The organism is Myxococcus sp. AB025B (assembly GCF_006518215.1).
Taxonomy (GTDB): Bacteria; Myxococcota; Myxococcia; order Myxococcales; family Myxococcaceae; genus Myxococcus; species Myxococcus fulvus.
The window spans coordinates 1-57380 of record NZ_SRLW01000016.1 but is presented as its reverse complement, the minus strand read 5'-3'; the positions used below and the strand labels follow the sequence as shown (position 1 = coordinate 57380).

The 57380-nt window shown below is 69.9% G+C and carries 47 protein-coding genes and 1 pseudogene; 21 read left to right on the top strand and 27 right to left on the bottom strand.

What is annotated here, in order from left to right:
- Positions 1–55: 55 nt before the first annotated feature.
- From FL311_RS04580 to FL311_RS04565, 4 genes are all read right to left on the bottom strand, one after another.
- A complete protein-coding gene (locus FL311_RS04580) occupies positions 56–763 on the bottom strand; it encodes a response regulator transcription factor (protein WP_141323723.1) in 708 nt (235 codons plus the stop codon).
- 8 nt (positions 764–771) lie between these two features.
- Positions 772–2022, bottom strand: a complete 1251-nt coding sequence (locus FL311_RS04575; protein ID WP_141323722.1) for a VWA domain-containing protein — start codon at positions 2020–2022, stop codon at positions 772–774.
- Between the two features lie 100 nt (positions 2023–2122).
- Positions 2123–2680: a Uma2 family endonuclease gene (locus FL311_RS04570; protein ID WP_223784006.1), complete on the bottom strand. Its 558-nt coding sequence runs from the start codon at positions 2678–2680 to the stop codon at positions 2123–2125.
- Positions 2681–2879: 199 nt separating this feature from the next.
- Entirely contained in the window at positions 2880–3317 is a 438-nt protein-coding gene (locus FL311_RS04565) for an arginine repressor (RefSeq protein ID WP_082165339.1), read from the bottom strand.
- A gap of 169 nt (positions 3318–3486) precedes the next feature.
- Between FL311_RS04565 and FL311_RS04560 the strand changes: the two genes are divergently transcribed.
- The 7 genes from FL311_RS04560 to argC are packed head-to-tail and all read left to right on the top strand — an operon-like array spanning position 3487 to position 11229.
- Positions 3487–4497: an N-acetylornithine carbamoyltransferase gene (locus tag FL311_RS04560; protein ID WP_141323720.1), complete on the top strand. Its 1011-nt coding sequence runs from the start codon at positions 3487–3489 to the stop codon at positions 4495–4497.
- A gap of 54 nt (positions 4498–4551) precedes the next feature.
- The gene (argB, locus tag FL311_RS04555; protein WP_141323719.1) at positions 4552–5481 is read left to right on the top strand and encodes an acetylglutamate kinase; all 930 of its coding nucleotides are present in this window, start codon (positions 4552–4554) and stop codon (positions 5479–5481) included.
- Positions 5478–6539, top strand: a complete 1062-nt coding sequence (locus tag FL311_RS04550) for a M20/M25/M40 family metallo-hydrolase (protein WP_141323718.1) — start codon at positions 5478–5480, stop codon at positions 6537–6539. Before argB ends, FL311_RS04550 begins: the two co-directional genes overlap by 4 nt.
- On the top strand, positions 6532–7881 hold the full coding sequence (argH, locus tag FL311_RS04545; RefSeq protein ID WP_141323717.1) for an argininosuccinate lyase: 1350 nt from the start codon (positions 6532–6534) through the stop codon (positions 7879–7881). The genes FL311_RS04550 and argH overlap by 8 nt, the downstream gene beginning before the upstream one ends.
- A gap of 27 nt (positions 7882–7908) precedes the next feature.
- Positions 7909–9102 carry an argininosuccinate synthase gene (gene argG / locus FL311_RS04540; RefSeq protein ID WP_141323716.1) on the top strand — a complete coding sequence of 398 codons (1194 nt, stop codon included), beginning with the start codon at positions 7909–7911 and terminating at the stop codon, positions 9100–9102.
- A gap of 1 nt (position 9103) precedes the next feature.
- Complete coding sequence (locus tag FL311_RS04535) at positions 9104–10165, top strand: DUF1611 domain-containing protein (protein ID WP_141323715.1); 1062 nt, start codon at positions 9104–9106, stop codon at positions 10163–10165.
- Entirely contained in the window at positions 10162–11229 is a 1068-nt protein-coding gene (gene argC, locus FL311_RS04530) for an N-acetyl-gamma-glutamyl-phosphate reductase (protein ID WP_046715162.1), read from the top strand. Before FL311_RS04535 ends, argC begins: the two co-directional genes overlap by 4 nt.
- Before the next feature lie 55 nt (positions 11230–11284).
- On the opposite strand, the gene FL311_RS04525 is transcribed toward argC, so the two are convergent.
- Positions 11285–11842 carry a hypothetical protein gene (locus tag FL311_RS04525; protein WP_141323714.1) on the bottom strand — a complete coding sequence of 186 codons (558 nt, stop codon included), beginning with the start codon at positions 11840–11842 and terminating at the stop codon, positions 11285–11287.
- Between the two features lie 313 nt (positions 11843–12155).
- Here FL311_RS04525 and FL311_RS04520 point away from each other — a divergent pair, with 313 nt between their 5' ends.
- The 3 genes from FL311_RS04520 (at position 12156) to FL311_RS04510 (ending at position 15066) form a co-directional block, all read left to right on the top strand.
- Positions 12156–12473 (top strand): hypothetical protein, encoded by a 318-nt coding sequence (locus tag FL311_RS04520; RefSeq protein WP_141323713.1) that lies wholly within the window; start codon positions 12156–12158, stop codon positions 12471–12473.
- A gap of 2 nt (positions 12474–12475) precedes the next feature.
- A complete protein-coding gene (locus FL311_RS04515; RefSeq protein ID WP_141323712.1) occupies positions 12476–13351 on the top strand; it encodes an ATP-grasp domain-containing protein in 876 nt (291 codons plus the stop codon).
- A gap of 104 nt (positions 13352–13455) precedes the next feature.
- Entirely contained in the window at positions 13456–15066 is a 1611-nt protein-coding gene (locus tag FL311_RS04510; protein ID WP_141323711.1) for a Na+/H+ antiporter, read from the top strand.
- A gap of 6 nt (positions 15067–15072) precedes the next feature.
- Here FL311_RS04510 and FL311_RS04505 read toward each other — a convergent pair whose 3' ends face one another.
- Genes FL311_RS04505 through FL311_RS04485 form a run of 5 tightly spaced genes read right to left on the bottom strand, consistent with a single transcriptional unit; the run spans position 15073 to position 20349 of the window.
- Entirely contained in the window at positions 15073–15900 is an 828-nt protein-coding gene (locus FL311_RS04505) for a hypothetical protein (protein WP_228556671.1), read from the bottom strand.
- Between the two features lie 20 nt (positions 15901–15920).
- Positions 15921–16718, bottom strand: coding sequence for a tRNA pseudouridine(38-40) synthase TruA (gene truA, locus FL311_RS04500; protein ID WP_141323710.1), 798 nt, complete (start codon positions 16716–16718; stop codon positions 15921–15923).
- A gap of 1 nt (position 16719) precedes the next feature.
- Positions 16720–17997: a serine/threonine-protein kinase gene (locus tag FL311_RS04495; RefSeq protein WP_141323709.1), complete on the bottom strand. Its 1278-nt coding sequence runs from the start codon at positions 17995–17997 to the stop codon at positions 16720–16722.
- Positions 17998–18034: 37 nt separating this feature from the next.
- Positions 18035–19009, bottom strand: coding sequence for a class I SAM-dependent rRNA methyltransferase (locus tag FL311_RS04490; RefSeq protein WP_141323708.1), 975 nt, complete (start codon positions 19007–19009; stop codon positions 18035–18037).
- Positions 19010–19023: 14 nt separating this feature from the next.
- Entirely contained in the window at positions 19024–20349 is a 1326-nt protein-coding gene (locus tag FL311_RS04485) for an amidohydrolase family protein (protein ID WP_141323707.1), read from the bottom strand.
- A 1008-nt stretch (positions 20350–21357) separates the two neighbouring features.
- Between FL311_RS04485 and FL311_RS04480 the strand changes: the two genes are divergently transcribed.
- Both FL311_RS04480 and FL311_RS04475 read left to right on the top strand, forming a co-directional pair.
- Positions 21358–22866 carry a hypothetical protein gene (locus FL311_RS04480; protein WP_141323706.1) on the top strand — a complete coding sequence of 503 codons (1509 nt, stop codon included), beginning with the start codon at positions 21358–21360 and terminating at the stop codon, positions 22864–22866.
- A complete protein-coding gene (locus tag FL311_RS04475; protein ID WP_228556670.1) occupies positions 22863–25664 on the top strand; it encodes a YfhO family protein in 2802 nt (933 codons plus the stop codon). The genes FL311_RS04480 and FL311_RS04475 overlap by 4 nt, the downstream gene beginning before the upstream one ends.
- A 6-nt stretch (positions 25665–25670) precedes the next feature.
- On the opposite strand, the gene FL311_RS04470 is transcribed toward FL311_RS04475, so the two are convergent.
- From FL311_RS04470 to FL311_RS04455, 4 genes are all read right to left on the bottom strand, one after another.
- On the bottom strand, positions 25671–26438 hold the full coding sequence (locus FL311_RS04470; protein WP_141323705.1) for a MerR family transcriptional regulator: 768 nt from the start codon (positions 26436–26438) through the stop codon (positions 25671–25673).
- A gap of 536 nt (positions 26439–26974) precedes the next feature.
- The gene (locus FL311_RS04465; protein WP_141323704.1) at positions 26975–27868 is read right to left on the bottom strand and encodes a cupin domain-containing protein; all 894 of its coding nucleotides are present in this window, start codon (positions 27866–27868) and stop codon (positions 26975–26977) included.
- A 151-nt stretch (positions 27869–28019) separates the two neighbouring features.
- A complete protein-coding gene (locus FL311_RS04460; protein ID WP_046715176.1) occupies positions 28020–28277 on the bottom strand; it encodes a hypothetical protein in 258 nt (85 codons plus the stop codon).
- A gap of 162 nt (positions 28278–28439) precedes the next feature.
- Positions 28440–31310, bottom strand: coding sequence for a fused MFS/spermidine synthase (locus FL311_RS04455; RefSeq protein WP_141323703.1), 2871 nt, complete (start codon positions 31308–31310; stop codon positions 28440–28442).
- 45 nt (positions 31311–31355) lie between these two features.
- Between FL311_RS04455 and FL311_RS04450 the strand changes: the two genes are divergently transcribed.
- The 3 genes from FL311_RS04450 (at position 31356) to mrpC (ending at position 34803) form a co-directional block, all read left to right on the top strand.
- Positions 31356–32330 carry a sensor histidine kinase KdpD gene (locus tag FL311_RS04450; RefSeq protein WP_141323702.1) on the top strand — a complete coding sequence of 325 codons (975 nt, stop codon included), beginning with the start codon at positions 31356–31358 and terminating at the stop codon, positions 32328–32330.
- 10 nt (positions 32331–32340) lie between these two features.
- Entirely contained in the window at positions 32341–33792 is a 1452-nt protein-coding gene (locus FL311_RS04445; RefSeq protein WP_141323700.1) for a sigma-54 dependent transcriptional regulator, read from the top strand.
- Between the two features lie 264 nt (positions 33793–34056).
- Entirely contained in the window at positions 34057–34803 is a 747-nt protein-coding gene (gene mrpC, locus FL311_RS04440; protein ID WP_015351149.1) for a Crp/Fnr family transcriptional regulator MrpC, read from the top strand.
- 804 nt (positions 34804–35607) lie between these two features.
- Here the strand turns inward: mrpC and FL311_RS04435 are convergent.
- Entirely contained in the window at positions 35608–37182 is a 1575-nt protein-coding gene (locus FL311_RS04435; RefSeq protein WP_141323698.1) for an aromatic amino acid hydroxylase, read from the bottom strand.
- Positions 37183–37289: 107 nt separating this feature from the next.
- The gene (locus FL311_RS04430) at positions 37290–38198 is read right to left on the bottom strand and encodes a LysR family transcriptional regulator (RefSeq protein WP_194869052.1); all 909 of its coding nucleotides are present in this window, start codon (positions 38196–38198) and stop codon (positions 37290–37292) included.
- A gap of 135 nt (positions 38199–38333) precedes the next feature.
- Between FL311_RS04430 and FL311_RS04425 the strand changes: the two genes are divergently transcribed.
- The gene (locus FL311_RS04425) at positions 38334–40268 is read left to right on the top strand and encodes a sulfatase-like hydrolase/transferase (RefSeq protein ID WP_141323694.1); all 1935 of its coding nucleotides are present in this window, start codon (positions 38334–38336) and stop codon (positions 40266–40268) included.
- 16 nt (positions 40269–40284) lie between these two features.
- Here the strand turns inward: FL311_RS04425 and FL311_RS04420 are convergent, their stop codons facing one another.
- The 3 genes from FL311_RS04420 to FL311_RS04410 all read right to left on the bottom strand — a co-directional run bounded on the left by FL311_RS04420 (position 40285) and on the right by FL311_RS04410 (position 42923).
- Positions 40285–40902, bottom strand: coding sequence for a hypothetical protein (locus tag FL311_RS04420; protein ID WP_141323692.1), 618 nt, complete (start codon positions 40900–40902; stop codon positions 40285–40287).
- A complete protein-coding gene (locus FL311_RS04415; protein WP_141323690.1) occupies positions 40902–41675 on the bottom strand; it encodes a metallophosphoesterase in 774 nt (257 codons plus the stop codon). The genes FL311_RS04420 and FL311_RS04415 overlap by 1 nt, the downstream gene beginning before the upstream one ends.
- Positions 41676–41828: 153 nt before the next feature.
- Complete coding sequence (locus FL311_RS04410; RefSeq protein WP_194869051.1) at positions 41829–42923, bottom strand: vWA domain-containing protein; 1095 nt, start codon at positions 42921–42923, stop codon at positions 41829–41831.
- Positions 42924–43131: 208 nt separating this feature from the next.
- On the opposite strand from FL311_RS04410, the gene dgcN reads away from it, so the two are divergent.
- The 4 genes from dgcN (at position 43132) to FL311_RS04390 (ending at position 47838) form a co-directional block, all read left to right on the top strand.
- Positions 43132–44148 (top strand): N-acetyltransferase DgcN, encoded by a 1017-nt coding sequence (dgcN, locus tag FL311_RS04405; protein ID WP_141323686.1) that lies wholly within the window; start codon positions 43132–43134, stop codon positions 44146–44148.
- A gap of 6 nt (positions 44149–44154) precedes the next feature.
- Positions 44155–45141 (top strand): N-acetyl-D-Glu racemase DgcA, encoded by a 987-nt coding sequence (gene dgcA, locus FL311_RS04400; protein ID WP_141323684.1) that lies wholly within the window; start codon positions 44155–44157, stop codon positions 45139–45141.
- A 91-nt stretch (positions 45142–45232) separates the two neighbouring features.
- Entirely contained in the window at positions 45233–47080 is a 1848-nt protein-coding gene (locus FL311_RS04395) for a DNA mismatch repair protein MutS (protein ID WP_141323682.1), read from the top strand.
- A 221-nt stretch (positions 47081–47301) separates the two neighbouring features.
- Positions 47302–47838 carry a hypothetical protein gene (locus tag FL311_RS04390; RefSeq protein WP_141323680.1) on the top strand — a complete coding sequence of 179 codons (537 nt, stop codon included), beginning with the start codon at positions 47302–47304 and terminating at the stop codon, positions 47836–47838.
- Positions 47839–47909: 71 nt separating this feature from the next.
- Here FL311_RS04390 and FL311_RS04385 read toward each other — a convergent pair whose 3' ends face one another.
- Together FL311_RS04385 and FL311_RS04380 are read right to left on the bottom strand one after the other, a co-directional pair.
- Positions 47910–49082 carry a thiolase family protein gene (locus tag FL311_RS04385; RefSeq protein ID WP_141323678.1) on the bottom strand — a complete coding sequence of 391 codons (1173 nt, stop codon included), beginning with the start codon at positions 49080–49082 and terminating at the stop codon, positions 47910–47912.
- A gap of 77 nt (positions 49083–49159) precedes the next feature.
- Positions 49160–51550 carry a 3-hydroxyacyl-CoA dehydrogenase/enoyl-CoA hydratase family protein gene (locus FL311_RS04380; RefSeq protein WP_141323676.1) on the bottom strand — a complete coding sequence of 797 codons (2391 nt, stop codon included), beginning with the start codon at positions 51548–51550 and terminating at the stop codon, positions 49160–49162.
- Positions 51551–51682: 132 nt separating this feature from the next.
- On the opposite strand from FL311_RS04380, the gene FL311_RS04375 reads away from it, so the two are divergent.
- The gene (locus tag FL311_RS04375; RefSeq protein WP_141323674.1) at positions 51683–53437 is read left to right on the top strand and encodes a M1 family metallopeptidase; all 1755 of its coding nucleotides are present in this window, start codon (positions 51683–51685) and stop codon (positions 53435–53437) included.
- 27 nt (positions 53438–53464) lie between these two features.
- Here FL311_RS04375 and FL311_RS04370 read toward each other — a convergent pair whose 3' ends face one another.
- The 6 genes and pseudogenes from FL311_RS04370 to FL311_RS04350 form a co-directional block, all read right to left on the bottom strand.
- The gene (locus FL311_RS04370; protein ID WP_141323724.1) at positions 53465–54346 is read right to left on the bottom strand and encodes a site-specific DNA-methyltransferase; all 882 of its coding nucleotides are present in this window, start codon (positions 54344–54346) and stop codon (positions 53465–53467) included.
- Between the two features lie 219 nt (positions 54347–54565).
- Positions 54566–54835 carry a 50S ribosomal protein L31 gene (gene rpmE / locus FL311_RS04365; RefSeq protein ID WP_141323673.1) on the bottom strand — a complete coding sequence of 90 codons (270 nt, stop codon included), beginning with the start codon at positions 54833–54835 and terminating at the stop codon, positions 54566–54568.
- Between the two features lie 109 nt (positions 54836–54944).
- A complete protein-coding gene (locus FL311_RS04360) occupies positions 54945–55889 on the bottom strand; it encodes a 5'-nucleotidase (protein ID WP_141323671.1) in 945 nt (314 codons plus the stop codon).
- 66 nt (positions 55890–55955) lie between these two features.
- Positions 55956–56087, bottom strand: coding sequence for a hypothetical protein (locus FL311_RS45890; protein ID WP_255510303.1), 132 nt, complete (start codon positions 56085–56087; stop codon positions 55956–55958).
- Positions 56084–56932, bottom strand: a complete 849-nt coding sequence (locus FL311_RS04355) for a tetratricopeptide repeat protein (RefSeq protein WP_141323669.1) — start codon at positions 56930–56932, stop codon at positions 56084–56086. The genes FL311_RS45890 and FL311_RS04355 overlap by 4 nt, the downstream gene beginning before the upstream one ends.
- A 59-nt stretch (positions 56933–56991) precedes the next feature.
- Positions 56992–57380, bottom strand: a pseudogene (locus FL311_RS04350) (chemotaxis protein CheR); the annotation flags it as partial.

The window sequence follows — 57380 nt, the reverse complement described above, 5'->3', positions numbered from 1 at the left end:
CCCTTGCCGCGCACCGTACAGGCGCTCACCACGCTCCAGACACGCCAGGAGCGAATCATCGGGCGCCGCCCGGCTGAGAGAACATGTACCCCTTGCCGCGCACCGTGAGGATGACGCGGGGCTCAGCGGAGTCATCGCGCAGCTTCTCGCGCAGGCGCGCCATCGTCATGTCCACCGTGCGCGTCTGCAGTCCGCGCGCGGGCAGGTGCCACACGCGCTCGAGCAGTTCCTCGCGGGAGATGGCTCGCCCCGGGTTCTCCCCCAGGTAGCGCAGCGCGTCCGCCTCACGCTCCGACAGGTCCATCCGCGTCCCGTCATCGAAGCTCAGCTCGCGGCGCTCCACCACGAAGTGCCCGCCGGGGAAGTCCACGCGGGAGGCGCCCACGGGACGCTCCGCCGAGCGGCGGAGCACCGCCCCCACCCGGGCCAACAGCTCCCGCACCGAGAAGGGCTTCACCACGTAGTCGTCCGCCCCCAGCTTCAGGCCCTTCACCCGGTCCTCCTCCTGGCCCCGGGCGGTGAGGATGATGACGGGCAGCGTGGGCCGGCTCTTGCGCACGGCCGCCAGCAGGTCCAACCCGTCCCCGTCGGGGAGGACCAGGTCCAGCAGCACCAGGTCCACCGGCGTGCGCTCGGCCACGCGCTGGCCCTCTCCCTTCACGCCCGCCTCGAGGACCTCGTAGCCCTCGAAGCGAAGCGCATCCACGATTCCGCGCCGGATGGCGGGGTCATCCTCGACGACGAGCACTCGGCGCGCGGCCATGACGCATCCTACTCCAGGGTGAAGCTTCGCTTGCTCGCCTCGCGCTGCACCACCTGGCCGATGACGCCGTCCAGCGTGTCATCCCCCTTCGTCGCCTGATTCTTGCGCGCCTCCGCCAGGAACTGCTGGCGCTCCTTGCCGAGTTGCTGGATGCGCTGCTGGAGCGCCTCACGCTCCTTCTCCCGGGCCGCGAGCCACGCCTTGCGCCCCGCCGCGTCCAGGGCGCGCATGGGCTCGGGCAGCTCCTCCGCCGCGACGGAGCCCAGGTCCACCCTGTTCTTCTTCACCGCGTCCACCAGGTCCCAGCTCTCGTTGGAATAGTTCCCGGAGCTCTTCGCCATCGCCCGCGAGGCCATGTTCGACAGCGACACGCCGAGCGAGAGCTTGTCCTGCGTGGCCTGTCGCTGCTGGCTCTCCTTCGCCTCCGCGCCGCCGTACACCACGTAGGTGTTGTTCAGCTCGGCGCCCAATCGGGCAATCTCTTCATCCTGAGGAGCGGCGAGCTCGACGACCCGCTGGTTCTGGTCGATGTTCATGTAGCTGCCGTCGGCGCGCGTGGCCGCGTCCTTCCAGTGGTCCGCGATGCCCTGCTCGTAGTCACCGCAGTGGATGGTGTTCACGGTGATGCCCTTCTTGCGCGCGGCGGCCACGGCCTCTCGGTAGTCGACAGGCCCCTGGATGAAGGTCTCGTTGCCGGCGATGAAGATGAGCCGCATCGAGTCCTCCTTCGGGCTCCACTCCAGTTTCCGGGTGGCCTCCTGGATGACCTCGCCACCGTGCTCCGAGCCGCCGGAGGTGCGCAGGGCGAACAGCCGCTCGGAGAGCGCATCCAGGTCCGAGGTGAACGGCGTCACCTGGCGGATCTCGCTCGAGCTCGCGCCGGGGGTGGTGTCGCCGTACGTGTAGAGGGCCAGCTCCAACCGGGGCGCCACGCCGCCACGCTTCGCCTTGGCGAAGCGATTCACGATGTTCCACAGCTGGGTGCGCGCCTGGTCCAGGAGCCCGTCCATGCTGCCGCTCGTGTCGAGCAGGAGCGCGATCTGGATGACCGGCGCCGCCTTAGAGTCCACGAGCTGGGGCGCGGGAGGCGCCACGGGAGCCGCGGGCACCACCGCGACGGGAGCAGGTGGAGCGACCGGAGGCGTCGCGACAACGGGGGCGGGAGCATTGTCCGTGGACGGCTTGCCCAACAGGAGCGCGGAGACCGCGAGCGCCGCGGCCGAGCCGAGGATGATGGGGAGCTTGAGGGCCGGTTTCATCGTGTGTCCTTTCGTACGGCGGTGCCCTGGTGAGCACGCTTGGGACAGTAACGAGTGAGCCCTGGTGAAAGGTGTAACCGCCCTGTAACCGCGTGCCGCGCTACCCCTCGTCCCAGAGGAAACCCAGCTCCAGTTCGATGGCCTCGAATGGCTCCGCGCGCACCTTGGCCAGCCCCTCATGCTGGGCGACTTTCTGGTACCCCGCGCCCTCCAGTCGCCAGACCTCCAGGGTCCGGACCTTCGGATCGATGAGCCACAGGTGCTTCACGCCTTCACGACCATAGATGGGCTGCTTGGCGAAGCGGTCCAGCCGCGAGGTCGACGGGGAGAGCACCTCGCAGACCCAGTCCGGAACGACGGTGCAGCCGACCCCGCTGGGAATCCCCGGCATCCGCTCGCGCCGCCATCCAGCGAGGTCCGGGACGAGGACGTTTCCGCCGGAGAGATGGAGCTCCGGCTCGAACAAGATGAACCAGCCACCGGGGCCGCCTCTCCCCTTGTCATAGGGACCGCTCAGTTCACCGTTCAGACGCGATGACACCAACGAATGCCGAAGCGCCGGCCTGGGACTGGCATGCAGCACGCCGTCGATGAGCTCCCCGATGACCGTCTCGGGGAGCGCCTCCAGGTCCGCATAGGTGGCCGGTTTCTTCTCCACGGTGCCCTCACTCCGATAAACCCCGACGCCCCACCCCGATTCCATGGTCATGCCCACGAAGTAGCACGGGGGTCTGACGTCCTGGGTTGTCCCTGCCTGAACATCCCTCCAAGGTTGCATCGCCTGGAACGCGAGCGCAAGCCTCGCCCCGGGCCAGCCTCCCGCGCGCACAGCCCTGCATCCAGCGTTCCCTCGAGGCTCAGGCGCTGCGCAGCATCAAGCGCTCCACGACGGAGCGGACCTCACGCAGGCGGGACGGGTCCGTCACCGCGACGAAGATGGTGTCGTCACCGGCCACCGTGCCGGCGAGCCCCGGCACCTCCGGCTCACGGTCCAACGCCAGCGCCAGCACCGGCGCGTAGCCGGGGCTCGTCTTCACCACGAGCAGGTTCGGCGGCGCCTCGACGATGCTCACGCGCGGCCGCTCCGGCGTCGCCACCGGCTCCGTCAGCGACGCGCGCTGATAGCGCCCGCCCACCTTCTGCACGCCCAGCTTCTTGAGCCGCCGCGACAGCGTGGACTGGCTCGGCGCCTGCCCCTCCGCCTCCAGCAGCTCCTGCAAGACGGCCTGATCGCTGATCTCCCGCTCCGAGATGAGCCGAAGGATTTCGTCGTCCAGGTTCATTCCTTCCACCATGCATGCACGTGAATTTCCATGCAAGGAACCCGCATGAAAGATTGCGGGAACAATACTCTTGCGCGCCGCGTCCTTCTGCATAATATCCGCGCCCCATTCGCGGAAATGCACGCATGAAGGTGCATATTCATTCACCTATGCACCGGTCCAGGCCGGGGAGCGCAGGCCCATGAAGCACGTCACCCACATCAAGGATCTCGGCCCCGCGGGTGTGGAGGCCGTCCTCGCACAGGCGGAGGCTTGGAAGAAGAAGGCCCCCGGCGCGCTCTTCCCGGGGAGCATCCTGGGCATGGTGTTCTTCAACCCGTCCCTGCGCACGCGCACCTCGTTCGAGGCGGTGATGCTGCGCGGGGGTGGCAACGCCATCATCCTGGACGTGGGCGCGGGCGTGTGGAAGCTCGAGCACCGCGAGGGCGCGGTGATGAACCTGGACCGCGCCGAGCACCTCAAGGAGGCCGCGCCCGTCCTGTCGCGCTTCGTGGACATGCTGGGCGTGCGCACCTTCTCGCAGGGCGGCGGTGACGAGGAGGACGAGGTCGACCCCATCATCAACGCGTTCCGCAAGTGGGCCACCGTCCCCGTGGTCAGCATGGAGTCCGCGCGCGAGCACCCCTGCCAGGGCCTGGCGGACGTGCTCACCCTGCGCGAGACGTTCGGCTCCACGAAGAAGCTGCCGGTGACGCTGACGTGGGCGCCCCACATCAAGCCCCTGCCCAAGGCGGTGCCCAACTCGTTCCTGCTCAGCGCGGCCGCGGCCGGCTGCGAGGTGCGCGTGGCCCACCCGCCCGGCTTCGAGCTGCACCCGGCCGTGCGCGCGGAGGCGGAGGCGTACGCCAAGGCCACCGGCGGCAGCATCACCTACACCCACGAGCAGGACGAGGCGCTCGCCGGCAGCCGCGCCGTCTACGCCAAGTCCTGGGGTCCGACGGCCGCCGCGGCCTTCTCGCCCAACGACGTCACGGCGCTGCTCGCGTCGTACTCCGGCTGGATGCCCACGCTGCGCACCATGTCGCGCGCCGCCAAGGACGCCGCCTTCCTGCACTGCCTCCCCGTGCGCCGCAACGTGGAGGTCGCCGACGAGGTCCTGGACCACTCCAGCAGCCGCGTGGTGGACGAGGCGGGCAACCGCTTCCACGTCCAGCGCGCCCTCCTGCACTGGATGCGCTCGCAGTCCCTCTGAAAAGCGGCGCCCTTCGAGGCGTGCCCGTCACCCTTCTTCCTTTCGAGGTCTCCCGTGCCCTTGTCGCCCGACCCGTACTCCGCGCTTCGCAACGCCGCGCGCTATGTGCAGCAGTTCCGTCGCAAGACGTTCGTCGTGAAGCTCGGCGGCGCCATGCTGAGCGACCCGCGCCTGCGCCGCTCCGCGTGCGAGCAGATCGCCCTGCTGTGGACCTTCTCCATCCGCCCCGTCGTCGTGCACGGCGGCGGCCCGGAGCTGGACACGCTGTGTGATGCCCTCCACCTGCCGGTGGAGAAGGTGGCGGGCCGCCGCGTCACGTCCGCCCCCGTGCTGGACGCGGCGAAGATGGTGCTCGCCGGCAAGCTGCACACGGACCTGCTCGCGGACCTGCAGGCGGCGGGTGTGCCCGCGGTGGGCCTGAGCGGCGTGGACGCGGGCCTCATCAAGGCGCGCAAGCGTCCTCCCGTCATGGTGACCGAGCCCGGCGCCACCGAGGGCAAGCTCGTGGACTACGGGCTGGTGGGTGACATCGAGGCGGTGGACACGCGCGTCGTCGAGCACCTGCGCTCGGCCGACTACGTGCCCGTCATCGCGCCCCTCTCCGGCGGCGTGGACGGCGCCGTGTACAACACCAACGCGGACACCGTGGCGGCGGCGCTGTCGGTGGCCCTGTCGGCCGAGAAGCTCTTCTTCCTGGTCCAGGTGCCGGGCCTGCTCAAGGACCTGAACGACCCCACGTCGCTGGTGACGCTGGCGAACCTGACGGACCTGGCGACCATGGAGAACACGGGCGCCATCTCCGGCGGCATGCGTCCCAAGGCGCACGCCATCCGCCACGCGCTCGTGGGCGGGGTGGGCAGCGTGCACCTGGTCAGCGGCGTCGCGCCCAACGCGCTGCTCGAGGAGGTCTTCACCAACGAGGGCAGCGGCACCATGGTCGTCCGCGAGAAGGCGCCCAAGACGGCCGCCGGGAACGCGGGATGAAGCCCGCGGAGCTGCTCCAGGCGCTGGTGGCCATCCCCAGCGTGTCGGGTGACGAGCGTCTCATCGCGGACACGGTGTCCGGGTGGGCGGAGGGCTGGGGTGCGCGCGTCCACCGCAAGGGCCACAACGTGTGGTTCTCCGTGGGCAGCGGCCCCCGGCGCCTGCTCGTCAACTCGCACCTGGACACGGTGAAGCCGTGTGCCGGGTGGACGTACGCGCCCCACGCGCCCGAGTGGCGCGAGGACCGCCTGTACGGCCTGGGCAGCAACGACGCCAAGGGCTGCGTGACGGGGATGCTCGTCGCGGCCCGCACCCTGCTCGCCGAGGGCGCGCCCCAGGGCGGCGAGGTCGTCTTCGCGTTCACCGCCGAGGAGGAGACCGGAGGCCAGGGCCTGGGCACGCTGCTGCCGGAGCTGGGACCGCTCGACGCCGCGGTGGTGGGCGAGCCGACGAGCCTGAAGCCCTGCACGGCCCAGCGGGGCATGCTGCTCTTGCGCTGCACCGCGCACGGCAAGAGCGCGCACGTGGCGCACGCGCACAAGGCGCAGGCGGTCAACGCCATCCACATGGCGGCCGGGGACATCTCGAAGCTCGCGGAGCTGCGCTTCCCGTCGCATCCGCTGCTGGGTGAGGCGCGGGCGCAGGTGACGCAGATTTCGGGGGGCCTGGCGCGCAACCAGGTGCCCGACGCATGTGAGTTCTTCGTGGACCTGCGCACCACGCCGAGCATGGACCACGCGCAGGTCGCGAAGGAGCTGGGCGAGGCGCTCCAAAGCGAGGTGAAGGTGCACTCGGCGCGCTACCTGCCGAAGGCGACGGCGGACCATCAGCCCATCGTCCGCGCGGCGATCGCGGCGTCGGGCGAGGCGCCGGTGGGCTCCAGCACCACGTCGGACTGGGCATTTCTGGGCGAGCTGCCCGCGGTGAAGGTGGGTCCGGGCGACACGCTGCGAAGCCACCTGGCGGACGAGTACATCACCCGGGCGGAGCTGGAAGCCGGCGCCGCCTTCTACACGCGCCTTCTGCGCGGCTACTTCGAGGAGGTGGCCCGTGGCTGACACCCTGTGGGGCAAGGGCGCCGCGCTCGACGCGGTCATCCACCGTTTCACCGTGGGCGACGACCCCGTCGTCGACCTGTCGCTCGCGCCGCACGACGCGCTGGGCAGCGCCGCGCACGCGCGCATGCTGGGCAAGGTGGGACTCCTGAAGGCCGAGGAGTCCCGCGTGCTCGTGCGCGCGCTCAAGACGCTGCACGACGAGGCGAGGGCCGGCCAGTTCACCATCCGCCCCGAGCAGGAGGACGGCCACACCGCGCTGGAGGCGGCGCTGGTGGAGCGCGTGGGCGAGCCGGGCAAGCGCATCCACCTGGCGCGCTCGCGCAATGACCAGGTGCTGCTCGCGGTGCGCCTGTTCCTGCGCGAGGAGGTGCTCGCGCTCGGCGCGGGCGCGGTGAAGCTCGCCGAGACGTTCCTCGACTTCGCCCAGGCGAACCAGCACGTGGCCCTGCCGGGCTACACGCACCTGCGCCGCGCCATGCCCTCCACCTTCGGCATGTGGGCCATGGCCTTCGCGGAAGGGCTGCTCGAGGAGCTGGAGGCGCTGCGCGGCGTGTGGGGCCGGCTGGACCGGTGTCCGCTCGGCGCTGCCGCGGGCTTCGGCGTGCCCTTGCCCATCGACCGTGAATACGTCGCGTCGCTGCTCGGTTTCAGTCGCGTGCAGAGAAGTCCCATCGATGCGCAGAACGGCCGCGGTCGCCACGAGACCGCGGTGCTGACATGGGCCTGCAGCGTGGCGGGCACGCTGGAGAAGTGGCTGTGGGACGTGCAGCTCTACAGCACGGACGAGTTCGGCTTCCTGGGGCTCCCGGACGCCTTCACCACCGGCTCGTCCATCATGCCGCAGAAGAAGAACCCGGACGTGGTGGAGCTGGCGCGCGGCCGGTGCCGCGAGCTGCGGGGGCTGTTGCACCAGGTGGAGGCCGTGGCGAGCGGACTGCCGTCCAGCTACCACCGTGACTTCCAGTTGCTCAAGCGCCCCACCCTGGCGGCGCTGTCCTCCAGCCGCTCGCTCCTGGATGTGCTGTCCCGGCTGGTGCCGGTGCTCCAGGTCAAGGCGGACGCGGCGCTGGCCGCCTGTGACGACACGCTCTACGCGGCCCACCATGCGTACACGCTGGTGGCCGGGGGCCAGGCCTTCCGCGACGCGTACCGGCAGGTGGGCCGGGAGCTGGCGGACGGCACGTTCCATCCGGACCGTGAGGCCCTGACGGCCACCCACCTGGGTGGCGCCGGCAACCTGGGACTGGCCCAGGCCCGTGAGGAGCTGGGCGCCCAGCGCGCCTGGCTCGACGACACCCACCGCGCCCTGGCCACGGCGGCCGAGCGCGTCTGGGATGTGTGACGACGATTCCCCGCGAGGAGTGACGACATGAGCAAGAAGAACGTGGTGCTGGCCTTCTCCGGCGGACTCGATACCGCTTTCTGCACGGTGTACCTGCGCGAGCAGGGCTACAACGTCACCACCGTCACGGTGGACACGGGCGGCTTCCCGCCCGAGCAGCTGGCGAACATCGCCGCCCTGTCGGCGAAGCTGGGCGCCGTGGAGCACATCAAGGTCGATGCGCGCGGCACCCTCTTCGAGGGCTACCTGCGCTTCCTCATCGCCGGCAACGTGCTGCGCGGCCAGGTCTACCCCCTGAGCGTCTCCGCCGAGCGCGCCTGCCAGGCCGTGGAGGTGGTGCGCGTGGCGCGCGAGAAGGGCGTGCAGGCGCTCGCGCACGGCAGCACCGGCGCCGGCAACGACCAGGTGCGCTTCGACGTGGCGTTCCGCTCGCTGGCGGGCGACCTGGAGCTGCTCACCCCCATCCGCACGCTGGGCCTGAGCCGTCAGCAGGAGCTGTCGTTCCTGGCCGAGCGCGGCATCCACCTGCCGCCGAAGCTGGGCTCCTACTCGGTCAACGAGGGCATGTGGGGCACGTCCGTGGGCGGCAGCGAGACGCTCAACTCGTGGAGCGCGCTGCCCGAGGCGGCGTTCCCCTCCGGCGAGATTCCCACGGACCGGAAGCCCCGCACGCTGACGGTGGGCTTCGACAAGGGCGTGCCCACGTCGCTGGACGGCAAGGCGCTGAGCCCGGTGGAGCTGGTGGAGGCGCTCAACGTGCTGGGCCGGCAGTACGGCATCGGCCGCGGCGTGCACCTGGGTGACACCATCCTGGGCATCAAGGGCCGCGTGGGCTTCGAGGCGCCCGCGGCGCACCTGCTCATCACCTCGCACCGCGAGCTGGAGAAGCTGGTGCTGTCGGGCAAGCAGCTCTTCTGGAAGGAGACCGTGGGCAACCTGTACGGCTCGCTGCTCCACGAGGGTCACTTCTTCGACCCGCTCGTGAAGGACCTGGAGGCGTTCCTCACGTCCTCGCAGGAGCGGGTGACGGGCGAGGTGCGGCTGGTGCTGCACCCGCGGACGCTGGTGGTGGAGGGCGTGCGCTCGCCGTACTCGCTGATGGACGCGAAGGTGGCGACGTACGGAGAGGCGAACGTGTTGTGGACGGGCTCGGAGGCCGCTGGCTTCGCCAAGCTGTACGGCGTGGCGCAGATGCTCTCGCACAAGGCGAAGGGAGGCTGACATGAAGGTCTTCGTCGACAAGGTCGGTAGCGTCACCCGCAACCTGGGCCTGGGGCGCACGGTGCACCTGGCGCCCGAGGTGAAGGCCGAGGAGGGCGCCGTCGTCGCCGTGCGCATCCACGGCGAGAAGAGCGTCTACAACCAGCTGGAGGACTGCCACGGCCGGCTGGTGACGCTGCACGCGGGCGACATCATGGTGGGCGCCCTGGGGCACCGCAACGCGCTGCACGGCTACGAGGGCGTGGTGCCGGAGTCCGTCACCGTGGGCCAGCGGCTGCACGTGCTGAACATGGGCGGCGTCATCGGCAAGTGCACCTCGCACAACCCCGGCGTGGGCATGCCCTTCGAGGCGGAGGTGCTGGGCCAGGTGCTGGAGTTCCCGGAGCTGTTGTCGCGCAACGGGCAGCCGGCGCACATCTCCTCGGGCGCGCTCAAGGGCACGGGGACGATGGTGAAGTGCCCCGTCGTCTACGTGGTGGGCACGTGCATGAACGCGGGCAAGACGTACGCGGCCAGCGCCATGGTGCGCAAGCTCGCGCAGGCGGGCTACCGCGTGGGCGGCGCGAAGCTCACGGGCGTGTCGCTGATGCGCGACACGCTGAGCATGCAGGACTCCGGCGCGGACGTGGTGATGGACTTCACGGACGCGGGCATCGTGTGCACGGGGCCTCGCACGGCGGCACGGGTGGCGCGGGTGCTGTTCAGCGAGCTGGCGTCGGCGGACGTGGACGTCATCGTCGCGGAGACGGGCGACGGCATCATGGGTGAGTACGGCGTGCAGGCGATTCTCGCGGACCCGGAGCTCAAGGGCCTGGCGGGCGCGTGGGTGATGTGCGCGAACGACCCGGTGGGCGCGGCCGGCGGCGTGCGGCATCTGAAGGAGACGTACGGCATCGAGGTGGACGTGCTGGCGGGGCCGGCGACGGACAACGCGGTGGGCGTGCGCTTCGTGGAGCAGGTCGTCGGGGTTCCGGCGCGCAACGCCCGCGCGGACGCGGCGGCGCTGGGTGGTCTCATCCTGGAGAAGCTCACGCCGAAGCTGGGCGTGGGGAGGAAGTCATGACGCGGGCACATATCTACATCCTGGGCGCCTCCGGCTTCGGCGGCGGCGAGCTCTTGCGGATTCTCTCCGGCCACCCGGCGGTGGCGGGCATCCGCGTGGTGTCCCGGCACCACGCCGGCGAGCCCATCCACAAGGTGCACCCGCACCTGCGCGGACTGGTGGACGCGAAGTTCGAGGCGGAGCCGGACTGGCGCTGGCTGGCCGACTCGCAGCAGCCCGTCGTCTTCAGTGCGCTGGGCCACGGGGAGCTGGCCACCCAGTTCCTCGGCCTGGAGAAGAAGTGGGCCGAGGTCGGCCTCGCCGAGCGCGTGCTGCTGGTGGACCTGTCCTCCGACTTCCGCCTGGACCACCCGGGCCGCTACGCGGGCGCCTACGGCAAGCCGCACCCCGCGCCGGACCTGCTGGGCACCTTCACGTACGGCCTCACCGAGTGGAAGCGCGAGGCGCTCAAGGGCGCCAAGCGCATCGCCAACCCGGGCTGCTTCGCCACCGCGGTGCAGCTGGCCCTGTTGCCCATCGCCTCCACGCCGGGCCTGGGTCTGCTCGCCGTGTCGGGTGTGACGGGCTCGTCCGGCTCCGGCTCGCTGCCGGGCGAGGGCACTCACCACCCCACCCGCGCGCACGACTTCCGCGCGTACAAGCCGCTCGAGCACCAGCACGAGGCGGAGGTGGAGGTCATGCTGGTGGCCCACGGCGCGCAGCGCCACCGGTTGGCCTTCGTGCCGCACTCGGCGCCCATGGTGCGCGGCATCTTCGCCACCGTGCAGTTCGAGTGGCCCGAGCACGGCGGCGCGGTGGTGACGCAGTCGCTGACGGACAAGTTCCGCCGCTATTACGAGGGCTCGAAGTTCGTGCGCATCGTCGAGGGCACCCCGCGCATCGCCGCCGTCACCGGAAGCAACTTCTGCGACATCTCCGTCGCGACGAAGGGCCGCTCGGTCGCCGTCATGGCCGCGCTGGACAACCTGGTGAAGGGCATGGCCGGCCAGGCCGTGCAGAACTTCAACGTGTCCCTGGGCCTGCCCGAGGACACCGGCCTGCGTCAGGCGGCCTGCTACCCGTGACAGTGCCCGCGCCCGCCCCGAGTCCTTCCGGTGGCGGGCGCAGTGGCCTCACGGCTCAGAGTACGCGGGTGATGGTGAGCTGGGCGACGCCGCCCAGCGAGGACACGCCCGCGGGGTTCATGCACGCCAGGTTCAACAGCGCCGTCGTGTAGGCGATGGTCCAGGTCGCGGTGGCGCCGTAGTACTTCCCGTGCAGCACCGTCCCAGCATACGTCACCACCGTCGTCAGGCCCGCGACGCTGACGTCGACGGACGTGTAGTCGAACCGGGAGAACTCCCCGGTGTTCCAGGTGATGGTGGCCTCGCCGGCTCCCGTGGCAAGCGGGTTCGAGCACGTCAGCCCGGTGCGCTCGTAGGGCCCCGTCGTCACGTTGCCATTGAGGACGACCTGTCCCAGCACCGTCAGGCAGTTGCTGAAGGTCGATGACGTCGTCACGTCGATGTCCCGAGGCGTCATCGTCGCCGCGGGGGAGAACGTCCGCGTGGAGGTCCCCAGCTCACAGATGACGCTCACCGGCTCCGCGGCGAGCACCGCGCCCGCGGGCGCCACCAGCGCCGCACAGAACAGACTCTTCGACAGCCAGACACCCAGACGACGCGTCAGCGTGCTCATGCATGCTCCTGGAATGGGGTTTCGGGTGGACCCGAGGCCCGCGGTCGACCCGGTGCCACTGTCACGCCGCACGCGCGCACGGACCATTGAACCTGGGGACACGGCGACATCCACCTCCCGTTGCTGCGGGCGCTGTTGCGGGCCGCTTGTCAGGAGTCACCGTTCCACGCAGTCGCGTACGTGGAAGCCTCCAGCCTTCGTCGAAGGTCGTGCGTGCGCTCGCGCGTGAGAATCTTCCGCCAGCACGTCAGGCACCCCATGTGCCCGCGTCCGGGTTGCGCCCTTGCTCCCTGCTCTCGACGAAAGGCCGCGCATGCCCATCGCTGAATGTGCTGGAGGCTGTCCTCGCGTCATCTCGCTCTCGGTGGCCCCCGCGGGAAATCCCGTGGCCGCGGCCCAGCCGGAGCACTTCGCCACCCACTACCGACACTGCCCCTCCTGCCGGCGCTTCTGGTGCGAGCGCTGCGTCGGTGAGGCCCTCTCTTGCAGCCGCTGCGAGGGTCCGCTCGAGTCCCCCACCCCGCGCCACGCGCTGGACATCCTCTTCGGCGGACGGATTCCCGAAGGGCTGCTGGCCAGCCTCGACCTCGGGGCCGCGGAGGACGACTCGAAGCGACAGGGAGGGAACTAGCCATGGCTCGCACCACACGCGCCCTGCTGTTCGGTCGCAATCCCTCCCAACACGACACCTTCGACGTGGAGGCCGAGGCCGCGGAGGCCCTGGGGTTCGACACGTACCAGGTGGACCTGGCCGCGCTGCTCAACGGCAACGTCGAGCTGGCGCTCGAGGCCGTGCCGCACCAAGGCCCCCTGCGCCTGCTCTACCGGGGCTGGATGCTCACCGAGGAGGAATACACCTCGCTCGACGAGGCCCTCTCCGAGCGCGGCCCCCGGCTCACCACCACACCCACGCAGTACGCCGCCGCGCTGTACCTGCCCCTCTGGTACCCGCGCCTCGCGCGCTACACCGCACGCTCCATCTGGACGGAGGGCACGGAGGCCCGCGAGGCCTGGAGCGAAGCGGTTCGCGTGCTCGGCCCTCCGCCGTGGATCCTCAAGGACCACGTGAAGTCCGCGAAGGAGCGCTGGGAGGATGCCTGCCACGTGCCCGCCGGCGCCACGCTCGAGGACTTCGCGCGCACGTGCGAGCGCCTCGTGGAGGAGCGCGGCGAGCGCTTCGAGCGGGGGCTCGTCGTCCGCAAGTACCTGCCCCTCAAGGTCTACGGCCGCACGCCCACCGGCCCCGCCCACCTGGAGTTCCGCCTCTTCTTCGGCCACGGCCGCCTGCTCGCCGCCGAGCCTCAAAATGAGTTCGACGTCGAGGTCCCCGACTTCTCATCCTTCGAGCCGTTGGGACGCCGCATCGACTCACCCTTCTTCTCCCTCGACGTCGCCATGCTCCAGGACGGCGGCTGGGCCGTCATCGAGGTGAACGACGGCGGCGTCTCCGGCCTGCCTCCGGGGCTGGACCCTCGCGCCCTCTTCGAGCCCTTGCTGGGGACCGGGTAGACAGGCACCCGTCGCGCCATTTGCGCCTGGGTGCCCCGCCTCGCGGGGCATCTGGGTTATGGTCCGTTCCTTTGAGGCTTTGACGTCAAACCAGGCAAGGAACGATGCATTTCGAATTGGCCTTCGTCCTCATCTTCGCAGTCGCGACCGCGGTGGCCATCGCGGCGCGGTATTTCAAGATTCCCTACACGGTGGCCCTGGTGGTGGCGGGGCTGACGCTGGGCGCGGTGCATCTGTTCGAGCCACCGCACCTCACCAAGGAGCTGCTCTTCGCCATCATCCTGCCGGGCCTCTTGTTCGAGGCGGCGTTCCACGTCGAGTTCCGCAAGTTCTGGAAGAACAAGCTGGCCATCCACGCGATGGCGATTCCCGGGGTGGCGGCCTCGGCGGGCCTGACGGCGCTCATCCTCTCCCAGTGGGTGGAGGGGATGAACGTGGTGACGGGCTTCGGGATGATTCCGGCGCTGGTGTTCGCCGCGGTCATCGTCTCGACGGACCCGATCGCGGTGGTGGGCTTGTTCAAGTCACTGGGCGCGCCCAAGCGGCTGCTCATCCTGGTGGAGGGAGAGAGCCTGCTGAACGACGGCACCGCCGTGGTGCTCTTCACCCTGGTGGTGGGCGTGGCGATGGGCGGCCAGTTCACCGTGGGCGGCGCGGTGATGGACTTCATCAAGGTCGCCGGCATGGGCATGGTGGTGGGCAGCGCGGTGGGCTACGTGGCCGCGCGGGTCATCAAGAAGGTGGATGACGCGATGGTGGAGATCACCTGCACCGTCATCGCGGCGTACGGCTCGTTCGTCATCGCGGAGAACTTCCACTACTCGGGCGTCATCGCGACGGTGGTGGCCGGCATGCTGTGCGGCAACTGGGCCACGCACGAGGGCATGAGCCCCACCACGCGCGTCGCGGTGGAGAGCTTCTGGGAGTACTGGTCCTTCGCGCTCAACTCGGTGGTGTTCCTGCTCATCGGCCTGGAGGTGAACCTCACCTCGCTGCTCGCGTCGTGGAAGCCGATTCTCGCGGCCTACTTCGCGGTCATCGCCGGCCGCGCGGTGGTGGTGTACGGCGTGTCCGCGCTGCTCAAGCTCACCTCGGAGCGCATGCCCTGGTCGTGGAGCGCGGTGCTCACCTGGAGCGGGCTGCGCGGCGCCATCTCCATGGTGCTGGTGCTGAGTCTCCCGGCGGACTTCGCGCACCGCGAGCTGCTGGTGAACATGACGTTCGGCGTGGTGGTGCTCTCCATCGTGTTCCAGGGCCTCACCATGGCGCCGCTGCTGCGCAAGCTGCGCATCACGGGCCTGAAGGACGAGTACCAGGAGCAGTACGAGCTGGCGCGCGGTCGACTGGGCGCCATCCACGCCGCGATGGCCGCGCTCGAGGCGATGCGTCGCTCGCGGGAGATTCCTGGCGACGTGGTGAGCCAGCTCGAGAAGGACTACCAGGAGAAGGAGCGCGTGACGGAGACGGAGCTGGCGCAGCTCAAGCAGCAGTCGATGCGCTTCCACGAGGAGGAGCACCAGGAGGCCATCCGCCGCGTGCTCATCGTCGAGAAGGAGTCGCTGCTCAAGGCGTACCAGTCGGCGACCATCGGCAAGGAGGCCTTCGCCAGGCTCACCGCGGAGCTGGACGAGCGCATCGCCCAGGCCGACGCCGCCGAGGCCCACACCTCGTCTCCCGCCGCCCCGTCGACGCCCACGAGCGCCGTCGGGACGTGAAGTACGTCAGGGCACGGGAGGCTTCGGTGACTCCGGAGCCTCCGGTGCCTGGGCGGTCAGGGACTGCTCGGGCAGTCGAATCACCTGCCCGGGGAGCGCCTCACCGAGGGGCCCTGCTGTCGTAGCACTCGTCGTCGAGGCCCCAAGGGTCTCCACCGCGCTCGGGGCTGGCACCACAGCAGCCGCTTCCGAGGTGGAGACAGGCGCCACCGCCGAGGAGACCTCCGCGGCGGGAGTGCCCTCGAGAGAAGGCGTCGCCGTCGCGGTGCCGGAGGCCCCCTGCGCCTCGCGCTGCTCCAGTCGTGCGCCGCCCTGCTCCGCCGCGCGGAGGAACTCGTCGTACTCGGACTTGCGGGCCTCCGACTTCGCCTGCGTCTTCTCCGTCTGCTTCGCCGCCGCGTCCCGGCCGAGCTTCAGCGCACGGGCGCTGAGCACCACGCCGCCCGCGAAGGCGAGGACATTCAGCACCGAGCCCAGACCGCCCAGCCACAGCGCATCCGCGCCGCCCTGCACGAAGCCCAGCGCGAGGACGAAGGTGGCGCCGGACACCGCCGCGCCCGCCGCCGTCTTCCACGGCCGCAGTTCCATCACCCGACCCGCGCCGTAGCAGAGCGCCGGCAGCACCGCGAGCACCCACAGGTTCTCCAGCAGCACCGCGATGAAAATCTTGAGCGGCCCGAAGGACAGCGACTGCACCCGCTGGCTCAGCCGCAGCGTCAGCGACACACTTAGCGTCGAGCCCGCGACCAGCGCGATGAAACCCAGTCCCACGATGAACTGGAAACGGCGGATTCGAACGCGCAACGGCTCGAGGGCACTGGTCTTGGGGCTCACGGCCGGCAGCCTACTCCACTTCAGCCCTCGTCCTCGTCCGCGTCCGCTTCGCCCCCCGCTGAGCGAGGAGGCGGGCCGTCCGCATAGAAGACCTCCTCCAGCACCAACCCCTGGGGCGGCGCCGTGGGCCCGGCCTTCTTCCGGTCCCGAGAGGCCAGCACCTCGGCCACCCACGCCTCGGACCGACGGCCCTTGCCCACCTCCACCAGCGTCCCGACGAGGTTTCGGACCATGTGCTTCAGGAAGGCCGTCCCCTCCACCACGAAGCTGATGGCCCCACCCGGCTCGCCCTCGACGGACAGCCGGCGCACCTCGCGGACCGCGTGTTTGGCCTGGCAGTCCGACGCCCGGAACGCGGAGTAGTCATGCCGGCCCAACAGGTGCGCTGACGCCCTCCGCATCGCCTCCACGTCCAGCGGCGCGAACACCTCCCAGTGCGTCGTGCGCAAGAGCGGCGAGCGCGTGCGGCGATTGTTCACCCGGTAACGGTAACGCTTGCCCCGGGACCAGCGCCGCGGGTCGAACCCCTCGGGAGCCTCCACCGCGCTCACCACCGCCACATCCTCCGGCAGGAGGCTGTTGAGGCCCTGCACGTAGGCCTTCAGCGGCAGCGCGCGCTCGGTGTCGAAGCAGATGACCTGCCCCGTCGCATGCACGCCCGAATCGGTGCGCCCGGCGGAGCGCACGGACACCTGTTCTCCGAGCAGCCGTCCCAGGGACTCCTCGAGCACGGCCTGGAGGGAGCGGCCATTGGGTTGCACCTGCCAACCCACGTACCGCGTGCCTTCGTATTCGAGCGTCAGCTTCAGCCGAGGCATGTCAGCGGTACTTGAGCCAGGACTCGAGGAGCTCGGCCACCATGCGGCCCGGGTGCACGTTGTTGCGACGGGCCACGGTCTCCAGCGCCTCCAACTGCTCCACGGTGAGCGGCACGGCCAGCATGCGCGGCTCGGTGCGCTCCTCGGGACCACCAGGCGCGAGCGCGGCGATTCCCGGCGGAATCGTCAGGGGTGTGGTGACGGCGGGGGAAGGCTCGGACACGGGCGGCGGAGCGGTGTCCAGCGCGCCGACGACCTCGGACAGCTCCAGCGCCTCCTCGGAGGTGGGCGCGGTGGCCTGGCGCGCGCGCTGGCGGCGCTGCTCCTCCTGGAGCTCCTCCTCGAAGAGCTGCTTGATGAAGTTGGCCAGGTGCAGCGGCGTGGGCGTGAAGTCGTACGCGTCCAGGAACGCGTCCAGGTCCTTCTGCATCTCCGCCGCCGTCTGATAGCGGCGCTCGCGATCCCTCTCGAGCGCCTTCATCAGGATGACCTCGACGCGCTCGGGCAGGTCCTCGCGGAAGTACGAGGGCGCGTAGATCTTCCCCTCGGTGATGCTGCGCATCACGGCGACCTCGGACTCGCCCGTGAAGAGCTTGAAGCCCGTGAGCCACTCGTAGAGCACGACGCCGAGCGAGAACACGTCGCTGCGGCAATCCAGCGCCTTGCCCAGACACTGCTCGGGGCTCATGTAGCTGAGCTTGCCCTTGATTTCGCCCGTGCGCGTCTGGCTGACCTGGTTGGCCGCCTTGGCGATGCCGAAGTCGAGGATCTTCACCGAGCCGTCGAAGGCGACGACGATGTTCTCCGGCGACACGTCCCGATGAACGATGTTGAGCGGGTTGTCGTAGAGGTCCGCCTTCGTGTGCGCGTGGTGCAGGCCCGCGCAGACGCAGGAGGCGATCTTCACCGCGTAGACCAGCGGGAAGGGGATGCCGAGCGCCTCCGCCTTGGGCACGACGCGGCGCATGTCGCGGCCGGCCACGTACTCCATGGCGATGAAGTAGCTCTCCGCGATTTTGCCCAGGTCGTGGATCTGCACGACGTTGGGGTGGTTGAGCTGGGCGGCGAGCCGGGCCTCGTTGAGGAACATCTTCACGAAGGCCGCGTGCTTGGACAGGTGCGGGCGGATGCGCTTGATGACGACGGGCGACTCGCGTCCGTCCTCACCTTCCTGGTGCGCGAGGAAGATCTCCGCCATCCCTCCAACGGCGATGCGGTCGATGAGCCGGTACTTGCCGAAGCGACCGGTTTCGCGCTGCTGCGGTGCGGCGGGAGACATGGACCCTGCACCTTAACCCGCGCCAGGGCACCTCGCGCTAACGAAGTTGGACGACGTGGACCTTCAAGGCCGGCTCCTGGCCAGGAGGGCTCGGGAAGTCGAGGGAAGAAGGCCCCGTCGAGCCCAGCCCCCTCCCCTGTCGCCCGGCCAGGGAGATGCCCTCGGCCACCATCGTCTCGAAGCGCTTCAGGGGCAGGCCCGCATGGTTGCAGCAGGCGACCAGCCGGCCTCCGGGAGCGACGACGCGAGCGGCGGCCTCGGCCAGTCGGGCGTAGTCCCGCGCCGCGGAGAAGCGGGCCTCCTTCGTGTTGGAGAAGGACGGTGGATCCGCGATGACGAGGTCGAACGCCTCGCCCTTCTTCGCCAATCGCTTGAGCCAGTCGAAGACGTCCCCGGCCACGTAGTCATAGCGGTCCGCGGACTGTCCGTTGAGGCGCGCGTTCTCCTCGCCCCACTCGAGCACGCGGCGGCTCGCGTCCACGTTGAGCGCCCGCTTCGCGCCCGCCGCCGTGGCGACGACGCCGAACGCGCAGGTGTACGAGAAGAGGTTGAGCACGGTGAGGCCGCGCGCCTCGTTCAGGAGCCACGCGCGGGTGTCGCGCATGTCCAGGTACAGGCCGACGGAGAGGCCCTGTCCGGGGCGGATGAGGAAGGACAGGCCGTTCTCGAGCGCCGTGAGGGACTCGATAGGCTCACCGCGCGCGGCGCTCTCGGGTGCGAGCGTCTCCTTCGCGACGTTGGCCAGGACGCGTGCCTCGCGGGGGCGACGCTTGAGATAGAGGCTCGTCGGAGCCCACGCGGCCATCGCGGCGTCGAGGAGGGCCTCTTCTTCCGAGGTGGAGAGGTCGCGGTAGAGGCTGACGACGTAGAGTCCGCCGAAGCGGTCGACGGTGACGTCGGGGACGCCATCCGCCTCGCCATTCAGGACGCGGAAGGCGGTGGTGCGAGGGTCGTCGAGCAGGGGGCCGCGCCGGGCCTGCGCGGTCCGCAGTGTGTCCACGAGGGTGGGCATGGGCCCTCCCTGTATCAGCTTCCCAGCCGCGCGCGGGACCAGACGCGCTCGAGCGCCTCGGTGGCGGCGAGGGACAGGTCCACGTAGTCGGAGCCGAGCAGCTGACCCTCCCGCACGCGGACGCGGCCATCGACGATGGTCCAGGCGACGGGAGAGCGGGCGAGCTGGCCGATGAGATAGGGCGAGTAGCCCGTCTCGGGGTCGGCGGCGGGAATCGAGTCGTAGACGACGAGGTCGGCGAGGCTGCCCTCCTCGACGGTGCCCGAGGGAAGACCGAACAGGCGCGTGCACAGCTCCGCGGGGCCGCTGACGAGCAGGTGCGCGAGCGTGCTGTCCACGTCGGGCAGGTGCCCCGCGCGGGAGATGCGCAGCACGCCGACGAGGGCCGCGAGCAGCTCGTCCTGGAGAGTGCCGTGGCCGCCGGTGCCCAGGCCGAGCAGGTGCAGGCGAAGGAGGATGGCCTCCATCGGGTCCGTGCCACGCTCGAGGGTGCGCACGCCACGGGCCGCGAGCGAGACGAAGGTCTCGGTCTGCTCCAGACGGGTGGCCTCGGCGCTGTCCAGGGCGCGGGCATAGCCGGCGATGGCGCGAGGGCCGAGCAGCCCGAGCGAGTCGAGGCGGGGCACCACGCGCTGACCATGTCGTGCGTAGGTGGTACTGAGGTCGTCCTCGTTCTCGGCGAGGTGGAAGACGGTGGGGACGTCGAGCTCCGCGCTCAGGCGGGAGATGCGCGACAGGAGTGAGTCCTCGCAGGTGTACGAGGCGTGGAAGCCGAGCGCGCCGCGCACGAGGCGGTGCTTCGCATGACGGCGGGCGAAGTCCACGTTGGCGTCGAGCCACGCGTCCGCTTGGGAGGCGCCGTCCATGCTGTGCGTGGCGTGGCTGGTGACGAGACGCAGGCCGACGCTCTCGGCGGCGCGGGCCTGGGCGGCGAGACCACCGGCGACATCGGAGCAGGCGAGGTGCTCGACGACGAGGGTGACGCCATCACGAAGGGCACGCGCGGCGGCGAAGCGCGTGAGGGCCTCCACGTCCTCGGAGGAGACGAGGCGGGCCACGCGGCGCATGCGCTCCAGTCGCTCGCGAGGCGGCAGGAGGAGGAACTGGCCATTGGGCGGCAACAGCTGCCCGTTGACGAGGTGCGAGTGGCTGTCGACCAGGCCCGGGGCGACCAGGCGACCGCGACAGGCGACCTCCCAGTCACCCGGCAGCACCGGTACCTGGGCGTCGGGAGCGACGCGACGGATGACGCCACCTTCGACCACCACGGCCATGCCACGGCGGACCCGACCATCCGCTCGGAACACAGCACAGTTCTTCAGCAGCAGGCGACCTTCCATGTCCGAGCCCAGTCATAGCACGGTGACTGGAGGACGGGAGTGGAGTAAATCCGGGAATCCAGGGCCCACCACAAGGACTTGCCAGTACCCGCCAGGCGAGGCAGCCCCGGAACGCAAGGCCTCACGGTTTGATAAACCGCCCGACCTCCGACCCCAAAGACACATCAACCGCCAACGGGCCTCACCATCGTCCCCGCGCGTACTGGATGATGTCGCGAAAGAACCGCCGACCGTCTTGGCCCCCTCGCGTCTCGAATGGGCCCGGCCCATGGGCCTCGCGCAATGTCGCAATCAAGCGCTCCAGCTCAGCCCGCTCGAGCCCCTGAAGCCGAGCTGCCCTCCGAAGAAAGTGCTCTCCATCGCGAGCACAAGTCCGTTGGCCCTGCGAGACGGCGTGCTCCTTCTGCGGATACCGGGTGGCCACGGCTGATTGCATGGAGGAATAGACCAGGGCGAGTGCCACGGAGACCGGCCCGTTGAACTCACGCGGATTCAGATAGAGCGTCTGATTCGAGCGGCTTGCAGACGTCCCCAGGGGCGAACACAGGATGGATGGGAGGTGTCTCAGGGCTCGATTGAAGCGCGCTGGGTCGGACTCCAGCAAGAAGTCGATGCCTTCCATCACCAGGGCGAAGTCGGCCTCATCCGCCGCATAGATGGAAAACCCTTCATGAGCGCGACGCTCGTGTACGGACAGCAAGCACCGATGGATCCACCTGTCCAACCAGAGCCGCACGCTCGCCATCGATAACACAGACAGGCCCTCGGTCCGACCTCGGGTTCACCCCTTCCCCCATATTGGCCAACACGCCCCCAGCCCGAGGCCAAACATAGCAGGTCTCGGTAGCACCCCGGCTGCAGGTCGAACGCCCCGCAGGTCGTCAAGCGCCGAGTCCTGTCCATCCTTGGATGGGCACGACTTCGGGGCACGGGGCAGGCAGCTATCGAGCTTGCTCCATCGAGCGCGCCTTCGCAGGAGGCCCGGGAGCACTGTAGGCTGCGGCCCACATGAGAACGCGGTCCCTCCTCCTCCCAGGACCGGCGGCTCTGGCGGCACTGGTGCTCACCGTGCGGCTCGGGATGTCGCCGCTCAAGAACTTCGACCTCTTCTTCCACCTCGCCGGGGGTCAGTTCGTCCTGAAGAACGGCTTCACCCGCGTGGACCCCTTCAGCGTCACGGGGACCGCGGGCTGGGTGCCTCACGAGTGGGGCTTCGGCGTGCTCTGCGTCGGCCTCATCCGCCTGCTCGGCGCCGCGGGTCCCGCGCTGCTCGTCGCGGGGCTCGTCGCGCTCAACCTCATGCTCCTGTGGAAGGTCCTCGAGCGCGCCGCCTCGGGTCGACGCGGCCTCTTGGCCGTCGCCACGCTCGCCGCCCTGCTCGTCGTCTACGGCCCCACCTGGCCCCAGGAGCGGCCGTACCACCTGGGCCACCTGCTCTTCACGCTCGCGGTCCTCGCCATCCAGTCGTGGCGCGCGGGCAATGACCGCATCCTCTGGGTCTTCCCCTTCCTCGGCGCCATCTGGGCCAACGTCCACGGGAGCTGGTTGCTCGGGCCCGCGCTCCTCGGCTCCACCGCCGTGGGCCAGTACCTCGACGAGCGCACCCCGGAGTCGCTCCGGCGCTCACTGAAGGCCATCGGCTTCAGCGTGGCCGCGTTCCTCGCCGCGGGCCTGGGGCCCGATGGCATCAACATCTACCTGTACCCCATCCACCACTCGCTCCTCGCCTCCACGCAGACCATCGTCGAGTGGCGGCCCCTCAACCTCGACCTCGCGTCGAGCTGGGCCTATCTCGCGCTCGGCGGCGCGGCCTGCTTCGCCGTCGGCCAGTCCCGCGTCCGCAAGGTGGCCATCCTGCTGCCCGCCTTCGTGCTGGGGCTCGCCGCCATCAAGGTCCAGCGACACGCGCCCTTCGCGGCCGTGCTGCTCGCGCTCGCCCTGCTGGAGCATGCGGCTCTGACGCGCGTCGCGGGCGAGACCACGGACACGGCGGTCAGTGCCTGGAAGCGCTTCTGGGGTCGGGTGGATGCGTGGACGGCCAGATGGAGCGCCAAGGCCGGTGGCGGACTCTGGCCCACGCTCGCGCTGCTGGGGCTCGTCGTGATTCACGCTCAGCACCCGCTGCCCTTCGACCAGGGCGTGAAGCGCTCCGTCATCCCCATCCCCGTGTTCGAGGCGCTGCGCAAGCACCCGCCGGGCAAGGTCCTCAACCCCTTCGTCATCGGCGGCCCCATCTCGTTCTTCGCGGGCGCCGACTACAAGGTGTTCATCGACAGCCGGAATGACCCGTTCCCCATGTCCATCCACGAGGACTACGACAAGCTCGTCTGGGGCGAGCCCGGCTGGGAGGACGCGCTGGCTCGCTATGACCCGGACTACCTCCTCTGGGACATCGAGAACCCGGGGAACATCCTGCTCGACAACCTCCGTGTGCTCGGGGGCTGGCGGGAGGAGGCGAGGGACGGCAACTACGTCCTGTGGATTCGAGAGCGTCCCACCGCGACGGGCCAGCCATGACGACGCGGAGACTCGAGGGACGCAAGGTCGCGCTCGCCCTCGTCGGGCTCGTGGCGATGCTCGCGTTCGACTACAGCCCCGTGCTGCGCGGTGAGGTGCTCGCAGGCCGCGACGTGTTCCGCATCTTCTTCCCCGACTCCGCGTTCCTGCTCGAGTCCCTGCGCACGGGGGAATTGCCCCTGTGGACGCCGTACATGCGGCTGGGACAGCCGTTCGCCGCGACGCTCTACTCGCAGGTGTTCTATCCGCCACGTTGGGTGGCCGTGCTTGTCTCCGGGCACATCGTCTCGATGACGGTGATGCACATCGCGCACGCGGCGCTCGCGGCGGCGGGCGTGTTCCTGCTCGCGAGGAGGCTGCGCGCCTCGTGGCCCGCGGCGCTCGTCGCGGGCGCCATGTTCGGTCTGTCGCCGATGATGACGGACCTGGGCATCCAGCAGAACGTCGTGGATGCCGCGGCCTGGAGTGGGTTCATCCTCCTGGCGGCGTATGACCTCGCGCTCCAGCCCGGACGCGGGCCGCTGACCCGCCTCGCCATCTTCTCCACCCTGTCCCTGTTCGCCGGCTCGCCGGAGACCACGCTGTGGCAGGGAATCATCGCGGTGCTCGTGGCCGGTTTCGTCGGCGCGACGAGGTCACCTGGAGCGCGGGGAACAGGCACAGCACCTTCGGCATCTCATGCCGCGAGCCTCGGCCCGTCGAAGCACGAAGGCAGCGTGACGCCTCGCTCAACCGAGGGACGCGTCGCGCCCTTCGTGGCTTCAGTGTCATCGCAACATGTCGTGGCGTCCCGCGAAGCCTCGGCCCAGGCCGAGGGAGAATCGGCTGCCAGACTCGCGCTCACGGGGCAGCACCCCACAGGCGCATCCACGACCGAGGGTACGGCTCACGTCGCCGAGCATCCCGCCGCACAGCGCCCGCTCGCGAGCCCCTCATCTCAGATCGCACCCGAAGGTGATGCCTCGGTCGGGCATCCCGCCGCGCTGCGTTCCCTCACGAGCCCCGCATCTCAGGTCGCGTCAGCATCCGAGAAGGATGTCTCTGTCGGACGCCCCGCCGCGCAGGGCCCGCTCGCGGGCTCCGCCTCTCAGGTTGCGTCCGCGTTCGAGAGTGCGCCCCACGTCACATCCAGTTCCACCTCCGAGCCGGAGCAGACCCTCCACGTCACCACCGCCTCGCCGCGTTCATCACGGGCCTCACGGAGGGGTCTCCGCTCCCGAGTCCTCGCCGTGGTGGCCGTCGCGGGTGGATTCATCCTCTCCGCCATCCTCGCGTCCGTGGTCCTGGTGCCCACGGCCGAGTTCGCGCTCAACTCGCTGCGCGCGCAGGGTGGCTGGTCGGAGCAGCTCGCGTGGTCCGTGTCGTGGCCGCAGGTCCTCTCGTCGGTGTGGCCGCTCGCGGACTGGCCTCGTGACAGGTACTGGGGCAAGGACCAGTGGTTCATCCTCAACCTGTTCCTGGGCACCCTGCCCTGCACGCTCGCCATCGTCGGTGGGCTCCACGGTCCACGGCGCGCTCGTCCCTTCCTCATCGGAGCACTCGCCCTGGTGCTACTGAGCCTGGGGCGGCACTTCCCTCCCGCGGCCTGGGTCCTCCAGTCCGTACCGCCGTTCTCCCTCTTCCGCTACCCCGCGAAGTACTTCGTCGGCACCGCCTTCTGTCTCTCCGTGCTCGCGGCCTTCGGGCTGGATGCACTGGGCCGGCTCGCGCGGAAGCTGCCTCCCTCGCGCGTGAAGGCCGCCGTGGCCTTCGTCCTCATGGGCGGTGCCATCGCCGCGAGCGGACCCGTGGTCCGCATGCTCCCCATGCGCGCCTCCGCTGAAGCCGGTGCCCCCTGGGTGCCCTTCGCGCTCGGGCTCGCCGTGGTCACCGTGCTCCTTCTGCCGTGGTCCTTCGCCCGCCCGCGCCGCGTGCGACACGGCCTCGCGGCCCTCGCCGTGTTGGAGCTCGCGGCCGCGCACTCGTTGCTCGGCGTTCCCAGGTACACGCCCTGGGGGGCCTTGAAGCAGCCCTTCTCCCTTCGCGCCTTCCTGCCCGAGCCCTTCCAGGGACGCATCAGCGCGGACATCGAAGGACCCGAGGACCCGACGCGCGTGGGCATCACCAACACCATCGAGCGCAGCCTCGACCGCCTCATCCCCAACCGCTTCGTCGAGGAACGCCTCCCCGCCCTCGAGGGCTACGGCGCCCCCGAGCCGCTGCGCTCGGACGTCTTCCACCTCGCGGGAGAGCGCGGCGCCTACGACCTCGCGGGCGTCACGCACTACATCCGCAAGGGGCCGCCCCCCTTCGAGGACCTCGAGCTGATCCATCAGGCCGAGGACGGCACCACCCTGTCCCGCTCGCGCACCGCGCTGCCTCGCGCGTTCCTGGTCCAGCGCGCCCGCGTCGTCTCCGATGAGGAAGCCTTGGAGGCCGTCCTCGACGAGGACCACCCCTTCCGGGAGATCGCCTTCCTCGCCACCGGCGAGCCCCTGGACCAGCCCGAGTGCGCGGGAGGCTCCGTGCGAATCGAGAAGAGCACGGCCCAGCACCTGGAACTCGATGTCAGCGCCTGTGACGACAGCTACCTCGTCGTCTCGGACAGCTACTACCCCGGATGGCGCGCGACGGTGGACGGGAAGGACACCCCCATCCACCGCGCCAACCACGCCCTGCGCGCCGTGCGACTGACGCCCGGCGCCCACCGCGTCCACTTCGACTACGCCCCCACGAGCTTCCGCCTGGGCCTCGCCCTGTCACTGCTCGGCTGGGCGGGGCTCGGCTTCGTGTGGCTCAGGGCGAGACGCCGCGCGTGACGCGTCTCACGACGTCACGCCGTGCCGCTCCGCGTTCGCGACGAAGGCATCGCGCAGATACCGCGCGAGCCCCGGCTTCACGCGGTCCAGGCTCTCCGTGAAGCGCGAGTCCCCCACGTACATCTCCCCGAGCCCTCGCTGCATCACATGGGAACACGGGTAGAACCACTTCGAGATGAACTGGCGATACGCCTCCGCGAGCGCCAGCGCCTCGGGGCCCGTCGCCGCGCGCCCCGCTTCGAGCTGCCCCGCGAGCGCGCCCAGGAGGCCGTCCTGCTCCGCCTTGATGGCGCTCCAGTCCTCCTTCTTGTAGCGCGAGGTCCGTCGCGACGATTCCCGGTACGCCTCGGTGTCCCCCCAGCGCTCCTTCACCTCCGCCTCGTACTTCGACGGGTCGAAGTCCCCAAACGCCTCGAACATCTTCTCGTTGTCCATGGGCATCCCCTGCTCGAGTGCCTCCAGCGCCTGGTCCACCGTGCGCCGGAGGGCGTCCAGTCGCGAGGCTCGCTCGGACAGCAGCTGCCGCTGCATGAGCAAGGCCGCGCGGAGGTCGAAGTGAGGGTCGCCCAGGATGCGGCGGATCTCCTCCAACGGGAAGCCGAGCTCCCGGAAGAAGAGCACCTGCTGCAACCGCCGCAGGTCCACCTGCGTATACAGCCGGTAACCCGCCTCGCTGCGCCCCGAGGGACTCAACAAGCCCAGGTCGTCATAGTGATGCAACGCCCGGACGCTGACCTTCGCCAGACGGGCCACCTGGCTGACTGTAAGGGCCATCTCTCTCCACCTCGGATGAGATGACTAAGGCCTCACGTCGCGTGAGGGTCAACCCCGGGCGTGCACGAAGCACACGGCTGCTCCTCAAGCCACCGAGGCGGAGCGCGGCCCCGGGTCAGTCGAGGAAGCGTCCAGGAGCGGGCGGAAGACATCCGCATCAGCGCGTGCCCTCCGTCGCGCGCACCGAGGTGGATCCCTCAATGGTCCTGCTGGCGCGGGCGTCGCAGCCCTCGCCACGGAAACTCGCAAGCCCCTGCTTCAGTCGCCGCGCGCCACGCTCACCAAAACGTTCGCCAGAGGTCGAGAGGCAGAGAAGCGCCCTCCGCCGCGCCCCTCACGACCGTCCCACTCTCACATGCGTCCCACCTCCCGCCGCGAGGGCTCGCAAGCCCCTGCCTCAGTCGCCGCGCGCCACTCTCACGGGAGCACTCGGCAGATGTCGAGTGGCAGCGAAGAGCCCTCCGCCGCGTCCCTCACGACCGTCCCACTCGACGGGCGTCTCACCTTTCGCCGCGAGGGCTCGGAAGCCCTCTGCTTCACTCGCCGCGCGCCACGCTCGCCGGAGCGTTCATCGGTGGACGGAAGACATAGAACATCAACGGCGAGCCCTCCGTCGCGCGCACCGTTGCGCCCCGACGCAGCACCCACAACTGCCCCTCCTTCACCGGCCTCTCCTCGTCGGCAGCAAGGACTCCCGAGCCCTCCGCCACGTAGACGATGACCGGCTCCGCGCGCGTCGCCTCCAGCGAATGCGCCCCTCGCGCGAGCACCACGCTGGACATCCGCCCCTCCAGCGCGGGCAGCTTCACCACCACTGCCTCCCCGCCCCCCTCGGCCAGCTTCGCGAGCGCCTGCAACGGCGTGAACGTGAAGGGCTCCGGCCCCCGCTGCATCCGCGCGTCCTCCGCGTCGATGTAGAGATTCCCATCGAAGCGCGGCGCGGCGAACACCAAGTTGCCCAGCATCTGGTCCTCCGCGCGGTTGAACCACGCGTGCCCGGTGAAGGGCTCGGAGGCAATCAAATCCCCGGGAGGATGCGTCCCGCGTCGCTCCGTCAGCGCGCCATCCTCGCCCCAGATCTGCTGCACCTCCGCCTGCCCCGCGACGATGACCGTGGCCTCGTGCGTGCGACGGTGGATGTGCAGCGGGCACGCCTGTCCCCGCCCCATGACGTGCAGGTGCACCGTCGCGCCGTCGGCGAAGAAGAACGTGTCCGAGATGTCCGCCGCGTCGGGGTTCTTCTTCGCCAGCGACTCGAAGACGGCGGGCACGTCGAAGACCTCGACGTCCGGGTCCTCGGGCACCGTCATCGCGCGCTTCACCGCGAACAGCACCGCCACCAGGAACACCGTCAGCACCAGCGACAGCGTCCGGTACAACACCACCCGACGTCGCAGCGTGGCGGACTCAACCGAGATGGGCTCGCTCAAGGAGGGCATCCTGGACGTCACGCCGGGCCCCTCGCACCACAGCCGAGCCCGAGCGCACAAAGAAACATGGCGGGGCCCTCCGTGAGGAGGACACCCGCCACATGATTCGGAGGAAGCGCCGCGAGGCGACTCCTCACGAGACCCGAGGGACTCAGTAGGCGTTGTTCTTGCCGAAGTCCTTCATCGTCTTCTTGTTCAGCGCGACGTTGGACGACTGACCGTCGTTGTCCACGTCGGAGTTGCCGGCGAGGGCGGCCGCGGAGGCGCCGAACAGCTTGCGGATGTTGTCACCGAACAGCGTCACAACGCCGATGGCGGCGATCGCGATGAGGGCCACGATGATGATGTACTCGGTCATGCCCTGACCACGAGCCTTGCGGAGCTGGTTCTTCTTCGAGATCGCCTTCATGGAAGTCTCCTGGGGTTCAGACGGGAAAGACACCCTGTTACTCGGGGTTGAAACGCACCCTAAAGGAGATCCCACCTGCACCTCCATCCGTCATCGGGAGGATGGGGGCAATCTCCTGTGATTCCGGGCGAATAGCTCACTTCTTGAGAATTGGAGGCCCGCTCAGGGGCCGACCGGGGCCGCGACGGGTGGAGAATCCCGGGTGCACGCGGAGGCAGGGAGAGCATCGCACAGGCTCCGCACCGCCCGTGACAGCTCCTCGTCCCCAGGGTGCTCGGCGGCAGCCTGCCGTCCCAGGGCGAGCGCCTCCCGGGCATCCACCGGCGTCCAGACCGTGCGCGTCGCCCAGGCCTGCTCGGCCACCAGCTTCAGGTACGCGGCGATCAACTCCGGCTCACGCCCACCCTTGCGCACCTCGGGCTCCAGGAGGGAGGCGGCCAGCGTCAAGTCCTTCTGGGCCAGGGCGGCGCGGGCCAGGGCCACGGCGGCCCCTCGGCTGTCGGGCGCCACCTGACGCCACAGCGAGGCCACGCCCCGGACCAGCGGGTCATTCGCGGCGTGGTAGCGCTCCATGTTCCGGTAGAGCCGCTCGGCCTGCTCGGGAGTGGGCGGGTGCTGGCGCAGGTAGTCCTCGATGAACAGCCGCGAGCTGCCATCCGGAGAGCGCCGCTCGTCCTTCACGCGCACGTCCAGGTTCGCCACGAAGAAGGCGATGGGTGAGGCGTACTCGAGCAGGTTGTGGTCATCCGTGTTGATGGGACCCGGGCCCGCGAAGGCGATCTGCCCCTCCTCGCTGTGCACCTGCTTGGAGAGCAGCGAGAACACGTCCGTGAGCCCCACCCGCTCCAAATCCTTGCGCACCTCGGGCAGCGCCATGCGCCGGGCCAGCCGCTCGACGTCGAGGGCCAGCGGCTTGCGGCTCGCGACCATGACCAGGTCCTGGGGCCCCAGCCACGTGGTGGCGTGCGGGAAGGTGTCGCGCATGGTGCGGACCACCAGCCGGATGAGCTCGTCGTTGCTCTCGTAGGTGTGGATCCACTGCACCAGCACGCCGTCGTCGGTGAGGTGCCGGTCCACCGTCTGGAAGAAGTCCCGCGTGAACAGGCCCGACACACCCGCCACCCACGGGTTGGAGGGCACGCTCACGACCAGGTCGTACTTGCGGTCCGCCAGCGCCATGAACGTCTTGGCGTCGTCGATGTGCACGCGCGTGCGCGGGTCATCCACCGCGTTGCGGTTGTCATCCTTGAACAGGCGCGCGGCGTCGATGACCGCCGGGGCGATCTCCACCATGTCCAGCCGCTCCACCGGATGCGCCAGCACGCTGCCCGCCGTAATCGCCGCGCCCGCGCCCACCAGGAGCACGTTCTTCGGCTCGCGCGCGTGGAGCAGCGCGCCCAGGTGCCCGGCCATCACCTGCGTCTCCACGTCGCTGCCGTTGGAGGCGTCAATCTTGCCGTTGAGCTTCATGAAGCGCAGGTGGTCCTTCGGGTAGTCGGCCACCAGCACCGTCGCGAAGGTGTCGTCCCGGTAGAACACGGGCTGGAAGTTCTTCTCCGTGTCCGCCACCAGCTTCGCGTAGCTGTCCGGCGGCTTCTGGTGCGAGCGGATGGAGGCGATGCCCGACAGCCGCACCGACCAGCCGCTCATGCCGCCCAGCACCACCACGGCCAGCAGCGCCGCCGCCCCCACCGGCCACAGCGCACGCACGGGGCTCTGGGGACGCCCCGACAGCGCGTGGAAGGCCAGCGCCGCGGCGGCGAGGTTCGCCACCACGCCCGCCACGAAGTTGCCCTCCATGCCCCACCACGGCATCAGCACCAGCCCGCCCAGCGCCGAGCCGGTGATGGTGCCCACCGTGTTCCACAGGTACACGCTCCCCAGCTCGCGCCCCACCTCGGACACCTTCGCCGTCGCCACGCGCGCCGCCGCCGGGAAGGCCGCGCCCATGAAGAACGTGGGCACCAGCAGCACGAGGCAGCAGAAGCCGAACGTCAGCAACTGGAACAAGGGCCAGGTGTCCACCGAGCGCGTCATCATCCACTGCGCCGTGCGGAACAGGTGCGGCAGCCGCACGTACAGGGGCAGCGCGACGCAGAGGCTCGCCACCAGCGCGACTTGCGTGAAGCCGTACACGCGCAGCGAGTCCACCTTCTGTGCCCGCGTCATCAGCCAGAAGCTGCCCAGGCCGATGCCCAGGATGAACGCCGTCAGGATGAGCGTGAAGGCGTACGTGGACGCGCCCAGGACGATGGACAAGAGGCGGATCCACGTCACCTGGTAGAGCATGGACGTGAAGCCCGACAGCAGCACGCCCACCAGCGCCGCGCGCACCGCCACGCGGGGATAGGCCACGTCCTGGGCCCCTTCCGCCACCGGCGCCGCCTGTCCGGGCGCGAGCGCCGGAGGGTGCCTGCGCGCGAGCAGCAGCGCCGCCACCGCCAACAGGATGTTCAGCCCCGCCGCCAGCTTCGCGGAGGCCGACAGCCCCAGCACCGGCACCAGCCGCGTGCCCGCGAGGAACACGCCCAGCGCCGCGCCCAGGCTGTTGACCGCGTACAGCCGCGCCAGCTCCCGCTGCACCCCCGACAGACTGTCCGCGAAATGACGAACCAGCGCCGGCAGCGTGCCGCCCATCAGCAGCGTGGGCACCACCAGGGACAGCGCGGCCACCAGCAGCCGGGGCCCCACGCGCCACCCGTCCGGCACGCTGGGCGCCACCGCCAGCCACAGGGCCCCCAGGGCGTCGAGGACATAGGGGAAGGCCAGCGCGTACAGCGCCACGCCCAGCTCCAGCACGCCGTACAGCGCCAGGGGGCTCTTCACCCGGTCCGCTGTCCGCCCGAAGACAGATGCACCCAGCGCCAGGCCGCCCATGAAGGTGGCGAGCACCACGGCATGCGCCTGACCACTGTTGCCCAGGACGTTCCCGAGATACTTGGACCAGACCAGCTCGTAGACCAGCGCGGTGCCTCCCGACAGGAAGAGGAGGGCCGACACAAGGTTCTTCGGGAAACGCGCGATGAGGGACATAAGGGGACAGCGCGGAACCTTACTCGTTATGTTCGGGACCCACCAATGAACGCCCACCTCCTGCAAGCCGCATTGCTCGCCTGGTCTCCAGGCCTGCGGGTGACCCGCGCGCAGGGAGACTGCGCCGCCATACTCCACCACCCCGCCGAGTCACTCGTGGACCGCCCGCTCCACGTGGCCCTGGGCATCTCCCAGGAGCGCGCCCGCGAGCTGGACCGCCTCGCGCGCGAGGACCGCCGCGCCGTGGAGTTCGTCTCCGCGCACCTGGGCGGCGAGGACGCCACGCCCTTGAGGCTCACGCTGGGTCAGGAGGACGGCGAGGCCTGCGCGTGCGTCCAGGACCTGAACGTGCTGCTGGAGGGCGCGCCGCCGGTGCAGATCTCCCGGCTGTCCTCGTCGCTCAGCCATGAGATCCGCAACCCCCTGTCCTCGGTGAAGATGGCGGTGCAGACGCTCGCGCGGAACACCGCGCTGTCGGACCGGGACAAGCGGCGGCTGACCATCGCCAACCGCGAGATTCGCACCATGGAGCGCATGCTGTGGCTGCTGTCCGAGTACGGCCGCGACACCACGCCCAACCTGGACGCGCACGCGCTGCGCTCGGTCATCCAGGAGGCCCAGGGCATGGTGGCGCTGGAGTTGGCCGAGCGGCGCATCGAGGTGCGCGTGGACGAGGAGGCGGAGCTGCCGCGCGTGCGCGTGGACCCCAACCGGCTCCGGCCCGTGCTGGCGCAGGTGCTGCTCAACGTGGCCATGGGCCGCCCCGAGGACAGCCCGGTGGAGGTCGCCCTGAAGCGGGGCGGGCCGGGCCGCGTGCTCATGGTGCTCAAGGACCCCGCCGCCGCCCTGCCCCCCGAGGAGAGCGGCACCTTGTTCGAGCCCTTCGGCTCGCGGCTGGCCCGGGGGGCGGGCCTGTCGCTGGCGGCCCTGCGCCGGGTGATGATGGGGCAAGGAGGGGACGTCGTCGCCGAGGGCAGCGCGGAGCCCGGCATGGTCTTCACGCTGACGTTCGCCACCTGAGAGGGACGCCATGGAGACCCTCCTCATCGTCGACGACGACGTGTCGCTCCTCGAGACCTTGAAGATGCACTTCGAGGAGATCGAACACGACAACCAGCCGCGCTACCAGGTGGCCACCGCCACCAGCGCCGCGGCGGGCCTGCGCGCCGCCCAGGAGACCATGCCCAGCGTGGTCATCCTCGACATGATGCTCCCGGACCGCACGGGCCTGGAGATCATCGAGGAGATGAAGGGGCTGTGCGGCGATGCCCGCATCATCCTCGTCACCGCGTACCACGACATGGAGACGACCATCCGGGCCATGAAGGCCGGAGCCTTCGACTACATCCACAAGCCCTTCCCGGACCCGGCCGCGCTGGACCTCGTCGTGGAGCGCGCGCTGGAGTACCGCCAGCTGTCGCGCCGCGCCGACGAGGTCAACCGCGAGAACGCCGCGGTGCGCCTGGGCGACATCGTGGGCACCAGCCCCCTGATGCAGCAGCTGGTGAAGGAGATCGGCAAGGTGACCGGCAGCCACGCCACCGTGCTGATTACGGGCGAGAGCGGCACCGGCAAGGAGCTCATCGCCCGCGTCATCCACAACTACTCCTACGACGAGCCCCGGCCCTTCATCGGCATCAACTGCTCGGCCATCGTCGACACGCTGCTGGAGAGCGAGCTGTTCGGCCACGAGAAGGGCGCCTTCACCGGCGCCACCGCGGGCAAGCCGGGCAAGTTCGAGCTGGCCGAGGACGGCACCGTCTTCCTCGACGAGATTGGCGACATGTCGCTGATGCTCCAGGCGAAGCTCTTGCGCGTGCTGCAGGAGCGCGAGTTCGAGCGCGTGGGCGGCGTCAAGCGCATCAAGCTGCGCGCCCGCGTCATCGCCGCGACGCACCGCACGCTCTCCGAGGAGGTGGAGGCCACGCGCTTCCGCGAGGACCTCTACCAGCGCCTCAAGGTCATCACCCTCCTGATTCCCCCGCTGCGCGAGCGGCGCGAGGACATCCCGCTGCTCGTCAAGCACCTGCTCGAGCGCATCAACGAGAAGGTCCACAAGCGCGTCACCCGCGTGCCCACCGAGGTGATGGAGCGCCTCACCCGGCTGCCGTGGCGGGGCAACGTGCGCGAACTGGAGAACGTGCTCACCCGCGCTGTCGTCCTCGCGCCAGGGGATGTGCTCCGCGGGGATGATCTCCCGTCACTCGACACCCAGCCCTCACCGGACAACGGACGGCCCCCGAGCAACAGCCTCATGTTCGCCGCGCCCCCGGTGGACGACGCCAGCCAGATTCCGACGCTCGACGAGGCGGAGCGGATGCTGATCGCCCGTGCGATGGCCGTCACCAAGGGGCACAAGGGTCGCACCTGCCAGATTCTTGGAATCAGTCGCCCGACCCTCGAGCGCAAACTGCAGAAGTACAATCTTTCACAGGGACAGAACCCTTCAGGGCCGGGGTTCCCCGTGAAAGACGACCCGTGAACACTGTCCGGGCCGCGACAGAGGCCCTGGTGGTTTTAACGTTTCGTTCAACTTGATCAGACTGTTTGAACGTTCTGTTTCAGGTTTTGGACACAGAAGGGTGGGTGCTACGGACCTCTAGCGCTAAGTACCCGGCATTCCTGGATGTGTTCCCCCTGGAGCACTTCATTCCCCGCTGGCACGTCTCTTGGAACTGGAAAGCCCCGTTGCCGCCGAAGCAGGCGGCCGCTTCTACCCCCGACTGCCTTCCACGGAGTGAATGCCATGCACGGTTTCAATCGCCCCCTCGGCCCTATCGGTTCCAACGTCGTGGCGCCGCTCCAGGCGACCAGCTCCGGGATGATGGTCACCGCGAACAAGCTCGTTCCGGGGCAGGAGGCCATCGACTTCAAGGGGTACTTCAAGGTCGAGTCCTTCCCGCACAACTCGACCATCTATCGCCCCGGCGACAACACGGACCGCGTCTATCTGCTCAAGTCCGGCCGCGTGCGCCTGATGCGCATCGGGAAGAACGGCACCCGCTCGGTGGTGTCCATCCTGCGCCCGGGTGACCTGTTCGGCGAGCTGTTCCGCCCCGAGGGGACGCCCATCGAGGAGATGGCCATCGCGGCGGGTGAGGCCGAGGTGTGGAGCATCGAGGGTCGTGACTTCCGCGCGCAGCTCGAGGCGCGTCCGGCCCTGGCGGTGGACGTGGTGCGCGCCTACGCCGAGCGCGTGCGTGCCCTGCGCAAGCGCGTGCTGGGCCTGACCTTCAAGGAGGTCCCGGCGCGTCTGGCGGACACCCTGCTGACGCTGGTGGAGGCGCACGGTGAGCGCTGCCCCCACGGCGGTGAGACGGACCTGCGCGGAATCACGCAGCAGGACCTGGCGGACCTGGTGGGCGCCTCGCGCTCGTTCGTGTCCACGCTCATCAACGAGATGAAGCGCGAGGGCGTGCTCGGCAACGTCGGCCGCATCCTCTGCGTGCGCGACCAGAAGGCCCTGCGCAAGATTGCCTCGAAGGAGAAGTGAGCCACGGCCCGCGCTCGCGGGTGTGACGAAGCAGCGTTCAACGACGGGCCTGACCATGCGCTTCGCGTGTGGCCGGGCCCGCGTCGTTTTCTGGGGTGATGCGCGAGGCGCGAAGGAGCGCCCGGCCTGGCGCCAACTCCGGTGCGGGCGACCTCGTGCGCCCCCGGATGGCCGGTTGATCAACTCGTTCAACCCGGAGGCCGGGTTGATCGAAAGTGAACGTCCGTGGCCATCGGACAAGCCGCGATGTGGGCGTGATTTCCACGGTCGTGGAACCCACGAAGCCCGCTCCGGTGCGGGGCTGAGTGAACGAACTCGACGAAACGCCCGGCGCCCGCCGAACGCCGACGAGTGAACCTCTCCGTTCAACTCGTTCAATCCGGCCCGCGCGGCGCGAGATAGCGAACGCTCGACGGGATGAGCGCGGCCAGAAACTTGCCGCCTTTTCGGGTCGAACCGTCTGTCCGCGCGGCCCCACGGAACCGTCCGCCGACAGGGGACCTGCGGCGTGGGACTCGCGCCTGCCACGAGAGGCCACGTCACGCGAACCCCACACGCGTGCTGGGGATCCGTCGGGACCGCCTCTGCACCTGGAGCCACGTCACGACTCGGACGAGGGCTCCGAGCACCTCGACTTCGGTGTTCAGGAGCCATTCAGCCTGGAGGTTCCATCGAGACCGCCTCTGCACCTGCGGCCGCGTCACGACTCGGACGAGGGCTCCGAGCACCTCGACCTCGGCGCTCAGGAGCCATTCAGCAGGGAGGTCCCATCGAGACCCTCTGCACCTGCGACCGCGTCACGACTCAGGCGCGGGCCTTCAGCTCCTCGACCTCGGCGCGCAGGAGCCAGTCATCCTGGAAGTCCGTCGCGGCGGCGGCGATCTGCGCCAGACGCTCCGGCTTCGCGCGCCCCGACTCACGCAAGCCGCGCACCTCACGGTAGAGCGCCGCGAGTGACGGATGCAGCGCCAGCGACTTGCGCTCGCGCGCCTTCGACTCGCCGTCCCCCTCCGCGAACGCCTCCAGCTCGCCGAACCACCGGTCCCACGTCGCCGGGTCCGCGGGCCCACCCGCCACCGAGGGCAGATGCGTGCTCACGAAGAGCTTCGTCACCGCGGGCACCTCCAGCACCCGCCCCGCGAGCCGCGCGCGCAGCGCCAGCACCTCGCCCCCACCTGCGGCGAAGCCCTCCAGCTCCAACCCGCTCGACAGCGACAGCTTGAACGGCCCGCGCTCCGGCAACCCGCCCGCGCCGAACGCCACCAGCGCCGAGCCATTCCACGGCCGCGCCCCGTCCGCCGCCTTGCCACCGCGCGAGACGATGATGGGCCCCTCCATCCGCACCAGCGCGGACGTGAGCCCGGGCGCCACCGGCCCCGGCGCGAGCACCGACTCCATCACCCGCCCCGTCACCTCGCGCCCGTCCGCCAGCACCAGGTGATTCACCGTGCGAGCCTCGCGCGCCACCTCCAGCCCGAAGTCCCCACCGCGCTTGAACGCCAGCGTCGACTCGAACTCCGCGAGCACCTCGAACAGGTGCTCGAAGTCGCGCGCCACGAAGAGCTGCGGCTGCATCCGCGTGATGTCGTATTCCGTGTCCGCGCACGCCACCGTGAGCGGCAGCTTGCGCACCGCCGGCGTCAGGCAATGCTCCGCCTCGCCGATGCTCGACAGGAGGCCCGCGCCGTAGATGCGCGGCCGCTCCAGGTCGCCCACCAGGCCGTACTCCGCGGTCCACCAGTACAACCGGCTCGCGCGCGTGCTCTCGCTCACGTAGCGGCGGCTCGCGCTCGCCGCCGTCAGCCGCGCCTCCGCGTGCGCCACCTCGTCCTCGCTCGCGTCCGGGTCCTCCTTCACCACCGACAGGTTGCGGATGGCCTCGAACACCGCCTGGTCCTCCAGGCTCGCGATGGACTTGAACCCCACCAGGCCGCAGGCCTTGAGGTACTCCGAGTAGCGCCGGTTGGCGATGATGGGCGCATGCCCCGCGCTCTCGTGCACGATGTCCGGCGCGGGCGTGTAGCCGATGTGCTCGTGCGTGCGGATGTCCGACGCGATGGCCAGCACACCCATCGACTGGAGCTCCGTGAACACCGCCGGCGGGATGAACCCGCGCACGCCCACGCACGCCCAGCCCAGCCGCGACAGCCGCTCGTTCATCTCGTCGAGGCTGGGAATCGCCTCCAGGTTGATGCCCGTCGCCGTCAGGCCCTCCAGGTACACCGGATGCGCCCGCTCGGAGAGATGTCCGCGCAGCTTGCCCAGGATGTGCCGCCACACCGCGTGGTCCCTCGGCGTGTACGCGTCGTAGTCCTGGCTCACCACGTAGCGCCGCAGATGCGCGGGCAGGCGGGATATCGTCAGTTCCGTTGGCGTCATATCCGAGTACTCCTGGTGAAAACTTCCAATCAGGAGAGGATACTGACGGGAGTCGGCTCCGGAAAACCGACAGAATCCGACGCCTTCGTCGGTTTATCGACGAGGACTCACACGCGCTGACGCAGTCCGTCGAGGACGCCGGCGGCCCCGGGACTGAGGGAGCCGGAGGGCCAGAGGGCCACGACCTCCACGGCCTGGGGCTCCTCCTCCTTCAGGGGCCAGGCGTGGATGTCCTCCGGGAACGGGTGCATGGGGCGCAGGTCTGGGGTGATCGCGCAGGCGCGAAACGCACGCAGCAGCTCGTAGAGGAGCAGGAAGCTCTCGACGCGGGCGACCTCCTGCACCGTGACGCCGTGCTCCGCGAAGCGCGCGCTGTTCGCGCCACCGTAGGGGTCGTCGCGCAGCCAGTCGACGAAGGGCTGGCCCGCCAGGTCCCTCACATGCAGCGTGCGCCGGGCCGTGGACGCTGTCGCGAGCGAACTGCCGGGGCCCGCGAGCACGACGAAGGGCATGCGCAGCAGCGACTCCGACTCCACGCCCTCGTGTGGCGGCAGGGGCGTGAAGTCCAGGGCCAGGTCCAGCTGGCGCGTCTGCACCTGGCGCGTCAGCTCGTGCGGCCCGCCGAAGCTGAGCACCAGCTTGAGCCCCGTGGCCGCCGCGTTCTGGGCGACCTTGCCGAGCAGCGAGAGGGACAGCGTGGGATTGAGCCCCAGGCGCACCACGGGCTCGGCGCTGGCGAGGTCCTTCAGGCGCTTCATGTCGAGCTGGTGCAGGGGCGTCTGGGTGCCGGCGAAGAGCCGCTCCCCCCGCGCGGTGAGCTGGAGTCGACGCCCGGGGCCGCGCTCGAGCAGCGTGGCGCCGTCCGCCAGCGCCATCTCCAGCGCGCGGATGTGCTCGCTCACCACGGAGCGCGCCACGCCCAGGTGCTCGGCGGCGGACTCGATGCTGCCCGCCTCCACGGCGGCGGTGAAGGACTCCAGCCAGACGAGGTGTCGCACCAGCTTGCGTGGCGGCATGCTCCCCATCCTGGCACCCCTCCCACACGCGGCACGAGGACTCTGGAGACACCGGGCGCGCTTCCACTGCGAGGAAGCAGTCGGGCGCGCGTCGCTGCTTGAACATGCGCCGGGAGCGGGCTAGCAGAAGGCGCGATGTCCCGGACGCCTTCCGACACCCTCCCCGCCCAGGGGCTCCGCCAGCGTCTGGCCGGCGCCACGCCCCTGCTGGGCCCCGCGCTGCTGTGGTGCACGCTGCACGGGTTGCTCGCGCTGGCGTTCTTCGGTGCCCCCCTGCTCGCCTCCGTGGAGCGGCTGGCCGCCTCGCTGCGCCCCGTGCTGCTGGTGGGCGGCGTCATCCAGGCCCTGTTCCTGGGGCTGCTCACCTTCGTCGCCACGCTGCCGCTGATGTTGCTCGGGCGGCGCTACGCGGTGGCCCTGCCCATCGCCGTGGCGCTCGGCGTGGCGATGCTGGGCGTGGACGCGCTCGTGCTGTCCTCGCTGGGCTTCCACATCAACGGCCTGGTGCTCGCGGTGGCCATGCAGCCTCGCGCGCTCGCGGAGACGGGGCTCGCGCCGCATGAACTGGCGCTCCTCGCGGTCGGCACCCTGGCCGTGCTGTCGCTCGATGTCTGGGTCGGCGTCCAGTTCCTGCGCCGCGTCCGACGGCCCCGGCACGTGGCGAGGCTGGTCGCCGTCCTCGTGCTGACCACCGCGGTGGAGCGCCTGACGAGCGCGTGGCTCGTGTTCGCCCATGGTGGCGCGGTGCTGCACGCGGCCACCACCCTGCCCCTCCAGCCGCCCGTGCGGATGAACACGCTGCTCATGCGGCTGACGAGCCGTCCTCCCGCGTCGGGCCTGCGCCTGGGCGTGAGCCCCGAGGCCGGCGTGCCCGCGTCGACCATCGACCCCGCCGCCGTGCGCTTCACGCGCAAGCCCGACATCCTGCTCATCCTCGTCGAGAGCCTGCGCGACGACTTCTTCCGTCCGGACGTCATGCCCCACCTGTGGAAGCGCGCGGAGCACGGCACGCGCTTCCTGCACCACCACAGCGCGGCGAGCTCCACGGACTACTCGGTCTTCAGCCTCTTCTTCGGCCTGGAGGCCCAGCGCCGTGACGCGGTGGTGGGCGCGGGCCGCGCGCCCCTGCTCTTCCCCGCGCTGCGGGAGAACGGCTATCGCCAGGCCTTCTTCGCCGCGTCCTCGGTGGACTGGATGGGGCTGAAGGACACGGTGTTCCGCGACGTGCAGGGCGGCCTGCGCACGGACTACGAGGGCAAGAGCCACCTGCGCGACGCGGCCATGGTGAAGGACGCGCTGGACCTGGCGCGCTCCACGCCCGTGGACACGCCGCTGTTCACGTTCGTGTTCTTCGCGGGCACGCACTTCGACTACGACTACCCGCCGCGCTCGGCGGTGTTCTCGCCCGCGTGGGACGGCAAGGGAGGTCTCGCCACCGCGCGCGTGCCCGCCGAGCACCTCAAGGCCCGCGCGTGGAACTCCGCCTACGAGGTGGACACGAAGGTGGAGGAGCTGTTGTCCCAGTGGGAGGCCGTGCGCGGCACGCGCCCCCTGGTCGTCTTCACCGGAGACCATGGCGAGGAGTTCCGCGAGCACGGCCGCGTGGGCCATGCCAGCGACGTCACCGAGCTGCAGCTGCATGTGCCCATGCTCGTCTTCGATGAGCGCCTGCCGCCGGGCCAGGTCGAGGCCGTCACCGGCCACATCGACCTGGTGCCCACGCTGTTCGACCTGCTGGGGGACACGCACACGCCGGAGCAGCTGGGGGATGGGATTCCGATGAGTCGTCCGGACCCTCGGCGCTACCTGCTCACCACCATCGGCTGGGAGCCTCGCTACGCGCTCATCGGACGTGAGCTGAAGGTGCGCTTCGGCGCGGGCCTGCCCGGCACCGAGCTGAGTGACTTGTGGGACCGCCCGCTGCCAGATGCGCAGGAGCGCTTCGCGGCCGAGGCGCCGCGAATCCTCCGCAGGCTGCGCGGCGGTGGCGCTCCGAGCGAAGCTTCCGAGCCCACGCCCCGGCCCGTCCCCACGGGGGCTCCCGCGACCGCGACCCAGCCGCCACGCTGAGACACGCGTCCGTGACTCAGAAGCGGGCGCGGGCGCCGAGCGCGAGCGAGAACAGGCCCAGCTTCACGGTGTCCGGGTTCCGGAGGAACTGGACGATGCGGTAGTCCGTGGCGACCAGCTCGTAGTAACCCTCGAGCCGCTCGAAGCCGAGCACCTTCGCCGGCCGCCCCACGCCCCCTCCCAGCAGGAACGCCGGGCGCAGCGCCGTCTTGAACCAGTAGTAGCCCGACTCGTACCGGTCCGGCAGCGTCAGGTAGAAGTCGTCGCCGAATGTGTAGCTGAACGCCGCGCCCAGGGTGAGCGGGCGGAGGTCCCACTCCCCGTGCCGCACCCGGAACGGATGCCACTGCGCCTTGAGCGTCAGCGTCACGAAGTCCGAGCCCGCCACCGCCTGCGGCGCCCAGCCCACGAGCACCTCCAGGTCCACCTGCTCGTCCAGGAAGGCCCACCCGGGCCCCGCCGCGAGCATCCCGATGGAGCCCGCGAACTGCACGGCCGCATGGTCCGGCACGTACCACAGCGCCCCCTTCGACTCGGAGGCGTCCTCGAGCAGCTCCTGCTCCTCCGCGCGCGCCGAGGACGCCGCCAGGAGCAGCGACGCCAGCAGTCCTCCCGCGAGCCCCGGGCGCGACATCAGAAGAAGACCTGTTCGACATCCACCGACGGCCCCTCGACGGAGACCAGCAGGTAGCTGCGGATGTCGAGCGCGTCGGTGACGAAGTAGCGCACGCCCTGTCGCTCATCGCTCTGGAAGCGGTGGGCGTGGCCGTGGAAGGACACCGTCACGCCCCGCTCCGACTGGAGCTCCTCGATGGGTCCCGTCAGCGCCGGGTCGAAGTCCGGATGCCCGGGCGCCACGTGCGAGAAGGTGAAGAGGTGGCCGTCCGGCGGAGCATCAGCGAGCGCCTGCCCGAGCCTGGCCAGGTCCGGCACGTCGCCGGGGAAGTCGTACTCACGGGAGTTCGAGTCGAACAGGACGAACCGGCTGCCGCCATGTTCGAAGGACAGGAACGTCGGACCGAAGCGGGCCAGGAACAGCTCCGTCCCCTTGCCCACCATGTCGTGGTTGCCGATGACCGCCATCGTGGGGACCGACGCGTCGCTGAGCAGCTTCGACACCCACTTGTACTCGTCCGCCGAGCCGAACTCCGTCAGGTCCCCCATCTGCACGGCGAAGTCCACGTCCCGCCGCGCCAGGTCCCGCACCGCCGCTTCCGAGGAGCCCTGGAAGATGCCGATGTCCCCAATCACCGCGAAGCGGAAGGGCCCCGAGCTCATCCGCTGCTGGAGCCGCTCCACGGCCCGCGCATTCGAGTCCCGCTCGCCCCCGCGAACCTCGTACGGGTGCATCTCGAACGCGCCACAGCCCGTGAGGAGCAGCAGCAGCGATGGGAGCCAGGGTCTCACGACCCTCGGAACTAACGACCCGATGCCACCTCTTCAACCCTTGGATTCGCCCGGGCCGCCCCCAAGACACAATGGCTCATGTCGACCATCACCTGACCGACAGTCACCGTCATCGCAGCACGCACTCCGGGCCGTTGCCCCTGTCGTCGGGCCTCAGGCCGCGAGCGCCTTCGCGCCGTCCCAGTCCTCCACCTCGTATAGGAAGCGCGAGCCCGTCATGAGCTTGCGGTTGGCGGAGGTGCTCTGCACGAAGACGACGTACTTCTCCAGGCTCGCGGGGCGGATGCGCACCGTCTCGCCCGGCGGCAGGCCCAGCATCTCCCGCGCCCGCTCGCCGCTGAAGAAGTCCCCCGTCTTGCGGTCCATGAGGATGACCTCCTTGTGGCCCTGGATGGTCTCCGGCTTGGTGAACTCGTAGAAGCCCCGGCCCGTCTTGAAGCCCAGGCCGTTCTCCTGGACGAAGGTCTTGATGGGCATGTCCGCGTCCACCTCCAGTGACTGGAAGCGGCCGGGAGGCACGGCGCGCAGGTCCGCCTCGCCGTAGACGGACGTGGGCGCGCGCCCGAGCATGGTGCTGAACAGGCCACTCAGGCTCCGGCTCATGCGGCCCTCGCGGGAGACCTCCGCCTCGTAGGCCAGGAGCTGGGCGTCCGACGCCTGCTTGTAGCAGACGGCCAGCAGCATGTCGGTGACGTGGGAGAACTGGTCCAGGCTCAGATGGAAGCCGCCCGACTTCTGGGCCAGCTCCCGGTAGAACGGCGTCGCGTGGCGGCGCGCCAGGGCCTGGACCCCGTACACGGGGATGCCCAGCCTACCCAGCGCGTCCACTTCCTTGCGCCAGTCCAGCCGCTTCGGATTGTCCGAGGGCGCGTGCGGCACGTCATCGCCAATCAACACGAAGGCGTGCTTGTAGCCCGCGGTCCATGAGAGGGATTGGGCCTCGTGCAGCACCAGCTCGTAGCACTCCGGCGCGTCGCCGCCGCCCGTCTGCCCCACCTTGTCCACGAACCGCACCACCGCGTTCACGTCGTCCGTGAGGTCGAGAATCTTCGTCACGTACGTCGAGCGCGCATCACAGTAGTCGCCGTGCGCGATGACACCGATGCGGATGCCCGGAATCTCCTTCATCAGCCGGGACACCGTGCCGTGCAGCTTCTTTCGGACCTGCGCGAGACAGGGATACATGCTGCCGGTGGTATCGAAGCTGAAGACAATCTCGACGCGATTATCGACGACGGACTTGCCCATTTCTTGGCTCCCCTCGTGTGCCGTGACGAGAGGAAGAATACGGGTGGGGTCTGACATTTTCGGGGCGCCGCAAGGGCCTACGTGAAGGATGGTTCCGGGCCCCTTTCCGACGCCAATCCTGGCGGGGTCCGCGTTGTCCTTGCGGGCTTCGAGGGGCCGTGCTGAAAAGCGCGCCACAGCCCCTGCCAGGGGCCCGGGGAGGACGTTGGTGGAGATCCAGAAGCCCTACCTGTTGTTCCTGGGGGATGTCCCCGACCAGCTCGCGGCGAAGACGGCGCAAGGCATCGTCGACTGGCGGCCGGACTGGTGCGTGGGGCAGCTGCGGCTGCCGGGCTGCAAGGCGGACTGTGGCCTCGACGACCTGGACATCGCGCAGGCGAAGGCGAAGGGCGCCCGGACGCTCATCGTCGGCGTGGCCAACGCGGGCGGCGTGCTGCCGGAGCACTGGGTGAGCAAGCTGGTGGAGGCACTGGACGCGGGGATGGACGTCGCCACGGGGCTGCACAAGCGGCTGTCCTCGTTCCCCGCCATCGCCGAGGCGGCCCGACGCAACGGCCGCGCGCTGCACGACGTGCGCATCCCCGACCAGGACTTCGCCACGGGCAAGGGCACCAAGCGTCAGGGATTGCGCCTGTTGACGGTGGGCACGGACTGCTCGGTGGGAAAGAAGTACACCGTGCTCGCGCTGGAGAAGGAGATGCGGGCGCGCGGCCTGAAGGCGGACTTCCGGGCCACGGGGCAGACGGGCATCTTCATCTCGGGCCGGGGCGTGGCCATCGACGCGGTGGTGTCCGACTTCGTCGCGGGCGCGGCCGAGTGGCTGTCCCCCGCCAACGACGCGGACCATTGGGATTTGGTGGAGGGGCAGGGTTCGCTGTTCCATCCCTCGTTCGCGGGCGTGACGCTGGGGCTGCTGCATGGCGCGCAGCCGGATGCCTTCATCGTCTGTCACGAGCCCACGCGCACGAAGATGCGCGGTGTCCAGCATGCGCTGCCCTCGATTCAAGCCGTCATCGAGCGCACCGTGCTGGAGGGACAGCTCACCAACCCCGCCATCCAGTGCACGGGGCTGGCCATCAACACCGAGCACCTGGACGAGGCCGAGGCCCTGGCGCTGCTGGAGCGCACCGGGCGCGAGCACGGACTGCCCTGCGTGGACCCCATCCGCACCGGTGTCGGGCCGCTCGTCGACGAGCTCTCGCGCCGCTTCCCCGTCCGGAGCTGAAGGCCCATGCGCAAGCTCACCGTCCGACACGAGAGCTGGCCCATCGCTGGCAGCTTCACCATCTCCCGGGGCTCGAAGACGAGCGCCGAGGTGGTGGTCGTGACGCTGGAGGAAGGCGGTGCCGTGGGGCGCGGCGAGTGTGTGCCCTATGCCCGCTATGGCGAGACGGTGCCGGGTGTCCTGGAGGCGCTGGAGGCCGCGCGGGCGCGCATCGAGGGCGGGCTGTCCCGGGAGGAGGTCCCCGAGGTGCTCGCGCCCAAGGCCGCGCGCAACGCGCTGGACTGCGCCCTGTGGGACTTGGAGGCGAAGCGGACCGGCAGGCCCGTCTGGGCGCTGCTGGGGATGCCCGAGCCCCGCCCGCTCGTCACCGCGTACACGCTGAGCCTGGACACGGCGGAGGCCATGGGCAGGGCCGCGGTGAAGTCCGCGCACCGGCCGCTGCTCAAGGTGAAGCTGGGACGCGGCAGCACGGAGGACCTGGAGCGCCTGAGGGCCATCCGCGAGGGAGCGCCGGCCAGCCGGCTCATCGTGGACGCCAACGAGGGCTGGAGCCCCGCGGAGCTGCCCGGCCTGCTGGATGCGTGCGCGAAGCTGGGGGTGGTGATGGTGGAGCAGCCCCTGCCCGCCTCGGACGACGAGGCCCTCAGGGGCCTGGGGCGCCCGGTGGCGGTGTGCGCCGACGAGTCCGCGCATGACCGGCACGGGCTGGCGGCGCTCGTGGGCAAGTACGACGCGCTCAACATCAAGCTCGACAAGACGGGAGGCCTCACCGAGGCCCTGGCCCTGGCCCGGGACGCGCGAGGGCACGGGCTGCAGCTCATGGTGGGCTGCATGGTGGCCACGTCCCTGTCCATGGCCCCCGCGGCCCTGGTGGCCCAGGACGCGGAGGTGGTGGACCTGGACGGTCCCCTGCTGCTGGCGAAGGACCGCGAGCCGGGCCTGCACTTCGAGGGCAACACCCTGTTCTGGCCGCCCCGGGAGTTGTGGGGCTGAAGCCGCGGGTGGGGCTTCGTCGCCCCGATGGCACCCGACGACAAGGGCCTCTTGCCCTGGGCGGGCCGGAAGCACAGCATGCGCGGCCACCGTGTCCGTGAACGCCACCCGCCCGAGTCCCCACCACACGTATACCGAGCGCCGCGCCGCCGCCCAGGCGGAGCTGTCCGTCCTGGACCGCATCAGCGCCCGCTACGCCAACCTGCGCACCGTGGCCGTCCTCGCCGCGGCCATCATCTCGGGCCTCATCCTCACCGGACGCCTTCCGAAGACGTGGTGGTGGGGCGCGCTCGGCTTCGTCGTCGTCTTCATCATCCTCGCCGTCATGCACCACCAGGTGTTCCGTCGCGAGGAGCGCCAGCGGCTCTACGTGACGCTCAACGAGCGGGGCCTGGCGCGCCTGGGACACGGCTGGCACGAGTTCACCGAGCAGGGTGAGCGCTTCGCCTCCCCCGCCCACCTCTACACGCCGGACCTGGACGTCTTCGGCCAGGGCAGCCTGTTCCAACTCCTCAACGAGACGGCCACCCGCGCCGGCGAGGAGCGGCTCGCCGCGTGGCTGTCCTCTCCCGCCTCACGGGAGGTCGTCGAGGCCCGACAGGGCGCCGCCCAGGAGCTGGCCCCGCGCGTGGACTTCCGCCAGGACCTCTGCGTGGACGCGCGCACGGTGGCCAAGGAGAAGGCGGACCCCGCGCTCTTCATCCAGTGGGCGGAAGCCGGCTCCTCGCTCGACTCCATCCGCTGGTCCCGTCCGCTGGCGGTGGTGCTGCCCGTCGTGACGCTCGCGCTCTTCATCCTGGGCGAGGTGGGCGTGATTCCCGGCGCATCCGTCTGGGCGGGCCTCATCGCGCAGCTCGCGCTGGCCGCTGCCACCCGCAAGACGCTCAAGCGGATGGACGACAACGTGGAGAAGGGCGAGCGGGGCTTCGCGCGGTATGCCCCCCTCTTCGAGCGCATCGAGAGCCAGCGCTTCGAGCATCCCCTGCTGCGCCAGCTCCAGGCGGGCCTCCAACAGCAGGGCGAGCCGCCGGTGTCCTCGCACTTCCGTCGCTTCAGCCAGCTCTTCTCGCTCATCGAGTTCAAGCGGCACCAGTTCCACCCCATCGTGCACTGGCTCACGCTCTGGGACATCCACGCGCTGTTCGCCCTGGAGAACTGGCGCGAGAAGCACGGCACCCGCGTGCGGCACTGGTTCGAGGCGCTCGCGGAGCTGGAGGCCCTGTCCTGCGTCGCCGGGCTCGCGCATGACCGCCCCGCCTTCGCCTGGCCCACGCTGGTGAAGGAGGGCCCCATCGTCGAGGCGACGAAGCTGGGCCACCCGCTGCTGGACGCGCCCGTGCCCAATGACGTGTCCCTCCCCGGCCCCTCGCACGCGTTGATCATCACCGGCTCCAACATGAGCGGGAAGACGACGCTGATGCGCGCGGTGGGCGCCAACGTGGTGCTCGCGCTCGCGGGGGCGCCGGTGGCCGCGGCGTCGTTCCGCCTGTCACCGCTGCATGTGCTCACCAGCATGCGGGTGAAGGACTCGCTGGAGCGCGGCGTTTCGTACTTCTACGCGGAGGTGCAGCGCATCAAGGCCGTGCTGGACGCGGCGCGCGCGGCGAACGGCCAGGCCCTGTTCCTGCTCGACGAAATCCTGCTGGGCACCAACACCCGGGAGCGCCAGCTCGCCTCGCGCGAGGTGCTGCGCCTGCTGCTCGCCACGGGCGCCAGCGGCGCGGTGACGACGCATGACCTGTCGCTCACCTCGCTCGCCGAGGAGACCACGAACGCGAAGGTCCGCAACGTCCACTTCAGGGACCACCTGGAGGAGGGACAGATGGTGTTCGACTACACGCTGCGGGAAGGCGTGGTGGACACCACCAACGCGCTGCGCGTGCTGCGACTCGCCGGTGTCCCCGTGGACGACCCCGAGGCGCCCGAGCGTCGGAAGTAGGCCCGCTCCACCCCGCCGCCCGTTCTCCGGGCGCGCAGCCCCTGCTCGCCATCACCGCCTGCCCTGCGTCCGGCCCCTGTCTTCGAGTCCAATCCCTTCGTGAGGTGCTGAGCACCCGCTGGCGCGAATCATGTCGGACGAGCTCCGCCTCCGCGTGCCCATCGCACGACCGCTCCCGCGCCCGACCATCATCGGCTCACGTGGCGCTCGAGCCACGGTCCATGGAGGAACTGATGATGAACCACGCGCTCCACGCGGTCCTGTCCACCCTGTTCATGGCGACCCTCTTGCTGGCCCCGGCCAGCCGTGCGCAGCCCGTGGCCCTCACCTGCCCGGGCACCTTGAGGGTCAACTACGCGCCCGGGCTCTCGAACACCCCTCGGCTCATCACCGTCGACTCGAAGGCGCTCTACGGCCCCTGCACGGGGCTCCCCCTGGGGCTCGTGTCCGCGAGTCTCGATACGTTCGCGCAGACCCCACTTTCGTGTGGCCTGCTCGAGAACGGAAACCTGTCCCTCACACTGAAGTGGAACGACGGGACCTACAGCACGGGGCAGGGTCGAGCCCTCCTGCGCGCCGCGCCCCTGGGAGAGGTTGTCATCGCAACGGAGTCCACGGTGACCGAGGGCCGCTTCGTGGGCGCCACGGTGGTCGTCACCTCCACCCTGCTCCAGACGGACTTTCTCGCATGCTCGACGCCCCAGGGCGTCACCTCCGTCGCGGGCCCGTCCGTCCTCGTCATCACCCGCCTCTTCTGAGGTCTCCGAACGAAAACGGGCCCCGGGAAGCGCTTCCCCGGGGCCCGTGAACTTTCAGGAGCGCGCGGCGATTACTTCGCCAGCTCGATGAGCGCCGCGGCGCCCATGCCGCCACCGATGCACATGGTGACGACGCCGTAGCGGCCGTTGCGGCGCTTGAGCTCGCGCAGAATCGTCGCGACCAGCCGCGCACCGGACACGCCCAGCGGGTGACCCAGGGCGATGGCGCCGCCGTTCGGGTTCACCTTGTCCTCCGGGATGCCCAGCTCACGGATGCAGTACAGCGCCTGCGGAGCGAAGGCCTCGTTCAGCTCGAAGACGTCGATGTCCTTCACCTCGAGCTTGTTCTTCGCCAGGAGCTTGCGCACCGCGGGCACGGGGCCGATGCCCATGACCTCCGGAGGCACGCCCGCGACGGCGAAGTCCACGAAGTAGCCCAGCGGCTTGACGCCCAGCTCCTTCGCCTTCTCCTCGCTCATCACCACCGCCGCCGCCGCGCCGTCCGTCAGCGGCGACGCGTTGCCGGCCGTCACCACGCCCTTGGCGTTGAACGCCGGGCGCAGCTTGCCCAGGCCCTCGGCCGTCGTCTCCGGACGCAGGATGGTGTCCACCGACACCGTCACCGTCTGCGCGTTGCCCTCCTCGTCGTAGACGGTGGTGGTGACCGGGACGATCTCCTCCTTGAACTTCCCCGTCTCCCGAGCCGTCGCCGCGCGGCGCTGGCTCTCGGCGGCGAACTTGTCGGAGTCCGCACGCGACACGTTGTGACGCGAGGCGATGTTCTCCGCCGTCACACCCATGGAGCTGTAGATCTCCGGGTGGTTCGCCATGATGTCCGGGTTGGCGCTGACCTTGTTGCCGCCCATGGGCACCATCGTCATGGACTCGGTGCCACCACCGATGCCCACCTGGATGTGGCCCGCCTGGATGGCCGCCGCAATCTGCGCGATGGCCTGCGTCCCGGACGAACAGAAGCGGTTGATGGTCATCGCCGGGACGTCGACCGGCAGACCCGCCAGCAGCGTGGCCTGACGCGCCACGTTCATGCCCTGCTCGGCCTCCGGCATGGCACAGCCCAGGACGACGTCCTCGACGTCCGACGGCTTCAGGCCGGGGACCTGCGCCACGGCCTCCTTGATGGCGACGGCCGCCAGGGTATCCGGCCGCGTGTCCTTGAACTCTCCCTTGTGCGCGCGGGTGAACGGCGTGCGGACCGCGCTGGCAATCACGACTCGACCAGGCATCTTGATGTCTCCTTGCCCGGGTAACACCCGGGCATGCAGCGAAATTTATGTCGTCGCCAATGAGTACCGGCCGGCCGTCAATTCCGCAGCGGCTTGCCCTTTTCGATCATGTGCGTCAGGCGGTCCTGGGTCTTCTCCTCGCCGCACAGGCTCAGGAAGGCCTCGGCCTCCAGCTCGAGCAGCTTCTCCTCGGTGACCAGCGCCGAGGTGCTGGTGTCGCCGCCGGTGAGCACGCGCGCCAGCTTCTGGCCGATCTTGCGGTCGTGCGCGCTGACCTGCCCGTTCATCTCCATGTCGTACAGCATCATGTCGATGGTGGCGTAGCCGCTGGGGCCGCCCAGCCGGAAGCGCGAGGGACGCGGCGCGCGGAAGCCCGCGTCCGCCATGCCCAGCACGCGCGCCTTCGCGTCCGACAGGAGGAAGTCGCGGTTGGCGCTGATGCCGTCCGCCTGCGTGAGTAAGCCCGCCTCGCGCGCCTCCTCGGCGCTGGTGGCGACCTTCGCCGTGCCGATGGACAGGAACACCTTCTTGAGGAAGGGGAACGGATCGAAGTCCTTGTCCGTGGAGTATGCGCCGTAGACGTTGCGCAAGAGCTGCATGTTGCCGCCGCCGCCGGGGATGAGGCCCACGCCCACCTCGACGAGGCCCATGTACAGCTCGGCGCTCGCCTGCACCGCGTTGCCGCCCATGGTCACCTCGGCGCCGCCGCCGAGCGTGAGGTTGAAGGGCGCCGTCACCACCGGCACCGGGCTGTAGCGCATGCGCTGGTTGGCCGCCTGGAACGACGTCACCAGCTTGCGGATGTCCTCGTACTGGCCGCTCTTCGCCGCCCACACCAGCGCGACGATGTTCGCGCCCGCGGAGAAGTTGGCGCCGTCGTTGCCGATGACGAGGCCCTTGAAGTTCTTCTCCGTCTCGTCCAGCGCCGTGTGCATCATCTCGATGATCTGGTCATCGATGGAGTTCATCTTCGTGTGGAACTCCAGCAGCGTGGCGCCGTCGCCCAGGTCCCACAGGGTGGCGGAGTCGTTGCCGGCGACCTTCTTGTTGCCGCGCTTGAGGTACTCCACGCGCTGGGTGCGCGCGTTCTCCGGCACCACCTTCACGGACTTCGTGGGGATGTCCCAGTACGTGTCCTTGCCGCCCTCCACGCCGTAGAAGGACTCGCGGCCCGTGGCCAGCATGTCCTCCACCCACTTCGCCGGCTTGAGGCCCAGCTCCTTCATCCGCGCGACGCCCTTCTTCACGCCGTACGCGTCCCAGACCTCGAAGGGGCCCAGGTCCCACCCGAAGCCCCAGCGCACGCCGCGGTCCACGTTGACCACGTCGTCGGCGATCTCGGGGATGCGGCGGCTGGTGTACGCGAGCACATCCAGCGTCACCTGCTCGGCGAACTTGGCGGCCTTGTCCGTGCCGTTCATGACGACGGCGACGCGCTCCTTGACGTTCTCCACCTCGCGGGCGGCGCCCAGCGACTCGAAGCGCACCTTGCCCTGCGGGCGGTACTCGAGCGTCTTCAGGTCGAGCGCCAGGATCTCCTTCCCGCCGGAGCTCTTGTCCTTCTTGTAGAAGCCGCCGCCGCTCTTGTCGCCCAGCATCCCCTTCTCCACCATCTTCTGGAGGAAGCCGGGGATGGCGAAGACCTCACGCTCCTCGTCCTGCGTCAGCGTGTCGTAACAGTTCTTCGACACGTGGACGAAGGTGTCCAGACCGACGATGTCCGCGGTGCGGAACACGGCCGACTTGGGGCGCCCCATGGCCGGGCCGAAGATCTTGTCCACCTCCTCGATGGACAGCTCCGCGGGGCCCATGGCCGCGATGGTGCGCATCATCCCGTACACGCCGATGCGGTTCGCGATGAAGTTGGTGGTGTCCTTTCCGTAGACGATGCCCTTGCCGAGCACCTCTTCGCCAAAGCGGTGGATGGCCTTCATCACCGCCGGGTCCGTGTCCTTGCCGGCCACGAGCTCCAGGAGCTTCATGTAGCGGACCGGGTTGAAGAAGTGCGTGACGAGGAAGTTCTTCTTGAAGGCCTCGCCCCGGCCCTCGGTCATCCCGACAATCGACATGCCGGAGGTGTTCGAGGAGATGATGGCGTCCTTGCGGGCGTGCTGCTCCACCTTGGCGAAGAGCGCCTGCTTGACGGCCAGGTCCTCCTTCACCACCTCGATGACCCAGTCGCACTCGGAGATGCGCGACAGGTCGTCCTCGAAGTTGCCCACCTCGATGGCGGTGAACACCTGCTCGGACATGATGGGGCTGGGCTTCTGCTTGCGCATGTTGGCCAGCGCCCCGAGGGCGAACTTGTTGCGGAAGGCCTTGGTCGAGGTGTCCTCGCCCGGTGCGGCCTTCGGCGGAACGATGTCCAGGAGGAGCGCGCGCACGCCCGAGTTGGCCAGATGGGCGGCGATGCCGCTGCCCATCACTCCGGCGCCCAGCACAGCTACCTTGCGGATCCGCGTCGTCATTGGGGAAGGCTCCCTTGCTCTTGTGGGAAGGAGGGGACTGCACAAATGTAGGCGATTGACCCGAAAGTCAATCGGTTCAGCGGGTGGGAGCACTCGCCACCCGGCGCGCCAGGGACTACAAACCGGACCTCCATGGCTCGCCCCGACCCGCACTCGTACAACGACAGCACGCAGCCCGAGACGGAAACCCTGGACTGGAGGGCCCGCGTCGACTTCCGCACGCGAAGGCTGCACGCCGAGGCCACCCTGACGCTGAAGGAAGCGTCCGCCGGTCCCCTCGACCTGGACACCCGGGACCTGGAGATTCTCAGAGTCGTAGATGGCAATGGTCGCCCCTTGCCCTACATCCTCGCGCCGCCCGAGCCGATCCTGGGGAGCAGGCTCCGCGTGGAGCTGCCCCAGGGGGTGCGCCAGCTGACGGTGCACTACCGCACGTCCCCCACCGCGAGCGCGCTGCAGTGGCTGACGCCCTCGCAGACGGCGGGCGGGCAGCACCCGTTCCTCTACAGCCAGTGCCAGGCCATCCACGCGCGAAGCCTCGTCCCGCTGCAGGACACGCCGCGCATCCGCATCCGCTACCGCGCGTCGCTGCGCGTGCCCAAGGCGCTCAAGGCCGTCATGGCCGCGAGCTTCGTCGGCCGCGAGGAGCACGGCGTGGAGGCGGAGGAGCACTACGAGATGCCGCAGCCGGTGCCTCCGTACCTGCTCGCCTTCGCGGTGGGCAGCCTCGCGCCGAAGGAGCTGGGGCCGCGCTCGCGGGTGTGGGCGGAGCCGGAGCTGCTCGAGGACGCGGCGGAGGAGTTCTCCGGCGTGGACGACATGCTGCGCGCCGCCGAGTCACTCTTCGGGCCGTACGACTGGGAGCGGTTTGACCTGCTCACCATGCCTCCGTCGTTCCCGTACGGCGGCATGGAGAACCCGCGGCTGACGTTCCTCACGCCCACGCTGATTGCCGGCGACAAGAGCCTGGTCAACGTGGTGGCGCATGAGCTGGCGCACTCGTGGACGGGCAACCTCGTGACGAACGCGTCCGCGGAGCACTTCTGGCTCAACGAGGGCTTCACCGTGTTCGCCGAGCGCCGCATCCTGGAGGCGCTGGCGGGCAAGGAGGTGGCCGCGCTGCACGGGGCGCTGGGGCGACGCGCGCTGGAAGAGGCGATGCACCACTTCCGCGAGCACCCGCACCTGACGGCGCTGCGCACGCACCTGACGGGCGTGGACCCGGACGAGGCCTTCTCCCAGATTCCGTACGAGAAGGGCTACCTGTTCCTGCGCGCGCTGGAGGACGCGGTGGGCCGCGAGACGTTCGACGGCTTCCTGCGCCGCTACCTGGCCACGTACCGCTTCCGCGCGCTCACCACCGAGGAGTTCATCGCCTTCACCGAGCGCGAGCTGCCCGGGGCCCTGGCCAAGGTGGACGCGGACGCGTACCTGCAGCGGCCCGGCATCCCCGGCGGCGCGCCCTCCCCTCGCTCCAGCCGGCTGGAGACGCTCCTGCGCCTGCGTGGCACCGTGCCGTCGAAGGACGCGGTGAAGGACTGGACGCCCGCGGAGTGGCAGCTCTTCCTGGAGTGGCTGCCGTCGGACGCGCCGCGCGACCTGTTCCGCCAGCTGGACGAGCGCTTCGAGCTGACGAAGAGCCGCAACTCGGAGGTGCTGGTGGCGTGGCTGGTGGCGGCCCTGCGCGCGGGCTGGGAGCCGGCGGTGGCGCGCACCGAGGTCTTCCTGGGCGAGGTGGGCCGCATGAAGTACCTCAAGCCCCTGTACGGCGTGCTCAGCGCGTCCCGCGAGCACAAGCCGCTGGCGCGCTCGCTCTTCCAGCAGCACCAGGAGCGCTACCACCCCATCGCCCGGCAGGGCGTGGAGCTCATCCTCTCCCGCGCCTGAGGAAGGCGCGGGGAGGAGGACGACGGACTACTTCGCCGACTGCGCCTTCAGGCGCTTCTCGGACAGGTCCAGGTACTTCTCGTCCATGTCGATGCCCACGTAGCGGCGGCCCAGCTTGAGGGCCGCCACGCCCGTGGTGCCGCTGCCGTTGAAGGGATCCAGAATCAGCGCGTCCTCGGGGGTGCTCGCCTCGATGATGCGCTCCAGCAGGGCCACGGGCTTCTGCGTGGGGTGGCTGCCGTGGGCCTTCTCCTCACCGCCGCGCGGGACGGTGAGCGTCCACAGCCGGCCCTCGCCGTCGTCGGTGACTTCCGCGTCGCCGGAGGGCGGCAGCACCCACGCGTCGCGCATCTGCTTGCCGCCGTTGTCCGACTTCATCTTCTTGTAGTTGAAGACGTGCTGCAGCTTGCCGCCCGACTTCGGCGAGGCCCAGATGAGCAGCTCCGTCGAGTGGGTGAAGTAGCGGCAGGCCAGGTTCGGGCTGGCGTTGGGCTTGAACCAGGTGACGGTGTTGAGCAGCTTGTAGCCGAGCTTCTGCATGGCGAAGCCGGCGTTGAAGATGACGTGCTGGGTGCCGCTGACCCAGAGCGTGCCGGTGGGCTTGAGCAGCCGCTGGCAGGCCTCGAGCCACGCCGTGGTGAAGGCGTGGTCCTCCTCCACCCCGCGCGACACGTCCCAGTTGCCCTTCTTCACCGCGACGCGCTTGCCACCCTTGCAGGTGGTGCCACCGTTGGAGAGGAAGTACGGCGGGTCGGCGAAGATCATGTCGAACGTCTGGGGCTCGAACTGCTTCAAGAGCTCCAGGCTGTCCCCGTGCAGGAGCGTCCAGGCGTCGCCCTTCGCGTGCACGCTCTCGTTGAGGGAGCGCCGGACAATCTTCAGGTCAGGGGCAGCAGCTTCAGCCAACATCACGCCTCCGTCGGACTCTTCGTCGTGGGACGCGGCGGAATGTGCGGTGACTTGAGTGCTACGTCTAATTTCTGGCCTGTAGCACCCTGAAATTTGACCCGGGGCACTTGCCGTGGAAACGACTCGAGCAGGGCGGGAGCGCCTCCAGTGAGGCCCTCCGACACCCTGCTCGACGGTGCTGCGAATGGCTGTCACGCGGCGAGCGCGCGACGGCTGGAATCAGGCCTTGGCCTTCTTGCCCTTGGCGGCCGGGACGGCGATGGCGCCCTCGGCGGCGGCGGTCTCCGTGGGGTTCGCCGCGTACTTCTTGCGGAAGCGGTCGATGCGGCCGGCCGTGTCCACGAGCTTGTACTTGCCCGTGAAGAAGGGGTGGCAGTTCGAGCAGATTTCCACCGAGAACGAGCCGCGGGTGGAGTGGGTCTCGACGATGTTGCCGCACGCGCAGGTGATGCGGGACGGCGGATAGACGGGATGCACTTCCGGCTTCATGACGCTCTCCAGGGTGCCTTGCCCCCAGCCGCCCACGGCAGGGAGGTCCGGCACTGTAATGGCCGGCGCTTATAACGGCGCGCCGACCGGGGCACAAGACCAGCGCGGCTCAGTGGGCCGCCGAGCCCGGGGGCTCGACACGTTCCACCGCCTTCTGGACGACCGGGTCCGCCGGTACGTCACCGCCGAGCTGGATGTACGACAATAGATGCGTCCGGGCCGAGGGCGTTGCGCCGCCCGCCAACGTCTTCTCCAGGGACTGGCGTCGGGTCTCCAGGCTGGCGACCGAGGCCTCGAGCGCCCGCTTCTGCGCCTCGTCCTTCAGCTGGCCCAGCCGCTCCTTCGCCCGGGCGAGGTTCGACTCGACGATGCGCAGGCTGTCGCGGGTGCGCTCGCGCTCGGAGACGTCCACGAAGCGGCCGGGGCCGTCGATGGACAGCTCCAGCTTCGCGACCTGGCGGCCCCGCTCACCCGGAGGAACCACCGTGGTGAGCCCCACGCGCTGGGCGATGCCGGAGCCGCGGCCCTCGTGTGACTGCATCACGAAGTCCACGCCCTCCAGCTCCCCGGCGAGCGCGAGCAGGTCGTTGTAGGGCACGGCGGCCAGCAGGATGACCAGGTCCACCTTCTGCTCGCGCAGGCGCTTGACCTCGGCGGTGACGGCGGGGAGCACGGGCAGCCCCTGCCTCTGGACCGAGGCGGCCTTGCCCTGGGCGAGGGGCTCCATGGGCTCCGGCTGGGTGGTGGCCGGCGACGCGCCCACGAGGCCCACCTTCAGCCCTCCCACCTGCGTCACCATCGACGCGGGGAACAGCAGCTTGCCCTGCGCGTCCGCGAGGTTCGCGGACAGCAGCTTCAGCTTCGACTTGCGCGACTGCTTGAGCAGGAAGTCCACGCCCAGCGACAAATCGCGCGTGCCCACGGCCATGGCGGTGGTGCCCTGCGCGTTCATCTGCGCGAACACCAGCTCGGCGCGCGCGCGGGCATCCGGGGCCGCACCGCTGTCCCGGCTCTTGAAGAGCGCGTTGCCCGCGTCCAACACGAGGACCGGCACGCCCTTCGCGCGCTCCTTCTCTAGCGTGACTTTTCTTCTGGCCAGACCGCCAGACGGGTTGTGTCGTCAACCACAGGGGGCGACTTCGCCCCCATTGTCTCCAGTGAAGAGGAGCACGAGCTGCTTGGGCGCGGCCCCCGCGACGAGCGGGAGCAGCAGCGCGGCCAGCAGGGCGAGCCCGGGCAGGCGCAGGCTCACTTCTTGCCCCCCTTCTTCGCGGGCGCCTTCGCCTTGTCCAGCTCGGCGATGCGCTCCTTGGCCGTCTTGGCGGCACCGGACTTGGGGTAGCTCTTGACCAGCTCCTCGAGCGCCAGGCGCGACTCGTCCTTCATCTTGAGCTGGGCGAAGCACTCCGAGGAGCGCAGGTACGCATCCGGCGCGGAGGGCGTCTTCGGGTGGTCCTGCACCACCTTGCCGTACTCGAAGAGGGCCTCGCGGCACTTGGACTCGGAGAAGTACGTCTCGCCCAGGCCGTAGTGGGCCTCGCCCACGAGCGCGTCCTTGGACCACTTCTTCATCAGCTCGTTGAAGAGCTGACGCGCCACGAGCAGCTCGCCGGCCTTGGCGCGCTCCTGCGCGAGCGCGAGGAAGTCCTTGGGGTTGGTGGGGCGCTGGAGCTCCTCGGCCTTCTTCTTGGCCTCGGCCTCCTTCACCGCGGCGGCGCCCTGCATGGCGAGCAGCTTCTGGTCCTGGGCACCGAGCGCCGTCTCCAGCTCGGTGATTTTATGGAGGTAGGTCTCCACCTGGCCGCGCAGCTGGGACAGGTCCTCCATCGTCTTCTGGAGCTGGATGCCGATGTCCGCGTCCTTGCGGCGCGCGGCGGTGTCCAGGCCGTCCAGGGCCTTGGTGACCTCGGCGACCTTCTCGTCGATCTTCGGCAGGACGATGGCGAGCTGCGCGCGCGCCTCCTTCAACTCCGTCTGCATCTGCGCGGAGTCGGTGCCGAGCCGATCGACCTTCGCCTCGAGGGCGCGGCCGCGGTCCGCGGGATAGAAACAGCCAGGGAGCGCTACCAGCAGCGCGAACAGGACGAGCCTTCGCATGGGGCCGGCATCTTAGGGCCAAATCGGCGCGTCGTCCGGACTTCTCGCCAAGGGGGCGGCTAGCGGGGCCCGCCCAGGGGCTCCAGGCGGCCGGCCGCGTGCGCGCACGCCACCCGCAGGCGGCTGGGGTTGAGGAAGAAGGGCACCGGCCGGGCGCGGCCCTCCTCCAGGGCGACCAGGGCCCGGCGGTACTCGGCGGCCGCCTCGAGGGGGCGGCGGCACTGCTCCAAGAGCAGGGCCAGCAGGTAGCGGGCGGCCGCATGGTCGGGGTCCAGCTGGAGACACTGGCGCAGGTCGCGCTCCGCCACCGCGTCCGACACGCCCGACGCGGCGCCGTCCAGCACGCAGGCGAAGAGCAGGTCCGCCTCGGCGAAGGCGGGGGCCAGCGGAGGGGCCTCGAGCGGGGTCGCCGAGGCGGACGGCGCCGAGCCCCGGGAGGGTCCCGTGG

What these genes read in the sequence shown, in the direction of transcription:
- FL311_RS04580 (WP_141323723.1), bottom strand. Translation starts at nt 763, where the DNA reads ATGGCCGCGCGCCGAGTGCTCGTCGTCGAGGATGACCCCGCCATCCGG.
- FL311_RS04575 (WP_141323722.1), bottom strand. Translation starts at nt 2,022, where the DNA reads ATGAAACCGGCCCTCAAGCTCCCCATCATCCTCGGCTCGGCCGCGGCG.
- FL311_RS04565 (WP_082165339.1), bottom strand. Translation starts at nt 3,317, where the DNA reads ATGGTGGAAGGAATGAACCTGGACGACGAAATCCTTCGGCTCATCTCG.
- FL311_RS04560 (WP_141323720.1), top strand. Translation starts at nt 3,487, where the DNA reads ATGAAGCACGTCACCCACATCAAGGATCTCGGCCCCGCGGGTGTGGAG.
- FL311_RS04550 (WP_141323718.1), top strand. Translation starts at nt 5,478, where the DNA reads ATGAAGCCCGCGGAGCTGCTCCAGGCGCTGGTGGCCATCCCCAGCGTG.
- argG (WP_141323716.1), top strand. Translation starts at nt 7,909, where the DNA reads ATGAGCAAGAAGAACGTGGTGCTGGCCTTCTCCGGCGGACTCGATACC.
- FL311_RS04535 (WP_141323715.1), top strand. Translation starts at nt 9,104, where the DNA reads ATGAAGGTCTTCGTCGACAAGGTCGGTAGCGTCACCCGCAACCTGGGC.
- argC (WP_046715162.1), top strand. Translation starts at nt 10,162, where the DNA reads ATGACGCGGGCACATATCTACATCCTGGGCGCCTCCGGCTTCGGCGGC.
- FL311_RS04525 (WP_141323714.1), bottom strand. Translation starts at nt 11,842, where the DNA reads ATGAGCACGCTGACGCGTCGTCTGGGTGTCTGGCTGTCGAAGAGTCTG.
- FL311_RS04520 (WP_141323713.1), top strand. Translation starts at nt 12,156, where the DNA reads ATGCCCATCGCTGAATGTGCTGGAGGCTGTCCTCGCGTCATCTCGCTC.
- FL311_RS04515 (WP_141323712.1), top strand. Translation starts at nt 12,476, where the DNA reads ATGGCTCGCACCACACGCGCCCTGCTGTTCGGTCGCAATCCCTCCCAA.
- FL311_RS04510 (WP_141323711.1), top strand. Translation starts at nt 13,456, where the DNA reads ATGCATTTCGAATTGGCCTTCGTCCTCATCTTCGCAGTCGCGACCGCG.
- truA (WP_141323710.1), bottom strand. Translation starts at nt 16,718, where the DNA reads ATGCCTCGGCTGAAGCTGACGCTCGAATACGAAGGCACGCGGTACGTG.
- FL311_RS04495 (WP_141323709.1), bottom strand. Translation starts at nt 17,997, where the DNA reads ATGTCTCCCGCCGCACCGCAGCAGCGCGAAACCGGTCGCTTCGGCAAG.
- FL311_RS04490 (WP_141323708.1), bottom strand. Translation starts at nt 19,009, where the DNA reads ATGCCCACCCTCGTGGACACACTGCGGACCGCGCAGGCCCGGCGCGGC.
- FL311_RS04485 (WP_141323707.1), bottom strand. Translation starts at nt 20,349, where the DNA reads ATGGAAGGTCGCCTGCTGCTGAAGAACTGTGCTGTGTTCCGAGCGGAT.
- FL311_RS04480 (WP_141323706.1), top strand. Translation starts at nt 21,358, where the DNA reads ATGAGAACGCGGTCCCTCCTCCTCCCAGGACCGGCGGCTCTGGCGGCA.
- FL311_RS04475 (WP_228556670.1), top strand. Translation starts at nt 22,863, where the DNA reads ATGACGACGCGGAGACTCGAGGGACGCAAGGTCGCGCTCGCCCTCGTC.
- FL311_RS04470 (WP_141323705.1), bottom strand. Translation starts at nt 26,438, where the DNA reads ATGGCCCTTACAGTCAGCCAGGTGGCCCGTCTGGCGAAGGTCAGCGTC.
- FL311_RS04460 (WP_046715176.1), bottom strand. Translation starts at nt 28,277, where the DNA reads ATGAAGGCGATCTCGAAGAAGAACCAGCTCCGCAAGGCTCGTGGTCAG.
- FL311_RS04455 (WP_141323703.1), bottom strand. Translation starts at nt 31,310, where the DNA reads ATGTCCCTCATCGCGCGTTTCCCGAAGAACCTTGTGTCGGCCCTCCTC.
- FL311_RS04450 (WP_141323702.1), top strand. Translation starts at nt 31,356, where the DNA reads ATGAACGCCCACCTCCTGCAAGCCGCATTGCTCGCCTGGTCTCCAGGC.
- FL311_RS04445 (WP_141323700.1), top strand. Translation starts at nt 32,341, where the DNA reads ATGGAGACCCTCCTCATCGTCGACGACGACGTGTCGCTCCTCGAGACC.
- mrpC (WP_015351149.1), top strand. Translation starts at nt 34,057, where the DNA reads ATGCACGGTTTCAATCGCCCCCTCGGCCCTATCGGTTCCAACGTCGTG.
- FL311_RS04435 (WP_141323698.1), bottom strand. Translation starts at nt 37,182, where the DNA reads ATGACGCCAACGGAACTGACGATATCCCGCCTGCCCGCGCATCTGCGG.
- FL311_RS04430 (WP_194869052.1), bottom strand. Translation starts at nt 38,198, where the DNA reads ATGCCGCCACGCAAGCTGGTGCGACACCTCGTCTGGCTGGAGTCCTTC.
- FL311_RS04425 (WP_141323694.1), top strand. Translation starts at nt 38,334, where the DNA reads ATGTCCCGGACGCCTTCCGACACCCTCCCCGCCCAGGGGCTCCGCCAG.
- FL311_RS04420 (WP_141323692.1), bottom strand. Translation starts at nt 40,902, where the DNA reads ATGTCGCGCCCGGGGCTCGCGGGAGGACTGCTGGCGTCGCTGCTCCTG.
- FL311_RS04410 (WP_194869051.1), bottom strand. Translation starts at nt 42,923, where the DNA reads ATGGGCAAGTCCGTCGTCGATAATCGCGTCGAGATTGTCTTCAGCTTC.
- dgcA (WP_141323684.1), top strand. Translation starts at nt 44,155, where the DNA reads ATGCGCAAGCTCACCGTCCGACACGAGAGCTGGCCCATCGCTGGCAGC.
- FL311_RS04390 (WP_141323680.1), top strand. Translation starts at nt 47,302, where the DNA reads ATGGAGGAACTGATGATGAACCACGCGCTCCACGCGGTCCTGTCCACC.
- FL311_RS04385 (WP_141323678.1), bottom strand. Translation starts at nt 49,082, where the DNA reads ATGCCTGGTCGAGTCGTGATTGCCAGCGCGGTCCGCACGCCGTTCACC.
- FL311_RS04380 (WP_141323676.1), bottom strand. Translation starts at nt 51,550, where the DNA reads ATGACGACGCGGATCCGCAAGGTAGCTGTGCTGGGCGCCGGAGTGATG.
- FL311_RS04375 (WP_141323674.1), top strand. Translation starts at nt 51,683, where the DNA reads ATGGCTCGCCCCGACCCGCACTCGTACAACGACAGCACGCAGCCCGAG.
- FL311_RS04370 (WP_141323724.1), bottom strand. Translation starts at nt 54,346, where the DNA reads ATGTTGGCTGAAGCTGCTGCCCCTGACCTGAAGATTGTCCGGCGCTCC.
- rpmE (WP_141323673.1), bottom strand. Translation starts at nt 54,835, where the DNA reads ATGAAGCCGGAAGTGCATCCCGTCTATCCGCCGTCCCGCATCACCTGC.
- FL311_RS04355 (WP_141323669.1), bottom strand. Translation starts at nt 56,932, where the DNA reads ATGCGAAGGCTCGTCCTGTTCGCGCTGCTGGTAGCGCTCCCTGGCTGT.